58 protein-coding genes (1 of these 58 only partly in view) are annotated in these 57,315 nt (G+C 45.0%); 36 read left to right on the top strand and 22 right to left on the bottom strand.

What is annotated here, in order from left to right; genetic code table 11:
* Both glnD and map read right to left on the bottom strand, forming a co-directional pair.
* A protein-coding gene (gene glnD, locus AB4329_RS07300; protein WP_017060744.1) for a bifunctional uridylyltransferase/uridylyl-removing protein GlnD crosses the window boundary here: on the bottom strand, positions 1-1,253 show its beginning. 1,369 nt of this gene lie to the left of the window's left edge; only the first 1,253 of its 2,622 coding nucleotides appear in the window; its start codon is at positions 1,251-1,253; its stop codon lies beyond the left edge, outside the window.
* 138 nt (positions 1,254-1,391) lie between these two features.
* On the bottom strand, positions 1,392-2,270 hold the full coding sequence (gene map / locus AB4329_RS07295) for a type I methionyl aminopeptidase (RefSeq protein ID WP_017060743.1): 879 nt from the start codon (positions 2,268-2,270) through the stop codon (positions 1,392-1,394).
* Positions 2,271-2,727: 457 nt separating this feature from the next.
* On the opposite strand from map, the gene rpsB reads away from it, so the two are divergent.
* From rpsB to AB4329_RS07190, 21 genes are all read left to right on the top strand, one after another.
* Positions 2,728-3,459: a 30S ribosomal protein S2 gene (gene rpsB, locus AB4329_RS07290; RefSeq protein ID WP_032546326.1), complete on the top strand. Its 732-nt coding sequence runs from the start codon at positions 2,728-2,730 to the stop codon at positions 3,457-3,459.
* A gap of 141 nt (positions 3,460-3,600) precedes the next feature.
* Entirely contained in the window at positions 3,601-4,446 is an 846-nt protein-coding gene (tsf, locus tag AB4329_RS07285; RefSeq protein ID WP_017063361.1) for a translation elongation factor Ts, read from the top strand.
* Positions 4,447-4,607: 161 nt separating this feature from the next.
* Positions 4,608-5,339 (top strand): UMP kinase, encoded by a 732-nt coding sequence (gene pyrH, locus AB4329_RS07280; protein ID WP_017060742.1) that lies wholly within the window; start codon positions 4,608-4,610, stop codon positions 5,337-5,339.
* A 98-nt stretch (positions 5,340-5,437) separates the two neighbouring features.
* Positions 5,438-5,995, top strand: coding sequence for a ribosome recycling factor (gene frr / locus AB4329_RS07275; RefSeq protein WP_017060741.1), 558 nt, complete (start codon positions 5,438-5,440; stop codon positions 5,993-5,995).
* A gap of 98 nt (positions 5,996-6,093) precedes the next feature.
* Positions 6,094-6,846: an isoprenyl transferase gene (locus AB4329_RS07270; protein WP_017063364.1), complete on the top strand. Its 753-nt coding sequence runs from the start codon at positions 6,094-6,096 to the stop codon at positions 6,844-6,846.
* Positions 6,847-6,861: 15 nt separating this feature from the next.
* A complete protein-coding gene (locus AB4329_RS07265) occupies positions 6,862-7,704 on the top strand; it encodes a phosphatidate cytidylyltransferase (RefSeq protein WP_017063365.1) in 843 nt (280 codons plus the stop codon).
* 51 nt (positions 7,705-7,755) lie between these two features.
* Positions 7,756-8,964, top strand: a complete 1,209-nt coding sequence (gene ispC / locus AB4329_RS07260; RefSeq protein ID WP_017060737.1) for a 1-deoxy-D-xylulose-5-phosphate reductoisomerase — start codon at positions 7,756-7,758, stop codon at positions 8,962-8,964.
* A complete protein-coding gene (gene rseP / locus AB4329_RS07255) occupies positions 8,961-10,319 on the top strand; it encodes a sigma E protease regulator RseP (protein WP_017060736.1) in 1,359 nt (452 codons plus the stop codon). The genes ispC and rseP overlap by 4 nt, the downstream gene beginning before the upstream one ends.
* A 48-nt stretch (positions 10,320-10,367) precedes the next feature.
* Entirely contained in the window at positions 10,368-12,773 is a 2,406-nt protein-coding gene (bamA, locus tag AB4329_RS07250; RefSeq protein ID WP_017060735.1) for an outer membrane protein assembly factor BamA, read from the top strand.
* Positions 12,774-12,800: 27 nt separating this feature from the next.
* Positions 12,801-13,301 carry an OmpH family outer membrane protein gene (locus tag AB4329_RS07245; RefSeq protein WP_017063367.1) on the top strand — a complete coding sequence of 167 codons (501 nt, stop codon included), beginning with the start codon at positions 12,801-12,803 and terminating at the stop codon, positions 13,299-13,301.
* Between the two features lie 5 nt (positions 13,302-13,306).
* Positions 13,307-14,338, top strand: a complete 1,032-nt coding sequence (gene lpxD, locus AB4329_RS07240) for a UDP-3-O-(3-hydroxymyristoyl)glucosamine N-acyltransferase (RefSeq protein WP_017066404.1) — start codon at positions 13,307-13,309, stop codon at positions 14,336-14,338.
* 93 nt (positions 14,339-14,431) lie between these two features.
* Entirely contained in the window at positions 14,432-14,884 is a 453-nt protein-coding gene (fabZ, locus tag AB4329_RS07235) for a 3-hydroxyacyl-ACP dehydratase FabZ (protein WP_009847408.1), read from the top strand.
* A gap of 1 nt (position 14,885) precedes the next feature.
* Positions 14,886-15,674: an acyl-ACP--UDP-N-acetylglucosamine O-acyltransferase gene (lpxA, locus tag AB4329_RS07230; protein WP_050644950.1), complete on the top strand. Its 789-nt coding sequence runs from the start codon at positions 14,886-14,888 to the stop codon at positions 15,672-15,674.
* Between the two features lie 129 nt (positions 15,675-15,803).
* Entirely contained in the window at positions 15,804-17,000 is a 1,197-nt protein-coding gene (gene lpxB / locus AB4329_RS07225) for a lipid-A-disaccharide synthase (protein ID WP_017066406.1), read from the top strand.
* 33 nt (positions 17,001-17,033) lie between these two features.
* Positions 17,034-17,654, top strand: a complete 621-nt coding sequence (gene rnhB, locus AB4329_RS07220; RefSeq protein WP_017063371.1) for a ribonuclease HII — start codon at positions 17,034-17,036, stop codon at positions 17,652-17,654.
* A gap of 113 nt (positions 17,655-17,767) precedes the next feature.
* Positions 17,768-21,247 carry a DNA polymerase III subunit alpha gene (dnaE, locus tag AB4329_RS07215; protein WP_372137941.1) on the top strand — a complete coding sequence of 1,160 codons (3,480 nt, stop codon included), beginning with the start codon at positions 17,768-17,770 and terminating at the stop codon, positions 21,245-21,247.
* 45 nt (positions 21,248-21,292) lie between these two features.
* Positions 21,293-22,252 carry an acetyl-CoA carboxylase carboxyl transferase subunit alpha gene (gene accA / locus AB4329_RS07210; protein WP_017060731.1) on the top strand — a complete coding sequence of 320 codons (960 nt, stop codon included), beginning with the start codon at positions 21,293-21,295 and terminating at the stop codon, positions 22,250-22,252.
* Between the two features lie 124 nt (positions 22,253-22,376).
* Positions 22,377-23,711, top strand: coding sequence for a tRNA lysidine(34) synthetase TilS (gene tilS / locus AB4329_RS07205; protein ID WP_372098325.1), 1,335 nt, complete (start codon positions 22,377-22,379; stop codon positions 23,709-23,711).
* 46 nt (positions 23,712-23,757) lie between these two features.
* Positions 23,758-24,081, top strand: a complete 324-nt coding sequence (locus tag AB4329_RS07200; RefSeq protein ID WP_170791809.1) for a cytochrome c — start codon at positions 23,758-23,760, stop codon at positions 24,079-24,081.
* 130 nt (positions 24,082-24,211) lie between these two features.
* The gene (gene glnB, locus AB4329_RS07195; protein WP_017063373.1) at positions 24,212-24,550 is read left to right on the top strand and encodes a nitrogen regulatory protein P-II; all 339 of its coding nucleotides are present in this window, start codon (positions 24,212-24,214) and stop codon (positions 24,548-24,550) included.
* Positions 24,551-24,611: 61 nt separating this feature from the next.
* The gene (locus tag AB4329_RS07190) at positions 24,612-25,454 is read left to right on the top strand and encodes an endonuclease/exonuclease/phosphatase family protein (RefSeq protein WP_372137940.1); all 843 of its coding nucleotides are present in this window, start codon (positions 24,612-24,614) and stop codon (positions 25,452-25,454) included.
* A gap of 106 nt (positions 25,455-25,560) precedes the next feature.
* Here the strand turns inward: AB4329_RS07190 and AB4329_RS07185 are convergent, their stop codons facing one another.
* The 3 genes from AB4329_RS07185 to gloB form a co-directional block, all read right to left on the bottom strand.
* Entirely contained in the window at positions 25,561-26,247 is a 687-nt protein-coding gene (locus AB4329_RS07185) for a YIP1 family protein (protein ID WP_017060727.1), read from the bottom strand.
* Entirely contained in the window at positions 26,244-27,815 is a 1,572-nt protein-coding gene (locus AB4329_RS07180; protein WP_372051870.1) for a LysM peptidoglycan-binding domain-containing protein, read from the bottom strand. The genes AB4329_RS07185 and AB4329_RS07180 overlap by 4 nt, the downstream gene beginning before the upstream one ends.
* Before the next feature lie 70 nt (positions 27,816-27,885).
* Complete coding sequence (gene gloB, locus AB4329_RS07175; RefSeq protein WP_017060725.1) at positions 27,886-28,644, bottom strand: hydroxyacylglutathione hydrolase; 759 nt, start codon at positions 28,642-28,644, stop codon at positions 27,886-27,888.
* Between the two features lie 53 nt (positions 28,645-28,697).
* Between gloB and AB4329_RS07170 the strand changes: the two genes are divergently transcribed.
* Entirely contained in the window at positions 28,698-29,480 is a 783-nt protein-coding gene (locus AB4329_RS07170; protein WP_017060724.1) for a class I SAM-dependent methyltransferase, read from the top strand.
* Between the two features lie 98 nt (positions 29,481-29,578).
* On the opposite strand, the gene rnhA is transcribed toward AB4329_RS07170, so the two are convergent.
* Positions 29,579-30,043, bottom strand: a complete 465-nt coding sequence (gene rnhA, locus AB4329_RS07165) for a ribonuclease HI (protein WP_017063376.1) — start codon at positions 30,041-30,043, stop codon at positions 29,579-29,581.
* A 56-nt stretch (positions 30,044-30,099) separates the two neighbouring features.
* On the opposite strand from rnhA, the gene dnaQ reads away from it, so the two are divergent.
* The gene (dnaQ, locus tag AB4329_RS07160) at positions 30,100-30,867 is read left to right on the top strand and encodes a DNA polymerase III subunit epsilon (protein ID WP_017060722.1); all 768 of its coding nucleotides are present in this window, start codon (positions 30,100-30,102) and stop codon (positions 30,865-30,867) included.
* A 9-nt stretch (positions 30,868-30,876) separates the two neighbouring features.
* Entirely contained in the window at positions 30,877-32,124 is a 1,248-nt protein-coding gene (locus tag AB4329_RS07155) for a TIGR03503 family protein (protein ID WP_017069371.1), read from the top strand.
* A gap of 128 nt (positions 32,125-32,252) precedes the next feature.
* Here the strand turns inward: AB4329_RS07155 and fadE are convergent, their stop codons facing one another.
* Positions 32,253-34,718, bottom strand: a complete 2,466-nt coding sequence (fadE, locus tag AB4329_RS07150) for an acyl-CoA dehydrogenase FadE (protein ID WP_029235127.1) — start codon at positions 34,716-34,718, stop codon at positions 32,253-32,255.
* Between the two features lie 329 nt (positions 34,719-35,047).
* Between fadE and lpcA the strand changes: the two genes are divergently transcribed.
* Positions 35,048-35,623, top strand: coding sequence for a D-sedoheptulose 7-phosphate isomerase (gene lpcA / locus AB4329_RS07145; protein ID WP_017063379.1), 576 nt, complete (start codon positions 35,048-35,050; stop codon positions 35,621-35,623).
* 67 nt (positions 35,624-35,690) lie between these two features.
* On the top strand, positions 35,691-36,536 hold the full coding sequence (locus AB4329_RS07140) for a class II glutamine amidotransferase (protein WP_017063380.1): 846 nt from the start codon (positions 35,691-35,693) through the stop codon (positions 36,534-36,536).
* A 116-nt stretch (positions 36,537-36,652) separates the two neighbouring features.
* Here AB4329_RS07140 and purN read toward each other — a convergent pair whose 3' ends face one another.
* Both purN and purM read right to left on the bottom strand, forming a co-directional pair.
* Complete coding sequence (purN, locus tag AB4329_RS07135; protein ID WP_017060717.1) at positions 36,653-37,327, bottom strand: phosphoribosylglycinamide formyltransferase; 675 nt, start codon at positions 37,325-37,327, stop codon at positions 36,653-36,655.
* Positions 37,328-37,459: 132 nt separating this feature from the next.
* Complete coding sequence (purM, locus tag AB4329_RS07130) at positions 37,460-38,500, bottom strand: phosphoribosylformylglycinamidine cyclo-ligase (RefSeq protein ID WP_008222945.1); 1,041 nt, start codon at positions 38,498-38,500, stop codon at positions 37,460-37,462.
* A gap of 169 nt (positions 38,501-38,669) precedes the next feature.
* Between purM and upp the strand changes: the two genes are divergently transcribed.
* Complete coding sequence (gene upp, locus AB4329_RS07125) at positions 38,670-39,296, top strand: uracil phosphoribosyltransferase (RefSeq protein WP_017060716.1); 627 nt, start codon at positions 38,670-38,672, stop codon at positions 39,294-39,296.
* 141 nt (positions 39,297-39,437) lie between these two features.
* Here upp and AB4329_RS07120 read toward each other — a convergent pair whose 3' ends face one another.
* A complete protein-coding gene (locus AB4329_RS07120; RefSeq protein ID WP_017066555.1) occupies positions 39,438-40,676 on the bottom strand; it encodes a uracil-xanthine permease family protein in 1,239 nt (412 codons plus the stop codon).
* Between the two features lie 278 nt (positions 40,677-40,954).
* On the opposite strand from AB4329_RS07120, the gene AB4329_RS07115 reads away from it, so the two are divergent.
* On the top strand, positions 40,955-42,214 hold the full coding sequence (locus AB4329_RS07115; protein ID WP_017060714.1) for a DUF2066 domain-containing protein: 1,260 nt from the start codon (positions 40,955-40,957) through the stop codon (positions 42,212-42,214).
* 110 nt (positions 42,215-42,324) lie between these two features.
* Here AB4329_RS07115 and AB4329_RS07110 read toward each other — a convergent pair whose 3' ends face one another.
* The 4 genes from AB4329_RS07110 to AB4329_RS07095 all read right to left on the bottom strand — a co-directional run bounded on the left by AB4329_RS07110 (position 42,325) and on the right by AB4329_RS07095 (position 45,302).
* Positions 42,325-42,762, bottom strand: a complete 438-nt coding sequence (locus AB4329_RS07110) for a DUF2069 domain-containing protein (RefSeq protein WP_017060713.1) — start codon at positions 42,760-42,762, stop codon at positions 42,325-42,327.
* On the bottom strand, positions 42,759-43,352 hold the full coding sequence (gene wrbA / locus AB4329_RS07105) for an NAD(P)H:quinone oxidoreductase (protein WP_017066556.1): 594 nt from the start codon (positions 43,350-43,352) through the stop codon (positions 42,759-42,761). The genes AB4329_RS07110 and wrbA overlap by 4 nt, the downstream gene beginning before the upstream one ends.
* Positions 43,353-43,358: 6 nt before the next feature.
* Positions 43,359-43,709: an arsenate reductase (glutaredoxin) gene (arsC, locus tag AB4329_RS07100; protein ID WP_017060711.1), complete on the bottom strand. Its 351-nt coding sequence runs from the start codon at positions 43,707-43,709 to the stop codon at positions 43,359-43,361.
* Between the two features lie 138 nt (positions 43,710-43,847).
* Positions 43,848-45,302: a M48 family metallopeptidase gene (locus AB4329_RS07095; RefSeq protein ID WP_017060710.1), complete on the bottom strand. Its 1,455-nt coding sequence runs from the start codon at positions 45,300-45,302 to the stop codon at positions 43,848-43,850.
* Between the two features lie 178 nt (positions 45,303-45,480).
* Here AB4329_RS07095 and AB4329_RS07090 point away from each other — a divergent pair, with 178 nt between their 5' ends.
* A complete protein-coding gene (locus AB4329_RS07090) occupies positions 45,481-45,720 on the top strand; it encodes a sulfurtransferase TusA family protein (protein ID WP_017060709.1) in 240 nt (79 codons plus the stop codon).
* A complete protein-coding gene (locus AB4329_RS07085; protein ID WP_372137939.1) occupies positions 45,713-46,789 on the top strand; it encodes an AI-2E family transporter in 1,077 nt (358 codons plus the stop codon). The genes AB4329_RS07090 and AB4329_RS07085 overlap by 8 nt, the downstream gene beginning before the upstream one ends.
* Before the next feature lie 172 nt (positions 46,790-46,961).
* On the opposite strand, the gene bcp is transcribed toward AB4329_RS07085, so the two are convergent.
* Positions 46,962-47,432, bottom strand: coding sequence for a thioredoxin-dependent thiol peroxidase (bcp, locus tag AB4329_RS07080; protein WP_372137938.1), 471 nt, complete (start codon positions 47,430-47,432; stop codon positions 46,962-46,964).
* Positions 47,433-47,444: 12 nt separating this feature from the next.
* Positions 47,445-47,987, bottom strand: coding sequence for a glycine cleavage system protein R (locus tag AB4329_RS07075; protein ID WP_372137937.1), 543 nt, complete (start codon positions 47,985-47,987; stop codon positions 47,445-47,447).
* 374 nt (positions 47,988-48,361) lie between these two features.
* On the opposite strand from AB4329_RS07075, the gene dapA reads away from it, so the two are divergent.
* Both dapA and bamC read left to right on the top strand, forming a co-directional pair.
* Positions 48,362-49,240 carry a 4-hydroxy-tetrahydrodipicolinate synthase gene (dapA, locus tag AB4329_RS07070; protein WP_017060704.1) on the top strand — a complete coding sequence of 293 codons (879 nt, stop codon included), beginning with the start codon at positions 48,362-48,364 and terminating at the stop codon, positions 49,238-49,240.
* Positions 49,241-49,288: 48 nt separating this feature from the next.
* Positions 49,289-50,335 (top strand): outer membrane protein assembly factor BamC, encoded by a 1,047-nt coding sequence (bamC, locus tag AB4329_RS07065; protein ID WP_017060703.1) that lies wholly within the window; start codon positions 49,289-49,291, stop codon positions 50,333-50,335.
* Between the two features lie 161 nt (positions 50,336-50,496).
* On the opposite strand, the gene AB4329_RS07060 is transcribed toward bamC, so the two are convergent.
* The 4 genes from AB4329_RS07060 to AB4329_RS07045 form a co-directional block, all read right to left on the bottom strand.
* Entirely contained in the window at positions 50,497-50,706 is a 210-nt protein-coding gene (locus tag AB4329_RS07060; RefSeq protein ID WP_017060702.1) for a DUF2897 family protein, read from the bottom strand.
* A gap of 8 nt (positions 50,707-50,714) precedes the next feature.
* Positions 50,715-51,389 carry a M15 family metallopeptidase gene (locus AB4329_RS07055; RefSeq protein ID WP_372137936.1) on the bottom strand — a complete coding sequence of 225 codons (675 nt, stop codon included), beginning with the start codon at positions 51,387-51,389 and terminating at the stop codon, positions 50,715-50,717.
* Between the two features lie 45 nt (positions 51,390-51,434).
* Positions 51,435-52,571, bottom strand: coding sequence for a succinyl-diaminopimelate desuccinylase (gene dapE / locus AB4329_RS07050; RefSeq protein ID WP_017060700.1), 1,137 nt, complete (start codon positions 52,569-52,571; stop codon positions 51,435-51,437).
* A 98-nt stretch (positions 52,572-52,669) separates the two neighbouring features.
* Positions 52,670-53,017 (bottom strand): ArsC family reductase, encoded by a 348-nt coding sequence (locus AB4329_RS07045; protein WP_017060699.1) that lies wholly within the window; start codon positions 53,015-53,017, stop codon positions 52,670-52,672.
* Positions 53,018-53,222: 205 nt separating this feature from the next.
* Here AB4329_RS07045 and AB4329_RS07040 point away from each other — a divergent pair, with 205 nt between their 5' ends.
* On the top strand, positions 53,223-53,510 hold the full coding sequence (locus tag AB4329_RS07040) for a helix-turn-helix domain-containing protein (protein ID WP_004734273.1): 288 nt from the start codon (positions 53,223-53,225) through the stop codon (positions 53,508-53,510).
* Between the two features lie 68 nt (positions 53,511-53,578).
* Here AB4329_RS07040 and AB4329_RS07035 read toward each other — a convergent pair whose 3' ends face one another.
* Both AB4329_RS07035 and AB4329_RS07030 read right to left on the bottom strand, forming a co-directional pair.
* The gene (locus tag AB4329_RS07035) at positions 53,579-53,911 is read right to left on the bottom strand and encodes a DUF4156 domain-containing protein (RefSeq protein ID WP_372137934.1); all 333 of its coding nucleotides are present in this window, start codon (positions 53,909-53,911) and stop codon (positions 53,579-53,581) included.
* 12 nt (positions 53,912-53,923) lie between these two features.
* Entirely contained in the window at positions 53,924-54,274 is a 351-nt protein-coding gene (locus tag AB4329_RS07030; RefSeq protein ID WP_372109928.1) for a DUF2956 domain-containing protein, read from the bottom strand.
* A gap of 109 nt (positions 54,275-54,383) precedes the next feature.
* On the opposite strand from AB4329_RS07030, the gene AB4329_RS07025 reads away from it, so the two are divergent.
* From AB4329_RS07025 to AB4329_RS07015, 3 genes are all read left to right on the top strand, one after another.
* Positions 54,384-54,845 carry a DUF2919 domain-containing protein gene (locus AB4329_RS07025; protein ID WP_136982704.1) on the top strand — a complete coding sequence of 154 codons (462 nt, stop codon included), beginning with the start codon at positions 54,384-54,386 and terminating at the stop codon, positions 54,843-54,845.
* 65 nt (positions 54,846-54,910) lie between these two features.
* Complete coding sequence (locus tag AB4329_RS07020) at positions 54,911-55,834, top strand: Dyp-type peroxidase (protein WP_371724310.1); 924 nt, start codon at positions 54,911-54,913, stop codon at positions 55,832-55,834.
* 121 nt (positions 55,835-55,955) lie between these two features.
* Entirely contained in the window at positions 55,956-57,089 is a 1,134-nt protein-coding gene (locus AB4329_RS07015; RefSeq protein WP_372137932.1) for a flagellin, read from the top strand.
* Positions 57,090-57,315 lie beyond the last annotated feature (226 nt).

The following is a 57,315-nucleotide window of genomic DNA, read 5'->3' as shown; positions in this document are numbered from 1 at the left end:
AAGGCTTTGTGCAGGGCATTAGGGTGGCGAACTAGATCCATGAACTTGTCACGAGCTTCAGGAATGGTATGCAGGAATCGGTTCAATCGACGGCGTGCCGTACGCAGTTGTCGCAATGTTGGTGGACTTACCCCTTCGATAGTCGAGTCATTGGCGATATGGATGAACATATCGAGAATGGTTTCTGGTCTTGCTTGGAATAGGGCAGGCTTGCGCGCTTCGATCAACGAACCTCGACGTTGGAAATCACTATCGAGAATTTCAGCGTCTTGGGTTTGACCGCCATTGATGATCGCTTGATCGAACAGCTTAAGCAGCATCTTATTCAGTTCAGCAACACGACGAAGGGTTCGGTAGAACTCTTTCATCATCATCTCAACACCACGGTTTCCTTCACCCGTATAACCCAGATGTTCAGCGACTTGAGCTTGATGCGCGAACGTTAAACGGTTGTCGTAACGGCGCAGTTCAATATGCAATGCAAAGCGAACACGCCATAAAAAATCTTGGCACTCAACGAGCTCACGATATTCAGCATCGGTCAGAAAGCCGTATTTGCTCATCTCTAACAAAGAGGTCGCGCCGAAGTGGCGACGCGCAACCCAGCTCAGGGTATGGATGTCTCTGAGCCCTCCCGGAGTCGATTTGATGTCCGGTTCTAAATTATAGGTGGTGTCGTGGTAGCGAGCATGACGCTCTCTCTGTTCTTGAATCTTGGCTTTGTAAAACGTCTCACTTGGCCAAAATGAATCGGAATGAATCTTCAGTTTTAGTTCTTGGAAAGTGTCTTCACTACCACATAACAATCGCGACTCTTGTAGGTTGGTCGCGACGGTTAAATCATCGGTGCCGATATCGAGACACTCAGTAATAGTTCGCACAGCATGGCCAACTTCGAGCTTTAAATCCCAAAGTAGAGTAATGAATTGACTGACCTTTTCACCAAGAGCTGGTGGTAGTGTTTTTTGCGAGACAATGAGAATATCAATGTCAGACAAAGGATGCAGTTCGCCACGACCATAACCACCCACTGCGACAAGTGAAATATGAGGCAGTTTGTTGAATCCGAAATTTTCCCACAAACGATTGAGAAGTAAATCCATGTATTCGGAGCGCAGTAGAACCAAATCGGTGACGGGATGGTGGTTCAGAAATTCATTTTTTTGATACTGCGTGAAGATCTCGAGCTGATTTTTTAATTCGCAGATTTCAATTTGTTCGTCATTGAACGTAAGAGGGCATTGATAAGGCATAGTCTGCTATCCGTGCAAGCAAATGAGAATAGTAAACAATTTAACAGAAGCTGATGGAAAATCGAAATTGAGTGGATAAAAAATATCCTCGACAATGCGAGGATATTTTTAAAAGGCTGATGCGCTCAGTTCGGTGAACTAAGCGTTCTTCATGATACGTGGGATTGTATCATCGCTGCGCAGTGTTAGTACTTCACAACCAGTATCAGTTACAACCAGAGTGTGCTCCCATTGAGCCGAGTTCTTGCTGTCTGCTGTGTATACTGTCCAGCTATCTTCGTCATCAAGACGACAGCCAAACTTACCCGCGTTGATCATTGGCTCGATAGTGAAGCACATGCCTGCTTTTAGCACGGTGCGATCGCTGTTCTTGTAGTGAACTACTTGTGGATCTTCGTGGAATTCAGAACCAATGCCGTGACCACAGTAATCTTTAACAATAGAGAACTTAGCGCGTGGGTTGTTCTTGTTGTTTGTTTTGATGTACTTCTCGATAGCAGTACCGATTTGACCAAGTTGAACACCTGGCTTAACTTGGCGCATGCCTTCGTAAAGTGCTTCTTGAGCAACCATGCACAGACGCTTGTTTGCAGGTGAAACCTCACCCACTAGGAACATCTTAGAGGTGTCACCGTGGTAGCCTTGAGGGCGAGTACTAAGATCGGCATTTGCGTCATCAGGGATGATAACTGTGATATCAACGTTCAGAATGTCGCCATCTTTGAGTACCGCAGGTTTGAATTGACCTGTGCTACCCGTCTCGTCTTGTGACGCGGGAATGCCGTGACACACAATATGATTGATAGACGTACAGATAGACTTAGGGAAACCGTGGTAATCGAGTGGCGCAGAGTATGCACCTCTTTCTAGAGCGTACTCATGACAAAGCGTATTGAGCTCTTCCGTCGTGGTACCCACTTGGATGTGAGGTTCGATCATCTCAATAATGTCAGCGGCCAGCTTGCCGGCGACGCGCATTTTTTCAATTTCTTCAGCAGTTTTAATTTTTACAGCCATTGCATATCTCTTAATTTGGTAGCACCTAAGTGTGCATATTGGGGCTATTCTATCAGTGCAGCAATTTAGCGCAACATTACCATGTCCGTACAATACTGGAGGATACTGTTAACGTGATTAAATAATGTTCGGTTAACAGATGCAGAACCTGCTTGATATAGACACTATTTTATAGAGAAAATTTACCTTTAGAGATCAGTATAGCAGTCGCCATTTTTAGAATTTTTTCTAGCCATAGATAGACAAAATATGGTATAAAGCGCGCCGGACATCAGGACTGTTTTCTCCAATTGGCGAAACAAGCTTTATGTCCACTAACTTATTTCTTTAAATCACACACATTCCGACACATGTTCCGGGGTGCCTCAACAACACAGATAACGGCTGAAAAGTGGTTAGTTGTTAGGGGTCGGATTCATGGGGGATGTGGAGGCCTAACCCCATAGAGGATTTTAAAATGGCAACTGTATCAATGCGCGATATGCTTAAAGCTGGTGTTCACTTCGGTCACCAAACTCGTTACTGGAACCCAAAAATGAAGCCATTCATCTTTGGTGCTCGTAACAAAGTACATATCATCAACCTAGAAAAAACTGTACCAATGTTCAACGAAGCTCTAGCAGAAATCGCTAAAGTTGGTGAGAAGAAAGGTAAAGTTCTTTTCGTTGGTACTAAGCGCGCTGCATCTGAAGCTGTTAAAGAAGCTGCTGTAAACAGCAACCAGTTCTACGTTAACAACCGCTGGTTAGGCGGTATGCTAACGAACTACAAAACTGTTCGTCAGTCTATCAAGCGTCTGAAAGAACTTGAAGCGCAAGCTCAAGACGGTACTTTCGACAAGCTAACTAAGAAAGAAGCTCTAATGCGCACTCGTGAAATGGAGAAGCTAGAGAAGTCTCTTGGTGGTATCAAGAACATGGGCGGCCTACCAGACGCTCTATTCGTAATCGATGCTGATCACGAACACATCGCAGTTAAAGAAGCAAACAACCTAGGTATCCCAGTTTACGCTGTAGTTGATACTAACTCTAACCCAGACGGCGTTGACTTCGTTATCCCAGGTAACGACGATGCAATCCGTGCAGTACAGCTTTACCTAAACGCTGCTGCAGACGCGGTTAAAGAAGGTCGTAACAAAGACGTTGCTGCTGTAGCTGCTGAAAAAGATGGTTTTGTAGAAGCTGAATAATAGCGGCTCTGAATCACGCTTGGCTTAGCTAATATAGATTTTGAAATCTTTATTAAATGTAAGCTAAGTTATAGTTAGATCGGGGGCCTCATTTTGGCCCCTGATTTTTACCTTATTTTCGAATCAACCGAGGAATAGAGAATGGCAACTGTAACTGCTGCTCTAGTTAAAGAACTTCGCGAGCGCACTGGCGCTGGCATGATGGAATGTAAGAAAGCGCTTGTAGAAGCAAACGCTGACATCGAACTAGCAATTGAAAACATGCGTAAATCTGGCGCAGCGAAAGCAGCTAAGAAAGCTGGTAACGTTGCTGCTGAAGGCGCAATCATCATCAAAGAAGAGAACGGTGTAGCTGTTCTTCTTGAAGTTAACTGCCAAACTGACTTCGTAGCAAAAGATGCTAGCTTCACTGCGTTTGCAGAAGAAGTTGCAGCTGCAGCAGTAGCTTCTAAAGCTTCTGTAGAAGAGCTACAAGCACAGTTCGAAGAAACTCGCGTTGCTCTAGTTGCTAAAATCGGCGAAAACATCAACATCCGTCGCGTAGCTTACGTTGAAGGTGCTGCACTAGCTTCTTACCGTCACGGTGAGAAAATCGGTGTTGTTGTAGCTGGTGAAGGCGAAGCTGAAACTCTTAAGCACGTTGCTATGCACGTTGCTGCTTCTCGTCCTGAGTTTGTTAACCCAGAAGACGTACCAGCAGACGTAGTTGCTAAAGAGAAAGAAGTTCAAGTTGAAATCGCTATGAACGAAGGCAAGCCTCAAGAGATCGCTGAGAAAATGGTTATCGGCCGTATGAAGAAATTCACGGGCGAAATCTCTCTAACTGGTCAAGCTTTCATCATGGAACCTAAGAAAACTGTTGGCGAAATCCTTAAAGAAAAAGGCGCTGCAGTATCTAACTTCGTACGTCTAGAAGTTGGTGAAGGTATCGAGAAAGCTGCTGAAATGAGCTTCGCTGACGAAGTTGCAGCGGTACAAAAAGGTTAATCCTTAGCGTATTGTTTGAAAAAAGACCGTGGCAAATGCTGCGGTCTTTTTATGAATAGTGAACTATTTTTGAAGGCAACGTTAGTGGTTATGAATGCAAACTGACTTACTCAGTTTTTATCCATGACTGTTAATCATCAACTCTTTGGAAGGTAAACTCCATGACTACGAACCCTAAACCAGTGTATCAACGTATTCTGTTAAAACTTAGCGGTGAAGCGCTACAAGGCGAAGAAGGTTTTGGTATTGACCCAACGATCCTTGATCGTATGGCTCAAGAAGTAAAAGAATTGGTTGAACTAGGCGTTCAAGTTGGTGTTGTTATCGGTGGCGGTAACTTGTTCCGTGGTGCTGGTCTTGCTGAAGCTGGCATGAACCGCGTTGTTGGTGACCACATGGGTATGCTTGCAACGGTAATGAACGGCCTTGCAATGCGTGACGCTCTTCACCGTGCTTACGTAAACGCACGTGTAATGTCTGCAATCCCTCTTAAAGGTGTGTGTGACGACTACAACTGGGCAGATGCAATCAGCCAACTACGTCAAGGTCGCGTTGTGATCTTCTCTGCTGGTACGGGTAACCCATTCTTCACTACGGATTCTGCTGCATGTCTACGTGGTATCGAAATTGAAGCTGACGTAGTTCTAAAAGCGACAAAAGTAGATGGTGTATTTACTTCTGACCCTGTAGCAAACCCAGACGCAGAGTTGTATGATACGTTGTCTTACAACACGGTTCTTGATAAAGAACTTAAAGTAATGGACTTGGCTGCATTTACGCTAGCACGTGATCACAAAATGCCAATCCGTGTATTTAACATGAATAAACCAGGCGCACTACGTCGCGTGGTTATGGGTGAAACTGAAGGTACATTAATCAGCGACGCTGACTAATTTTTCGGGCTTACTGAGGTGTTGTACCTTGGTAAGCTTATCCTTATCACTCCAAATAAAAAGCTTTCTTGAAGAAAGAACATAATCAAGGTGAAATTGTGATTAACGAAATCAAAAAAGACGCTCAAGAGCGCATGGTAAAAAGTGTTGATGCACTAAAAAACAGCCTGCAAAAGATTCGTACAGGCCGTGCGCACCCGAGCCTACTTTCTGGTCTTACTGTTGAGTACTACGGTGCTCCAACGCCTTTGACTCAAGTAGCTAACGTTATCGCTGAAGATGCACGTACACTAGCTATTACAGTGTTTGATAAAACACTGACTCCTCTAGTTGAAAAAGCAATCCTGACATCTGACCTAGGCCTAAACCCTATGTCTGCTGGTACGGTTATCCGTGTTCCACTTCCACCGCTAACGGAAGAGCGTCGTAAAGACCTAGTTAAAATCGTTCGTGGCGAAGCTGAAGGTGGCCGTGTTGCTATCCGTAACATCCGTCGTGACGCGAATGGCGATCTAAAAGCACTTCTTAAAGATAAAGAAATCTCTGAAGATGAAGATCGTAAAGCACAAGACGAAATTCAAAAGCTAACTGACGCTGCGGTTAAGAACGTAGACGAAGTTCTAGCTGTTAAAGAAAAAGAGTTGATGGAAGTTTAATTTTCCATATTCTTTTCTTTCCGGAAAAACGCTGTACTCACGGTGCAGCGTTTTTTTATGCTACTCTGTTCGACTATTAGAATTTGATTCACTCTTTTATGCATAATTCTCAAGCGTTCACAGACTCTCTTCCTAAACACATTGCTATCATTATGGATGGTAATGGTCGCTGGGCAAAAGCTCAGGGCAAGCCTCGCGTCTTTGGCCATAAAAACGGTGTTCAAGCCGTTCGTAAAACTATCTCTTCTGCAGCCAGACTTGGCATTAAAGCCGTTACTCTTTTTGCATTTAGTAGCGAAAACTGGCGTCGTCCTGAAGAAGAAGTCGGTATCTTGATGGAACTGTTTATTTCAGTGCTGTCGAGTGAAGTTAAAAAGCTTCATAAAAATAATCTACAACTTCGTGTTATTGGTGATAAAAGTCGTTTCAATGATCGACTACAAAAGAAGATAGAAGAAGCGGAAGCTTTGACTAGCACCAATACGGGTATGGTTATTAATATTGCAGCTAACTACGGCGGTAAGTGGGATATTCAGCAAGCAATGACCTCTATTGCTCAACAGGTAAAGTCTGGTGATATTAATGTAGATGACATTGATGAAGCTATGATTACACAGCACCTGACAATGGCAGATATTCCTGAAGTCGATCTACTTATCCGTACCAGTGGCGAATGCCGCATTAGTAATTTTATGCTTTGGCAGTTGGCTTACGCCGAAATGTATTTCACTGAACAATTCTGGCCAGACTTTAATGAAGACAGCTTAGTAGAAGCTGTGACTTGGTTTGTTAACCGTGAGCGTCGTTTTGGATGCACCGGTGAGCAAATTAAAGCTCTGATGGACAGTTAATAAGGATTTTTTGGTTTGAAACAACGAATTATTACGGCGTTGATTTTAGCTCCCCTAGTTATTCTAGGTATTTTCGAGTTATCACTTCCTACATTTATTCTTTCACTAGCGGTAATCTCGCTATTGGGTTTTTGGGAGTGGACTCAGTTTGTTGAAAGCAAATCACGTTATGTAGCGTTGATTCCAACGGTTGTGGTAAGTGCTGCAAGTTTTGCTTTTATCCCTTTTGATGCATTTAGCCTTAATAACTTGTCTACTGCTCACTACGCCATTCTAACGATTGGCTCGATTTGGTGGGTAATCGCGAGTGGCATGGCGGTGACTTATCCTAAGTCTATGCCTGCATGGAAAGACTCTTCTCTTCTTCGTCACGCCTTTGGTGTGCTGACTCTGCTGCCATTCTTCTGGAGTGTGGTTATCCTGCGTGCTAACGGTATCGATGCTGATCCTTACCACGGTGCTAAACTGGTGATGTTTGTTTGCTTGCTTGTTTGGGCTGCAGATAGCGGCGCATACTTTTCAGGAAAGAGTTTTGGTAAGCGTAAAATGGCACCAGCGGTAAGCCCTAATAAGACGATTGAAGGTCTTATCGGTGGCATTATTACTGCGGTGATCGTGGCTTGGATCTTTGCTGACTTGTTTGACATCCAATTCACAAGCCCACTTCACATGATTGTTATTACCCTTGTGACCGTTGTTATTTCTGTTCTAGGTGACCTTGTTGAAAGCATGTTTAAGCGTGTTTCTGGGGTGAAAGACAGCAGTAATCTGATTCCTGGTCATGGTGGTATACTAGATAGAATAGATAGCTTAACGGCTGCATTCCCTGTCTTTGCTCTGCTTTATTTAGCATTCTAATAATAAAGGGCAGTGATTCTGCCCTTTATTACATTTCTACGGTCATATGTGATGCGAAATCTAACTATCCTTGGCGCTACCGGCTCAATTGGTGCAAGTACACTAAAAGTCGTTGAGCAAAACCCAGATCTCTATTCAGTGGTTGCACTGGCTGCAGGCTCGAATGTTGAAAAGATGCTGGCGTTAGTTGAAAAGTGGCAACCAAGCTATGTTGCTATGGCTTGCTCTGATGCAGCGTCTCAACTGACTGAAGTGTTGTCCGTGAGTTACCCTAACGTAAAAGTACTTTCAGGCACTGAAGGCATGTGTCAGGTTGCTTCTCTAGAGGAAGTGGACACGGTAATGGCCGCGATTGTTGGTGCCGCTGGTTTACTTCCTACTATGTCTGCGGTTAAAGCGGGCAAGCGTATCTTGCTTGCAAACAAAGAAGCTTTGGTGATGTCTGGGCAGTTGTTTATCGACGCCGTGGAAAAATACGGTGCAGAGCTGCTTCCTGTCGATAGCGAGCATAATGCTATTTTCCAATGCCTTCCGCAGAACGTACAAACTAACCTAGGCCGCTGTAACCTTGAAGAAAACGGCATTAACCATATTCTTCTGACTGGTTCTGGTGGTCCTTTCCGTTATACCGATGTGGCTGAACTCGAATCAGTGACTCCTGAACGCGCAATTGCACACCCTAACTGGTCTATGGGGCCTAAGATCTCTGTCGATTCTGCGACTATGATGAATAAAGGGCTAGAGTACATTGAAGCGAAATGGCTATTTAATGCTTCTCAGGAGCAGTTAAAGGTCATCATTCACCCGCAGTCTGTGATTCACTCGATGGTTCAGTACAAGGATGGCTCTGTGCTTGCTCAAATGGGCGAACCAGATATGGCAACGCCAATCGCTTTGACGATGTCTTACCCTAATCGTACCGAGGCGGGTGTTAAGCCTTTAGACTTTACTAAAGTGGGTGAGCTTACCTTCTTAGAACCAGATTTCAGTCGTTACCCGTGTTTGAGGTTAGCGATTGAAGCGTGCTACTTAGGTCAGCATGCGACAACAGCCATTAATGCAGCAAACGAGATCGCGGTCGATGCTTTCTTGAACAATCAGGTGAAGTTTACCGATATTGCTGTCATTAACGAACACGTTATGAGCAAAGTATGTGAACAACATAACTCTGAGGGTTTAGATAGCTTGGAAAGCCTTCTCGAGCTCGATAATATGTCTCGTCAAATAGCCATTCAATTTATTAAAGAGCAGCTAGCATGAGTGGAATTCTGTGGAACTTCGCATCTTTTATCGTAGCGCTTGGCATTCTGGTTGCTGTTCATGAGTTTGGACACTTCTGGGTCGCTCGTCGTTGTGGTGTGAAAGTTGAAAAATTCTCGATTGGTTTTGGTAAATCAATCTGGAGTAAAGTGGGCCGTGATGGTACTGAATACAGCTTGTCAGTGATTCCACTGGGCGGCTACGTTAAGATGCTCGATGGTCGTGTTGACGATCTTTCTGAAGATCAACAGCAATACGCTTTCGACAAGAAGCCGCTTTGGAAACGAACGGCGATTGTGGGTGCAGGCCCTGCATTCAACTTTATCTTTGCGGTGTTCGCGTATTGGTTAGTATTTTTGATTGGCGTACCCGCGGTTAAGCCCGTGATTGGTGAAGTCACTCCACAATCTATTGCTGCACAAGCCGGAATTGAAACTGGAATGGAACTTAAATCTATTTCAGGAATCAAAACCGCAGATTGGGAATCAGTCAATATGGGGTTGATATCGCACATTGGTGATCAATCCATGACAGTGACGGTTGCTTCTCAAGACGACATCGGCTTTGAGCAACAAATGACATTGGATATTTCAGACTGGTCGTTCAACCCAGAAACTGAATCTGCAATGACAACGCTGGGCTTTAGACCGTATTCTCCAGAGATATCGACCGTACTGGCTCAAATCATTGATGATGGCGCTGCATACGATGCAGGTCTTGAAGCTGGCGATAAAATTGTTGAGATTAACGGGCAACCTATTGAACAGTGGCAGTCGGTTGTTGAGTTAATTCGTGCTAATCCAATGACATCATTGGACTTGGTCGTATTGCGAAATGGTGCCGAGCAGTCATTGGTTATGACACCAAAAAGTCGAGAGCTTTCTGATGGTTCGACAATCGGCTATGCAGGTATTGCTCCGGAAGTCGCAGAATGGCCAGAAGATTATCGCTTTGAGTTACAATTTGGTGTAATTGAGTCTGTAGGAAAAGCATTTGATAAAACAGGTCAAATCATTGGATTGACACTGACAATGCTTAAGAAGCTCATCGTTGGTGATGTTGGCTTAAACAACTTGAGTGGCCCTATTTCAATCGCTAAAGGTGCAGGTACAACCGCCGATTATGGTCTGGTTTACTTCTTGGGCTTTTTGGCTCTGATTAGTGTTAACTTAGGGATTATTAATTTGGTTCCGCTGCCTATGCTTGATGGCGGACATTTGCTGTTTTTCGCTATTGAGGCCGTTACTCGTAAACCGGTACCTGAGAAAGTTCAGGAAATGGGATACAGAGTGGGAGGGGCAATCCTCTTCTCATTGATGGCTCTGGCAATATTTAACGATTTTACTCGTCTGTGAATGGTTTCTCACAGGCATTGGTAGTAGCAAGGAATAATTAGAATAAGTATGGCGATTAAGCAAATTCTGTTCGCAAGTCTATTGGCCACTAGTGTGGCTGCGAACGGAGCACAAAACTTTGTAGTTCAAGATATCAAGATCGAAGGTTTACAGCGTGTTGCACTTGGTGCAGCTCTACTGAAAATGCCAGTACGTATTGGCGATGAAGTGGATGAAAGCGATGTGTCTGAGATCATTCGTGCATTGTATGCTTCGGGCAACTTTGAGGACGTTAAAGTACTTCGTGATGAAGGTGTATTGATTGTTCAAGTTCAAGAACGACCGACCATCGCAAGCATCTCATTCTCTGGTAATAAAGCGATTAAAGAAGAACAGCTTCAGCAGAACCTAGATGCGTCTGGTGTTCGTGAAGGTGAAGCCCTTGACCGTACTACGCTGAGTAACATTGAAAAAGGCCTTGAAGATTTTTACTACAGTGTTGGTAAGTACAACGCGACAGTAAAAGCGGTTGTGACACCTCTGCCACGTAACCGTTCTGACCTTAAGTTTGTGTTTACTGAGGGCGTATCCGCTAAGATTCAGCAAATCAACTTTATCGGTAATGAAGTCTTCTCTGACTCTGAACTGCTTAGTCGTTTCAATCTGAATGTTGATGTTGCATGGTGGAATTTCCTTGCGGATGAAAAATACCAAAAGCAAGTATTAGCCGGTGATATCGAAGCGCTGAAATCTTACTACCTTGACCGTGGTTACCTTAAGTTTAAGGTTGACTCTACGCAGGTGGCGATCTCTCCAGACAAAAAAGGTGTTTACATCACGCTTGGCCTCGATGAAGGCGAAGCCTACACCGTTAAAGATGTCTCTTTCCGTGGTGAATTAATCGGTCGTGAGGCTGACTTCGAAGCGTTAGTGCCATTCGAAGACGGCGATACGTACAACGGTTCTTCGGTAACGTCTTTGGAAGAGAACGTAAAACGAATTCTTGGTGAATCTGGCTACGCGTACCCACAAGTTCGCACGATTCCTGAATTTGACGATGAGACCAAAGAAGTGTCGTTGGTTATCAATGTAGAAGCGGGCAGCCGTATCTATGTTCGTGATATTCGATTCACGGGTAACAACTCAACGAAAGACGAAGTACTGCGTCGTGAAATGCGTCAAATGGAAGGCAGCTGGCTTAACTCTAAGTCCATTGATACCGGTAAGAGCCGTCTTAACCGTTTAGGTTTCTTTGAAACGGTTGATGTACAAACAGTGCGTGTTCCTGGCAGTGAAGACCAAGTTGATTTGGTTTACAACGTTAAGGAAGCGAACTCAGGCAGTATCAACTTTGGTGTTGGCTACGGTACTGAATCAGGTGTTAGTTTCCAAGTTGGTTTGCAACAAGATAACTTTGCAGGTTCAGGTAACCGTGTTGGCGTAAGTGCCATGATGAATGATTACCAAAAGAACGTGAGCTTAGACTACCGTGACCCATACTGGAACCTTGATGGTGTGAGCTTAGGCGGTAAGATCTTCTACAACGAATTTGAAGCCTCTGAAGCGGGCATCGTCGACTATACCAACCAAAGTTACGGTACCAGCCTAACATGGGGTTTCCCTATGGATGAGCTGAACCGTATCGAGTTTGGTGTGGGCTATACGCACAACAAGATCGGTAACGTACCGACTTATATCCAAGTTGAACAGTTCGCGAGAAGTATCGACCAATACGGTGACGAGCACATCTTAACCGATGACTTCGATATCAATATTTCATGGACGCGTAACAATTTGAACCGTGGTTTCTTCCCAACTGAGGGTAACCACCAACGTGCTTTCGCTAAAATGACGGTACCAGGCTCTGATGCTCAGTACTTCAAAATGCAGTACGATGTAAAACATTACATCCCGCTGACCAAAAAGCATGAGTTCACACTATTGATGCGCGGCCGATTAGGCTATGGTAATGGTTATGGTCAAACAGATGGTAACGATAACTTGTTCCCATTCTACGAGAACTACTACGCAGGTGGTTTTACAACCCTACGTGGCTTTGGTTCTAACTCAGCTGGCCCGAAAGCCGTTTACGGAAGCAGCACAGGTAACAACCCAACCTATGATACCGCTACTGATGATTCAGTGGGTGGTAACGCGGTTGCCTTAGCAAGCTTAGAGTTAATTGTACCAACGCCGTTTGCTTCTGATGAAGCGCGCAGCCAGATTCGAACCAGTGTTTTCTTCGACATGGCAAGTGTATGGGACACAGAGTTCGTAGACCGCGGCGCACCAAATAGTGGCAGCCAGTACTACTACGATTACTCTGACCCAACAAATTACCGTTCATCTTATGGTGCCGCTCTTCAATGGATGTCACCAATGGGCCCACTGGTTTTCTCTCTAGCGAAACCAATTAAAGTTTACGAAGGTGATGATGAAGAGTTCTTCACATTTACCATTGGTAGAACTTTCTAATATTTAAAGGACAATATTTTGAAAAATATGATTAAAGCAGCAGGTTTAGGCCTTGTAGTTCTTAGCTCTTCTTTCTTTGCAACAGCTGCTGAAGCTGCGCAAAAAGTGGGTTATGTAAACACTGCACAAGTATTCCAGGCTCTACCTCAGCGTGAAGTTGTTCTTCAAAAAATGCAGGAAGAGTTCAAAGATAAAGCGGCTGAGCTACAGAGCATTCAAGCTGAAGCGAAAACCAAGATTGAAAAGCTTAAGCGTGATGGCGAGCTACTAGGTCCTGAAGAAGTTGAGAAGCTTCGTATCGAAGTTGGCCAACTAGACAGCAAGTACAAAATCAAAGCTCAAGCATTAGAAAAAGCAAGTCAACGTCGTGAAGCACAAGAGAAGCAGAAGCTGTTCAAAGTGATTCAAGATGCTGTAACTAAAGTTGCAGAGAAAGAAGGCTACGACATGATCGTTGATATTCAAGCTCTACAATACGGTAAGCCTGAATACAACATCTCTGAGCAAGTAATTAAATCACTGAAATAAGTTTTATGAAGAACCTGACTTTAGCCGAATTGGCAACGATTACTGGGGGAGAGCTACACGGAGACGGTACGATTACCGTCTCAGCAGTCGCTCCTATGGATAAAGCGCAAGAAGGTAACATTACGTTCCTTTCTAACGTGAAGTACAGCAAGCACCTAGGTGACTGTAAAGCGTCCGCTATTATGGTTAAAGAGAGTGAGCGCGAATTGTGTAAGACCAACGTTATTGTGGTTAGTGACCCTTACGTTGCTTTTGCTAAGGTTGCTCAAGCGCTTGATACTACTCCTGCTCCCGCAGCGGCTATTGCTGATTCTGCTTCAATCTCTAGCGATGCAACTATTGGACAAAATGTGTCTATTGGTGCGAACGCTGTGATTGAGTCTGGTGTAGTACTTAGTGATGATGTGATCATCGGTGCTGGTTGCTTTATTGGTAAAAATGCAAAAATTGGCGCAGGCACTAAGCTGTGGGCTAACGTAAGTGTTTACCATGAAGTTGTGATTGGTGAAGCATGTCTGATCCAATCAAGTACTGTTATTGGCTCTGATGGCTTTGGTTATGCGAACGAGAAAGGCGAATGGGTTAAGATCCCGCAAGTCGGCTCTGTTCGCATTGGTAACCGCGTAGAAATTGGCGCGTGTACTACCATCGACCGCGGCGCATTAGATGACACAATCATCGAAGACAACGTTATCCTAGATAACCAACTCCAGATTGCTCACAATGTTCACATCGGATATGGTTCAGCTCTTGCTGGTGGTACTATCATTGCAGGCAGCACGACGATAGGTAAGTACTGTATTATTGGTGGTGGTTGTGTGATTAATGGTCACATTGAAATCGTTGACGGCGTTACAATCACCGGTATGGGGATGGTAATGCGCAGCATCACTGAGAAAGGCATGTACTCTTCGGGTATTCCTTTACAGCCAAATAAAGACTGGCGTAAAACAGCGACGCGAGTTCATCGTATTGATGAAATGAACAAGCGTTTGAAAACCGTTGAAAAACTTATTGAGAAGAGCGCGGAATCATAATTCCAGCATTTCTAATAAAAGGCTCGCGTACAGCGAGTCTTTTTCGTTTATAATCCTTCTAATTAAATAAAGAATATACATAGGAATACGACTTTGACTACTGAACAGACAACGATGAACATTACTGAAATTCAGGAACTACTACCTCATCGCTACCCATTCTTAATGGTTGATCGTGTGACTAGCTTTGAAAAAGAAAAAACACTGACCGCAATTAAGAATGTTTCTGTTAACGAACCTCAGTTCACAGGCCACTTCCCTCAGCTTCCTGTATTCCCAGGCGTGTTGATCTTAGAAGCAATGGCACAAGCAACAGGCCTTCTAGCATTCAAATCTTTCGGTGCGCCTTCTGGCAACGAGTTGTACTACTTTGCTAGCGTAGATAAAGCTAAATTCCGTAAGCCAGTAGTACCAGGTGACCAACTGGTTATCGAAGTTGAATTCTTAAAAGAACGTCGTGGCATCGCATCGTTTAATGGTGTTGCTAAGGTTGACGGCGTAGTTGTATGTTCAGCTGAACTTAAATGTGCTCGTAGAGAGTTTTAATATGATTCATGAAACAGCGAAAATTCACCCGGCAGCAGTAATCGAAGGTGATGTAACTATCGGTGCTAACGTGACGGTTGGGCCTTTCACTTACATTGCTGGTAATGTGACAATTGGTGACGACACTGAAGTGATGTCGCACGTTGTGATCAAAGGTCACACAACCATTGGTAAAGAAAATCGTATCTTCCCACACGCTGTTATCGGTGAAGAAAACCAAGATAAGAAATACGGCGGCGAAGACACAACAGTTGTAATCGGTGATCGCAACGTAATTCGTGAAGCGGTTCAAATCCATCGTGGTACGGTTCAAGACAAAGCAACCACAGTGATTGGTGATGACAACTTACTTTGTGTTAATGCTCACGTAGCGCACGATGTTATTGTTGGTAACCACACTCACATTGGTAACAACGCTATTCTTGGCGGTCATGTAACGGTTGGCGACTACGCTGGTGTTATGGCACTTTCTGCGATTCACCCATTCTGCTCAATTGGTGCTTACGCATACATTGGTGGTTGTTCTGCAGTTGTTCAAGATGTACTGCCGTACGTGCTTGCACAGGGTAACCACGCGGCTCCATTCGGTCTTAATCTAGTAGGTTTGAAGCGTAACGGATTTGAAAAACCTGAAATTCGTGCACTACAGAAGGCGTACAAAGAGCTATACCGTTCAGGTAAAACACTTGAAGAAGCGAAAGCGGCTTTAGTTGAAATGGCAAAAGAGTTTACTTCGGTAGCGCCTATGCTTGAAATGCTAGAGAACTCTGAGCGCGGTATTATTCGTTAATACTCGATATGGTTATGTACCAATCAATGTGAGTATGGCAATAACTACTTCATCAGAATGGTATAACAAAAAGATCGCTACTCGTTAGGCGGTCTTTTTTGTTTTAGGCAACAAGGGAATTGAAAAACTATGGCACAGCAAGAAGCAGCAACCAATAGCTCGGACTTCGTTTCGAATGAACCATTGCGCGTAGGCATTGTTGTCGGCGAACTGTCTGGCGATACGCTTGGTGAAGGCTTTATCAAAGCGATCAAATCACAATACCCGAATGCAGAGTTCGTTGGCATTGGCGGGCCGAAAATGAAAGCCCTAGGTTGTGAGTCTCTTTTCGAGATGGAAGAGCTGGCCGTTATGGGCTTAGTTGAAGTGCTTGGCCGTTTACCTCGCTTGTTAAAAGTAAAAGCAGAGCTGGTTAAGTATTTCACTCAAAATCCACCCGATGTCTTTGTCGGTATCGACGCGCCCGATTTCAACCTAAGGCTTGAGTTAGACCTTAAGAACGCTGGTATCAAAACGGTGCATTACGTGAGCCCTTCAGTGTGGGCTTGGCGTCCAAAGCGTATCTTTAAAATCGACAAAGCAACCGACTTAGTCTTGGCTTTCTTGCCGTTCGAAAAAGCGTTCTACGATAAATATAACGTTGCCTGTGAGTTTGTTGGTCACACGTTGGCAGACGCGATTCCTTTAGAGCCTAGTAAACAAGATGCTCGAGAGCTGTTAGGTCTTGATCAAGACAAGCAGTGGTTAGCCGTATTACCGGGTAGTCGTGGTGGTGAGATGGGTTTGATTGCTCAGCCATTTATCGAAACTTGCCAACGTATCAAGCAGAAGTATCCGGATATCAATTTTGTTGTTGCGCTCGTTAACGAGCAGCGTAAAAAGCAGTTTACTGAAATCTGGCAATCGACCGCACCTGAGCTTGAATTCACGTTAGTCGAAGATACGGCAACCAACGTGATTACCGCCGCTGATTCTGTGCTCTTGGCTTCAGGTACCGTGGCTCTTGAATGTATGTTGCTTAAACGCCCTATGGTGGTTGGTTACAAAGTAAATAAGCTGACGGGTTACATTGTTAAGAAGTTGGCGATCACTGAGTTTGTGTCACTGCCGAATATTTTGGCTGGTGAAGAGATCGTGAAAGAGCATATTCTTGAAGAGTGCCACCCAGACTTTTTGTTCCCGTCTGTCGATAAAATGCTATCAGCCGATAACAGTGCCTTGATCAAACGCTTTACCGAGATGCATCACTGGATCCGCAAAGACGCAGACAAACAAGCCGCTAACGCAGTATTGAAATTGATTGACCGACCTTTTGTTGAAGCATAAAGCGCTTATTTACAGAACATTAAGAGATTAGTTATGGCAGTAAAAGAAAAAAAAGAGCTTCCTCCATTTGAATACCCGCAAGGTTACCAGCTGTTTGCTGGCGTGGATGAAGTAGGGCGTGGCCCTTTGGTTGGCGACGTGGTGACCGCTGCGGTTATCCTTGATCCAAACAACCCAATCGAAGGCTTGAACGACTCAAAGAAATTGTCTGAGAAAAAGCGTCTTGCGTTACTTCCTGAAATCAAAGAGAAAGCTTTGGCGTGGTCTGTCGGTCGTTGTTCTCCACAAGAAATTGATGAGTTGAATATTCTGCAAGCGACGATGGTTGCTATGCAGCGAGCTATCGCGGGGTTGAGCGTTCAACCTGATATGGCGTTGATAGATGGAAACCGAGTCCCAGAACTGCCGATGGATGGTCTTGCGATTGTGAAGGGGGACTTGCGAGTGGCTGAAATCAGTGCGGCGTCTATTATCGCAAAAGTCGTTCGTGACCAAGAGATGGAAGATCTTGATAAACTTCATCCAGAGTTTGGTTTTGCTAAGCATAAAGGTTACCCGACCAAAGCGCATTTCGAAGCGATTGAAAAACATGGTGTAACCGAGCATTACCGCAAGAGCTTTAAGCCAGTAAAACGTATTCTTGGTATAGATTAGAGCTTTACGTTAACTAGAGCTTGGCATCTAATAAAGTTGCTAACTTGTATTAGAAAAAAATAGAATACACACAGTTGTAATCCTAGGCCTAAACCTAGAACTCAGGAAAAATAATGTCAGATCCAAAATTTGTTCACCTACGCGTACACAGTGATTTTTCGATGGTGGATGGCCTATCTAAGGTGCCACCATTAGTTAAAAAAGTCGCTGAAATGGGTATGCCTGCTCTAGCATTGACCGACTTTACTAACCTATGTGGCTTGGTGAAATTTTACGGTACTGCCCATGGGTGTGGGGTTAAGCCAATTATTGGTGCTGACTTCTTGATGCAGTCTCCGGATTTTGGCGATGAATTAACCAAGCTCACTGTTATTGCAACGAATAATAAAGGTTATAACAACCTAACATTATTGATTTCAAAAGCTTACCTTCGTGGTCATGTTCAACATCAGCCTGTTATTGATAAAGAGTGGCTGATTGAACATGCCGAAGGCCTGATTCTTCTATCGGGAGCAAAAGAGGGTGAGATTGGTAAGGCGTTGCTGAAAGGTAACCGTGACTTGGTTGCAAGCAGCGTCGAGTTTTACAAAACGTACTTCGCCGATCGTTTTTACTTGGAACTGATTCGTACCGGACGACCAGATGAAGAGTCATACTTACACTTTGCGTTAGAGCTTGCTGAACAGGAAGACCTGCCTGTTGTCGCAACCAACGAAGTGGTTTTTCTAACTGAAGACCTGTTTGATGCTCACGAAATCCGCGTGGCGATCCATGATGGTTTCACTATGGTCGATCCTCGTCGCCCTAAGAACTACAGCGCGCAGCAATATCTACGTAGTGAAGAAGAGATGTGTGAGCTGTTCTCAGACATTCCTGAAGCACTTGAGAACAGTGTTGAGATTGCTAAGCGTTGTAATGTAACGGTTCGTCTGGGCGAGTACTTCCTGCCTAACTTCCCAACGGAAGGTTTGGCGATTGAAGACTTCTTGATCAAGAAATCTGAAGAAGGCCTTGAGCGACGTCTAGCGTTCCTATTCCCAGATGAAAAAGTGCGTGCTGAGCGCAGACCGGAATACGATGAGCGACTCAAGATTGAGCTCGAAGTTGTTAACAACATGGGTTTCCCAGGTTACTTCTTGATCGTAATGGAGTTCATCCAGTGGTCAAAAGACAACGATGTGCCAGTAGGTCCTGGCCGTGGTTCTGGTGCCGGCTCTCTAGTCGCTTACGCCTTGGATATCACCGATCTCGATCCACTTGAATACGATCTACTTTTCGAACGTTTCTTGAACCCAGAACGTGTATCCATGCCCGATTTCGATATCGACTTCTGTATGGATAAGCGTGACCAAGTTATTGATCACGTGGCTGAAATGTACGGTCGTGATGCCGTTTCTCAGATCATCACCTTTGGTACCATGGCGGCAAAAGCGGTAATCCGCGATGTAGGCCGTGTATTGGGCCACCCGTTTGGTTTCGTCGATCGAATTTCAAAGCTTGTACCGCCAGACCCGGGTATGACGCTAGAGAAAGCATTCCTTGCTGAACCTGCATTGCCAGAGCTTTACGATGGCGATGAAGAAGTTCGTGAGCTGATTGATAAGTGTCGCATCCTTGAAGGTTGTACGCGAAATGCCGGTAAGCACGCAGGTGGTGTTGTTATCTCACCCACCACGATCACCGATTTTGCGCCAATCTATGCCGACGCAGAAGGTAACTTCCCAGTAACGCAGTTCGATAAGAATGACGTTGAAACGGCTGGCTTGGTTAAGTTCGACTTCTTGGGGCTGCGTACCCTGACCATCATCGACTGGGCGTTAGGCCTAGTGAATCCACGTTTGAAGAAAGAGGGGAAAGAACCGGTTCGTATCGAGTCGATTCCTCTTGATGACCAAGCGTCATTTAACCTATTACAAAATTCTGAAACCACCGCGGTATTCCAGCTGGAATCGCGTGGTATGAAAGACCTTATCAAACGTCTACAGCCCGACTGTTTTGAAGATATTATCGCATTGGTAGCCCTGTTCCGTCCGGGTCCTCTGCAATCAGGCATGGTAGATAACTTTATCGACCGTAAACACGGCCGTGAAGCGGTTTCTTACCCTGATGAAACGTGGCAACACGAATCGCTGAAAGAGACGCTAGAACCTACGTACGGCATCATCCTGTATCAAGAGCAGGTAATGCAAATCGCACAGATCCTTGCTGGCTATACGCTTGGTGGAGCGGATATGTTGCGTCGTGCGATGGGTAAGAAAAAGCCAGAAGAGATGGCAAAGCAGCGTGGTACCTTTAAAGAGGGTGCTGAAGCCAATGGTGTTGATGGCGAGCTGGCCATGAAGATCTTTGACTTGGTAGAGAAATTTGCGGGCTACGGCTTTAACAAATCTCACTCCGCAGCATATGCACTGGTTTCTTATCAAACGCTATGGCTGAAAACGCACTACCCAGCGGAATTTATGGCTGCGGTAATGACGGCAGATATGGATAACACCGAGAAGGTTATTGGCCTTGTTGATGAATGTTTCCGTATGAAGCTCAAGCTTTTACCACCAGATATCAACTCGGGTCTGTACCGCTTTAACGTGGATGAAGATGGCGCGATTGTTTATGGCATCGGTGCGATCAAAGGGGTCGGTGAAGGCCCTATTGAAGCGATTATTGAAGCGCGAAATAAAGGTGGTTACTTTAAAGACTTATTCGACTTCTGTGCACGTCTTGATCTGAAGAAGGTTAATAAACGTGTTATCGAAAAGTTGATTCTATCCGGAGCCTTAGATAGATTAGGTCCTCACCGAGCGGCGATGATGGCATCTTTGAAAGATGCGGTGAAGGCAGCGAGTCAACATCACCATGCCGAGTCTTTTGGTCAATCTGATATGTTTGGCGTGTTGACCGACGCTCCGGAAGAGGTTGAACACAAGTATACCCAAGTGCCTAAATGGCCTGAGAAGATTTGGCTTGAGGGTGAACGTGAAACGCTTGGTTTGTATTTAACGGGTCACCCGGTTAACGCTTACATCAAAGAGTTAGCGAAATACACTAGCTGTCGTTTGAAAGATGCCACGCCAACGCGTCGTGACCAATCACTAACAATTGCAGGCTTGGTGATTGCTGCGAGAGTGATGACGACGAAGCGCGGCACGCGAATTGGTTTGATGACACTTGATGACCGTTCGGGCCGAATGGAAGTGATGTTGTTCTCGGATGCGCTCGATCGCTACGCAGAATTGCTCGAAAAAGACAAAATTGTGGTCGTTTCCGGACAGGTCAGCTTTGATGATTTCAATGGCGGGCTTAAAATGTCCGCGCGCGAGGTCATGGACTTAGGAAGCGCCCGTGAGAAATATGCTCGTGGGGTGTCGATATCTATCGACCAATCCCAAATTAACGGTCAATTTTTTGAACGCTTTAGTCAAATCTTAGAACCTTATAGAGCCGGAACGGTCCCAGTCAATGTATACTACCAGCGTGCCGACGCTAGAGCGCGGTTAACATTGGGCACAGAATGGCGCGTGACGCCAAGTGATACATTACTAGACGAATTAAAACAGCTGCTTGGAAATAGCCAAGTAGAACTCGAATTTAACTAAAATTTAGCTTCGCGAATGCGGAGCTGAATCAACAAGGATTCATAGATGAGCCTGAACTTTCTAGAATTTGAAAAGCCTATCGCTGAACTTGAAGCAAAAATCGAAGCGCTACGTGACGTTTCGCGTCACGGTGGTGACACAGCGGTAGATCTAGACAAAGAAATCGAACAACTAGAGAAAAAAAGCTTAGAGCTTAAACAGAAAATCTTTAGTGACTTAGGTGCATGGCAGGTAGCTCAACTTGCTCGTCACCCTCAACGTCCTTACACCAAAGATTACCTGGAGCATGCATTCACAGAGTTTGAAGAGATGGCGGGCGATCGCGCTTACGCTGACGACAAAGCTATTGTGGGTGGTATGGCTCGTCTAAATGGCCGTCCTGTTATGGTTATTGGTCACCAGAAAGGTCGTGAGACTAAAGAGAAAGTGATCCGTAACTTTGGTATGCCAAAGCCAGAAGGTTACCGTAAGGCGCTACGTCTAATGGAAACTGCTGAGCGTTTCAACATGCCTATTATTACTTTCATCGACACAGCGGGCGCATACCCAGGTGTTGGTGCTGAAGAGCGTGGTCAATCTGAAGCTATCGCTAAAAACCTAAAAGTGATGGCTGGCCTTTCAGTTCCTGTTATCTGTAACGTTGTGGGTGAAGGCGGTTCTGGTGGCGCACTAGCGATTGGTGTTGGTGACTACGTGAACATGCTTCAGTACTCTACGTACTCAGTAATCTCTCCAGAAGGTTGTGCTTCAATCTTATGGCGCGATTCAGATAAAGCACCACAAGCAGCTGAAGCGATGGGCCTGATTGCTCCTCGTCTTAAAGAGCTTGAGCTTATCGACGAAATCATTCCTGAGCCTCTAGGTGGCGCGCACCGCGACCCTGCACAAACCGCTCAAAACATGAAAGACATGTTAGTTAAACAGCTAGAAGAGCTAGAGCAGTTTGATAACGAAACGCTGCTTGAGCGTCGTTACCAGCGTCTAATGAGCTACGGCTACTGCTGATAACTTGCCTTAGCGATAAGGCTAGCTATACGAACAAATGATGAAAGGGTTGGACTCAGTGCCACCCCTTTTTTATTATTAAAACATTATCCCTTAACACACGATCTCTTGGTTTATTAGCCTCATGACACACTTAATTGATACCTTCACATCTGTACTTGATCAAAGCGCGCTTAAGCCTTGTCGGTTGATCGTCGCTTTCAGTGGTGGTGTTGATTCACGAGTGTTGTTGGAGTTGGCTGCCCAATTCGCTAAGTCCCATCACATCGATTGCTGTGCGGTACATGTTCACCACGGCTTAAGCAACAATGCTGATTATTGGGCAGAGCAGTGCAAAACATGGTGTGATGCTGTGTCGGTATCCTTGTTCATTGAACGAGTCTCGCTAGATATTAGCCGTGGAGAAAGCGTTGAAAAGCTGGCTCGAGACGCGCGATACCAAGCCCTTAAAAAGCATATTAGACAAGGTGATGTGTTAGTGACAGGCCAGCACATCGATGACCAAGTCGAGACCTTCTTGTTAGCTCTTAAGCGTGGCAGTGGTCCGAAAGGGCTCTCTTCAATGGCGAAAGTGATGCCATTTTCAGGTGCTCATATCGTTCGCCCACTGCTGTCGGTGACGAGAACGGATATTGAAGGGGCGGCGCGCGATATGGCTTTAACTTGGATAGAAGATGAGAGTAATCAAGACGTTCGCTTTGACCGTAATTTTATTCGTCATCAAGTCACTCCGACACTGACCGAGCGTTGGCCTAGTTTTCGAGAATCGGTCAGTCGTAGTGCTCAGCTATGTGCAGAGCAAGAGTTACTGTTGGATGAGTTGTTAGAATCTCACTTACAACAAGCTTTGACTGAGAAGCACAGCTTAAGTATTGAGGTATTATCTCAGCACTCTGATTTACTGCGTGCACGCTTATTAAGAATGTGGCTGAGCCGCTGTAATCAACCGATGCCGAGCCAAAAGCAGCTCAAACTTATATGGGATGAGGTGGCATGTGCTCAGGCAGACGCCAACCCTAAGCTGGTGTTGAATGAGGTTGAGGTTAGACGTTTTAATCATCAGCTCTATGTCGTCAAAGAGACCAAAGACTTGTCGAACTGGCAAAGTGATATCTCGATGGAAGAGAGCTTAGTTTTGCCTGACGGTTTAGGGGAACTACACTTAACTTCAGCGGCGAGTGATGGTGTATCTAACCACTGTGATGCGCAACATTTTAGTCTCAACACAACGAGAGGAACACTGCGAGTGATATTTAACCCTGAGGGATTGTCAGCACACCCTGTTGGGCGCGGTCATAGCAGGAAGCTTAAGAAGTTGTTTCAAGAGTACCAAGTACCCAGTTGGTTAAGACGCAGAACGCCGATATTAATGGATGGCGATCGAGTGATCGCTGTTTTAGGCTTATTCGTAGATAAAAACTACGAAGGTCAAGATTGTGAAGCGCTTTGGAGCAAGTAGAAAAAGTTTATGTCACAATTCACCGTCACTTTAATAAAAATAATTAATGGAATATGCAATGAAGAAAATTACACTAGGATTAGTTCTTGGATTTGGACTATTGAGTGGTAACGCTCTGGCGGCTGATGTTGCTGCGGGTCAAGCTAAAGCAGCAATCTGTGCGGCATGTCATGGTGCAGACGGTATCGCAGTGATCCCTGGCTATCCAAACCTTAAAGGTCAAAACGAGCAATACATCGCTTCATCAATTAAGGCCTATAAGAATGGCCAGCGCACCGGCGGTTTGGCCGCTGTAATGCAGGCTCAAGCTTCAATGCTGAGTGATGAAGACATCGCGAATCTAGCCGCTTACTACGCAAGCCTTAAGTAAAACCTTCTCAAAGCGCTGATTAAACAAGATGATAAATTTCGAGCCAGAGCTTTAAAGCTCTGGCTTTTTTCATTGAATGTTTACTATAGCTAACCGATAATGAGCCATTCGCACAGTTTAAGGGATGAACATGAAAAAGATTGAAGCCATTATCAAGCCATTCAAACTTGATGATGTACGTGAAGCACTTGCAGAAGTGGGTATTACGGGTATGACAGTATCTGAAGTTAAAGGCTTTGGACGTCAAAAAGGTCATACTGAGCTATACCGCGGCGCAGAGTACATGGTCGACTTTTTACCTAAAGTGAAACTAGAAATCGTTGTGACCGACGAAGTGGCTGACCAATGTGTTGATACCATCATTGAGACGGCTCAAACAGGTAAAATTGGTGACGGTAAGATCTTCATTACTGAAGTTGAACGTGTGGTACGTATTCGTACTGGCGAAGAAGACGAAGACGCCGTATAAAAAAACTATTACCCTAAAAGGAGCGTTTATCGCTCCTTTTTCATCTCTGGTAGGGTGCTGTATGTTTAAGAAAACCATCATTGTTATCACGTTATTGATAACGCTTGCTGTCGTTAGTTTTCATTTTATCTTCGTGATCCCGAATAAACCCAACCTGATCATTTTCTCTCAAAGTACCAGTAACGACATCTACAGTTGCTACCAAAACTCTGCACCGAAAGCGATTGATGTGTCTGATGGCTTAGACATTACGGTGTGGAATATCTACAAGCAAAACCGAAATAATTGGCAGAGTGAGTTAAATAAGCTGTCGGCAGGTAGCGATTTAGTCTTGCTGCAAGAAGCTAGTATGACAGAAGGACTTCGCCAATGGGTAATGAGCGGACAGTGGGGAAGCACACGTGTTAATGCGTTTGAGGCCTTTGAGCAAAGTGCTGGGGTACTCAACCTAGCAACCCATTTACCGATTGAAGCGTGTGCTTATACTCATGAAGAACCTTGGCTTCAACTGCCTAAATCGGCGCTTTGGTCGCGTTACCAACTAAACAATGGCGAAGAGCTGGCTGTGATTAATATCCACGCTGTGAACTTTACCTTTGGTACGGAAGATTACGAGGCTCAGCTCAAGAGCTTAACTGACAATCTGCAAAAGTATCGTGGGCCGGTTATTTTTGCTGGGGACTTTAATAGCTGGAGTGAAGCTCGCTTTGCTGTATTGAAAGATGCGTTGGAGAAGGTTGGTTTGACGGAAGTTGCCTTTGAGCCAGATAACAGAACTCAGTTCATTACAGGACTGGTGCTCGACCATGTGTTCTATCGAGGGCTAGAGGTAGAAAAAGCAAAAGCGCCCATTACGGACGCTTCTGATCATAACCCTATGCGAGTGACCTTTAAGGCTAAATAGTGATTAGCTATTAGTCATTGGAACTTAACCATTCGCACGGTGGTTACCTTGGGAAATCTAACGGAACAATAGGCTAGAGAGTCTTCGCTAGCCTTATCTCTTCTACTTAAAAGATTAAAATGTAGAGCGCCCAGATTAGGTAGTAGCCAACCCATGGTAAGCCTGAAATCACAAGCGCTTGCCCGCGTTCAAACTCAGTCCACGTTAATACCGCAGCATAACCTAGCACGATGTACCATGGCAGAAGCAGTGGTAATGAGCTAGCAAACTGTGACCAATCATTAGTTAGCGGTAACTTGATCAAGCCATTTAAGCTGTTCAAGTCGGCAGCGTAGTTCATCACATGTCCATGCTTGAGTATCAGGCTTGCGTAGCTTGCTACATCACCTAAAACAGCTGGGAATATAACAACCGATGCCGCTGCAAACCATCGCCAAAAGCTGTGCTGATGTTGGCTTGGCTTGGTTGCTAGGTTAAACCAGAATGCCAATAGAACGATGGTTAATGTTCGGCCAAATACGTCGCTGATGATTTCACTTGCGAGTAAGGTATTGCTGTCAAGTAACGCCAATTGGTCAGGGTTCGTTTGAGCCAGTTGCTGCGAGAGCTCTGCACTTAACCATGCAAAATCTACATTCGAAAAATAAGCACCCCAAAACAAAAATGGGCTGAGCATTAATACGACGTAGGGTTGCCATCCCCAAGCACTTCGTTGATAAAGCGCTAAGAAACAAGCTGTTGGCGAACGGAATATATCCAACAGCATGACGAGTGGGTTACTTGACGGGTTCATACACTTACCTTAGTTACATCAACATACAGCTTCAGTTTTTGTCCTGGCTGTAGGTATTTTTTGTTCTGCAAAGTGTTCCATTTTACAACATCTGTACTTTTTACTTTGAACTTTGATGCAATACCGCTGACTGTGTCACCTGATCTTACGTTATAAAAGATCGTACGGATGATGGCGCCGTCTGAGCCGTTCTTCCAAATGACCAGTTCTTGACCAACTCTAAGCGTGTCGCGTGGTCCCATGCCATTCCACTTAGCCAGTGATTGATGAGAGACCTTATTTGCGCGTGCAATCGTCCATAGGCTGTCACCACTTCTTACAGTATGGCTGAGCTTATATTGACCACGACTCTTCGACTGTGTGCTTGCTAGGCGGTTTGAGGCGCTTAGGGCGTATGTCTTGTCGTCTTTGGTGGATGTTGGGATAAGTAAGTGCTGGCCAATACGAATATTGTTGTTGCTCAAACCGTTTGCAGAGCGGATCACTTTGCTGGTGGTGTTATATTTGCTTGCCAGTACGCTAATGCTGTCACCAGATTGAACCTTGTAACGCACCAACTTCATGCCTTTGCCTTTATTGGCAGCGACTTCTTTGTTGAATTTCTCAACTGAATCTAAAGGAAGTAATAGTTGTTGGTGTTTCTCTGGTGCCGTTGCCCATTGGTTGTAAGCCGGGTTGTAACCTTGAAGTTCTTTGACAGGAATGCCTGCGTAGTTCGCAGCAATGGCTAAATCAAGCTGTTCTTCAGGGTTAACCAGAGTCAGCACTGGCTTATTCGGGATCGCCGGAATATCGATGCCATACTTTTCTTGGTTGGCAATGACATCTGCTAGAGCAAGCAGTTTAGGTACATAGCTGCTGGTCTCTTTTGGTAAGTCCAAAGAGAAAAAGTCGATTGGCTTGCCAAGCTTCTTGTTCTTGCGGATTGCGCTGTTTACTCGACCACCACCACTGTTATAGGCAGCAATCGCATGATTCCAGTCGCCATCGAAACGTCGGTTAAGATCTGAGAGGAAGTCCAATGCGGCGTCGGTAGAGGCGGCAACATCGCGGCGGCCGTCATACCAAAAGTTCTGTTCAAGCCCGTAGTCTTTGCCAGTGCCTGAAATGAATTGCCATAGACCAGCAGCACTGCCATGAGAGTAGGCAAACGCATCGAAAGAGCTTTCTACAACGGGTAGTAGTGCCAATTCTAGTGGTAAGCCTTTTTCTTCAATCTTAGTCGTGATCAGATACAAGAAAGGTTCAGCACGCTTTGATACTGTTTTTAGATGACTCGGGTGCTTGAGATACCAGGTTCGGTAGTAGTCGACTTTCTTTTGGTCTGGCACTTCCATTTCAAGTTGCATCGCAATGCGTTTCCAAACATCTTCTTGTGTTTGTGGAGTAACGACTGGAGCTTCAACTTTTGGTTCTTCTTTGGTCGCTTCTGATGAAACGTTCGCTTGAGAAACTTCTTTAGTAGGAGATGTGTTGGTTTGCTCGGAAGCTTGGTCTGGATTCTCTGACTGAGTTAATTGGCAACCAGAAAGTAGTAATACCAAAGCCCAGCTGTACTTAACTCGCATGTTACAGCCTTTTTAATTAACGGCCGATGATAATACTTGCCACCCCCTATGAGTGACAAGTCTGTATTTGTTAAAATTCGTTCTTCCACGCACGTAAAGCGGTGAATACCGATAAAGGATCGGTCTGCTCGGTGCGATTAGACACTGATTTCACTACACTTGGCTCGGTATAGCGCAGGAAGGGGTTCACAAACTTCTCTTGTCTCAAATTTGTGGGGATGGTCGACTTATTTTGAGCGCGAAGTCGGTTCACTTGGTCGCGATATTGCTGCAAATGTTGGTTGTCAGGCTCTACGGCTAATGCGAAAGCGATATTGGCTGCAGTGTACTCATGTGCACAATAAACTTCGGTTTCTTGAGGCAGAGCCGTGATCTTATTCAGTGCATCGAACATCTGTTGTGGTGTGCCTTCCATGATTCGGCCACAGCCCGCAGAGAACAACACATCACCACAAAACAGTTTGGCATCGCCCACATAACCAATATGACCCGCAGTATGGCCACTGAGCCCTAGGACGAGGAATACTTCGCCAAACAGTTCTAATTGATCACCATCATCGACCGGATGAGTTAAGGTAGGGATAGGTTCATTCCTTGGACCGACAACATCCACGCCGGGAAATTGTCTAACGAGTTCTGGAACACCACCAATGTGATCGTGGTGGTGGTGTGTAATCAAGATTGCATCTAAAGTTAGCTCATGGTGTGCCAAGTACTCTAATACTGGAGCCGCATCACCAGGGTCGACGACAGCACAACGGCGATCGCTATTTTGAATCAGCCAGATGTAATTGTCGTTAAATGCAGGTATGCTTTTGATATGTAACATTATTGGTTCTCCAGTCACTATTAGTGCGACAGAATAAGTGAGACAGATTATTGATGAAGCCAGCACGTAGCAGAAAGAAGTTTGAACGTCCTTACACTTGGGCGCAATTGCACAATGGGGACTGGTTGAGAGAATCTATTCAAACTCGACTCGATGAGTGGTGCCCAAAGCTATTTGGTTACCATATGCTCAAGCTCGGTGGCCTCAGTAGTGAGATTTCTAGCTGCACATGCAACATTCAACATCAAGTAAACCTAGATATCCAGAACCCATTACATAATGTGATAGCGGATGGCTATAATTTACCCTTTTTGGAGAAAAGCTTTGATGTTGTAGTACTGAGTCATCAGCTAGATTATAGCAATGACCCGCATCGCTTATTGAGAGAAGTCGATCGAGTGATGATGGACGATGGCTATATCATTATCACGGGCTTCAACCCAATCAGTGTCACTGGGCTTGCCAGTTTGATGCCTTGGCGAAAGAACAGCTTGCCTTGGAGTGGGCGTATGTACACGCCAAGTCGAATTAAAGACTGGTTAGGTGTACTTAACTATGAAGTAATTCATTGTGACACCTACGCGCTGTTTCCGATGAGTAAGTATCAAGCGATGTGGACGTGGTTGGAGAACAGCTTAGGTGGTTGTGCATCCTTCGCCGGAAGCCAATACTTTATTGTTGCTCGTAAGCGTACTTACCCGCTAAAACCCATCAAACCACATTGGCACCTTAAGCGACGTTTCTCGCCTGTTGGGGCAAGTTTTAGAACCAATACGCGCCGTACAATGGATTCAGCCAAAGCGTCATATCCGCTAAAAACAGAAAAAGCCGATTAGTTGTCGGCTTTTCATCTATCAATTCGATTGAGAAATTGTCAATTAGTTTAAGAAATTATAAATCGCTTTCTGAAATGTGCGTCTAATTAAAAAGACGATTAGCTTGGTTGATAGCCCGTATCTTCTAGAGTCGGATTCTCCGCTGCATTTCGCGCTAAATCATCACACATTTCGTTTTCTCTGTGTCCGGCGTGTCCTTTTACCCAGCGCCAATCAACGTTATGGCGAGCGGTTTCTTTATCGAGCCTTTGCCACAGATCGGCATTTTTAACCGGTTTCTTGTCGGCTGTTTTCCAGTCACGCTTTTTCCAGTTATGAATCCACTGTGTGATGCCTTGACGCACGTATTGGCTATCTGTGGTCAGAATCACAGAGCAAGGTTCTTTGAGGGTTTGCAGAGCCACGACAGCGGCGAGCATTTCCATACGGTTATTGGTTGTTAGCGTGAAACCTTCTGCTAGCGTCTTCTCGACTTTTTTGTAGCGAAGTACGATGCCATAGCCGCCGGGACCAGGGTTGCCTAAACAAGAACCATCAGTGAAAATTTCAACTTGTTTCGTCATGATTTGATACTATTACCTCAAGCACATTATCGGCATAGTCTGACACAGTTATCCTTATGAATACCAGTAGCACTCCAGAACAAAGCACGAACGAAAAAAACAGTTCGAACGAAAATAAGCGCATTGTTGTACTCGATACCGAAACCACCGGTATGAATACAGAAGGTGGCCCTCACTATATGGGTCACCGCATCGTTGAAATTGGTGCAGTAGAGATCATCAACCGTAGGCTGACCGGGCGTCATTTCCACGTCTACATCAAGCCCGATCGTGCGATTCAAGAAGAGGCGATTGGCGTTCACGGTATTACCGATGAATTCTTGATTGATAAGCCTGAATACCAAGACATTCATAAAGAGTTTCTCGACTTTATCAAAGGTGCGGAGCTGGTGGCTCATAACGCGCCCTTCGATACGGGCTTCATGGACTATGAGTTTGAGAAGCTCAACCCAGCGATAGGTAAAACGGATGACTACTGTAAAGTTACCGATACCTTGGCAATGGCGAAGAAGATATTCCCAGGTAAAAGAAACAACCTAGATATCTTATGTGACCGTTACGGTATCGATAACTCGCACCGTACTCTCCACGGCGCATTGCTCGATGCGGAGATCCTAGCCGACGTCTACTTATTGATGACGGGTGGTCAAACTTCGCTGCAATTTAACGCTGGTCAACAGGAAGGTGAAGCCGAAAGCATACGAAGAGTAGAAAGTGGTCGAAAATCCCTAAAGGTTTTACGAGCTACGGCCGATGAAGTAGAAGCGCATCAAAGTCGTTTAGATCTCGTCGAGAAAAGCGGAAGCTGCCTCTGGCGTCAGTAGGGAGAAAGTATGTTAAGGGTATTGGCTACCGGTTGCTTATTGCTGTTAAGTTTTGGCTTACATGCAGCAACAGAATCCGTTATGAGTTTATTGGACAACCGTTTTAGAGTTGATCCCAGTATTGAACAAGTCACCTTTGTGATTTATCGAGCCGATAACTCTAAACCTGTCGTTTTGGTTCGCCCTGATGGCAAGAAATACTACTCTTGGCGCAATGCTGATAATGTCCGTTGGTACGAAGAATCGTCCATGGACATTATCTCTATCGACAATCCGATGCCCGGCCCTTGGCAAGCGATAGGTAAAGTTTCCCCTAAGAACAATATCAAGCTGCTGTCTCATCTTGTTTTGGATGCTAATGAGTTCCCAGATAAGTTGTATCAAACAGAGCGCATCAAATTTACCGCTCGACTGACTTCTGATGGCAAGCCGCTGGTGCTGCGCGATTTTCTCGATCGCGTGAAGCTTAAGGTTACCTTTACTAAGTTTGTTGAAAACGAAGAGTCTTTGGTGAGAGAAGCGCGCCCGGTGCCGGTTGTGATGGGCGAGTTTGCCGATGATGGCGCTGATCTTGATGAAAAGGCCGGAGATGGTGTGTTCACTGTCTCTTTGCCAATTGATATCGAGCCCGGTAAATACCGAGCGCGTATTACCTCTGGTAATGGCGTGTTCCTGCGAGCGCAAGAGCAAGAAGTCTTGGTTTACCCAACACCGATCACTAGCACCTTCATTCAATCACGAAAAGAGGGTTTACCTCATACTATTGTGGTGTCTGGTGAACAGGGGATGATCGCACCGAGCTCGTTAGCGGTTCATGTTGAGCACAAGGCTCCTGATGAATATGTGATGTACAAGCAGGGGCAAGCTGAAGTCGACGCAATGAAAGTCGCTTTAGAGGTGCCTTATAATGGCGATTTAGGAATTTATAATTGGTCAGGGATGGTTTATGCCACTGATGCTTCAAGTCAGCGCCCGCTGATTTTTCCAATTACCGAGCAGTCGTACAGCGTTGTTGAAGATATCGACTTAGCAGAGTCACGACGTCTTCAAGAAGAAGCTCTTGCTGAACAGAAGCGTATCGCAACAGAGTTGATGATCCTTCAAAAACGTGAAGATGACAGACAGCGCAGTATGATCATTATTGCGGTGGGTAATGTGGTCGCTATTCTATTGGGCTTATTGATTTGGTTTGTGGTTCGTAAGGTCAAGGCGAAGAAAAAAGCGTTACCTGAGATGCAGCTCAAGGCGCCCAAGTAACTCGCTTAGATGATTAGATTGTCTAGAGAGAATAAGCTGCTAGATAAAGCATTGGAATTTGTGGCAACGAAATCATGAACAAAAAAACGGGACTCATAGTAGTCCCGTTTTTGTTTCTTTTTCTGGCCTTAAGCGACGTTATCAATCGATTGGTCTGGGTACTGAGATTTTGCTGCAAGCTCCTCTGGTGAGAAGTCATCCACGTTAATCGTGTACAGTCTATGTTCCTCAGCGCTAATCAGAAGATTTGCTTCGTCTTGCGTTAAGATACCTTTCTCAAGTCCCAACTGAGCAACAAGATCAAGTCGTAAGAAGGCACGTTTTTGATGTGTCTCTTTGCAGACTTTGTCGAACAGAGGTTCAGCTTGAAGAATCACTTCTAGCGCTTTTTCAATCTTACCTACTGGGTTGTATTCCGTCGCTTCTAGGTATTGGCCGCGACCTATACGAGAGCGTGTTTCGCTTGGTGTTTGTAGAATGTGCGCAACTTTGCTATCGAGCTTGTCGTTTGGAGCACGACGGATACGACCAAATGGCATTAGCACAACACGAAGCAGACGACCAATCACAGGGTTAGGGAAGTTCGCTAAGAATTCATCAATCGCCACTTCAGTCTGACGTAAGCTATCTTGCATCCCCCAATGTACTAACGGTAGATCTTCAGCGTGGCTGCCTTCACTTTCAAAGCGCTTCAACGTTGCTGAACCGAGGTAAAGTTGACTTAAGATATCACCCAGTCTTGCTGATAAACGTTCTCTACGCTTCAGTGATCCGCCTAGAACTGCCATTGAAATATCAGACAGTAGCGCTAGGTTTGCACTGTAGCGGTTTAGCTGTTGGTAGTAACGCTGTGTCTGTTTATCTGTTTTATTTGAAGGTGTTGGCGCATCAGAACCACGACCATCGGTTAAACCAAACCACAAGCTGCGGACTAGGTTGCTCATCGTAAAGCTAACGTGCCCTGCTAACGCTGAATCAAACTTATCAAGCGCATCGCTGCTTTCAGAATAAGCCGCTTCCATTTCGTTCAGTACGTAAGGGTGACAGCGAATCGCACCTTGACCATAGATGATCATTGAACGAGTCAGGATGTTTGCGCCTTCAACCGTAATCGCGATAGGCGAGCCTTGGTAGCCACGAGCTAGGAAGTTCGATGGGCCTAAACAAATGCCTTTACCACCGACGATATCCATCGCATCAATGATGCTGCGCTGGCCACGGTGAGTACAGTGGTACTTAACGATTGCAGAGATAACCGAAGGCTTTTCACCAAGGTCGATGCCCGCAACGGTTAGGTTACTTGCAGCGTCCATTACATAAGCGTTACCTGCAAGGCGTGCAAGTGGCTCTTCAACCCCTTCCATGCGGCCAATAGGCTGTTTGAACTGACGGCGGATACGAGCGTAAGCGCCAGTTGCAAGCGCGGCAGACTTAATGCCACCGGTTGAGTTTGAAGGTAGTGTGATACCACGACCAACCGACAGACACTCAACCAGCATACGCCAGCCTTGACCGGCCATTTTCTGGCCACCAATGATGAAATCGATAGGGACGAAGATATCGTCGCCTTGCGTCGGGCCATTTTGGAAAGGTACGTTTAGTGGGAAGTGGCGGTTGCCAATCTCTACGCCTTTTAAATCCGTTGGGATAAGCGCACAAGTGATACCAAGATCTTTTTGGTCACCAAGCAGGCCATCCGGGTCACGAAGTTTAAAAGCTAAGCCTAATACCGTCGCGACAGGCGCGAGAGTGATGTAACGCTTGTTCCAAGTTAGGCGCATGCCGAGTACTTCTTCGCCTTGCCAGTCGCCTTTACAAACCACACCGTAATCTGGAATAGAGCCAGCGTCTGAGCCAGCTTCTGGGCTAGTTAGTGCGAAACAAGGGATCTCTTTACCTTCCGCTAGGCGAGGCAGGTAGTGGTTTCTTTGTTCTTCTGTACCGTAGTGTTGTAAAAGCTCACCAGGGCCTAATGAGTTAGGTACGCCAACCGTCGATGACAATACACTAGAAACGCCTGTTAGCTTCTGTAGAACCAAAGATTGAGCGTAAGCTGAGAACTCTAAGCCGCCGTATTTTTTCTTGATGATCATGGCGAAGAATTTATGGTCTTTCAGGTATTGCCATACTTCTGGTGGCAAATCAGCAAGCTCATGAGTGACTTGGTAATCATTGACCATTTCACACACGATATTTACTGGACCATCTAAAAACGCTTGCTCAGCTTCAGAGAGTTTCGGGTCAGCAATGTTCTGAAGTTTCTTCCATTCAGGTTTGCCTTTGAACAGCTCTGCTTCCCACCATACTGTGCCGGCTTCTAGTGCTTCTTTTTCTGTCTGAGACATCGCCGGTAGAACTTTCTTAAATAAAGAGAGTGCTTTTTGGCTGATCAGTGTCTGACGAATGGTCGGTACAGCAAAGATCGCAACGGCTAATAGATAGCAAAGCCAGCCGGTAACAGCCACGCCGCCAAGCAGTGTTAATGCTACCATTGCGCCGGTTAATACAACTAATGCACGTACCAGACTAACTCTATGGTAAAGACAGACGCCTAAGATGGCGGTCATGCCGAGTAGGGAGAGCAATATGTTCATGATCGATTTCCTTTTCAGAGATCACTTATTGTTATTAAGTTTTAGGTAAGAGGTCTAACCAGTCAAGTGTAAACAAAATATTAAATATTTGTAAAACTCCAAGGTGAGTAAAAAGTGATCTCAATAGAGTTAAAGTTCTAATTGTGAGAGGTTGGTGGCGAATATTTGGACGGATTTACAACGACAAGTTAATTAAGGTGGCAATCTTTGGGCTTAAGTGTCGACACTATTTCATGTTTGTGGGTAAACTCAGCTATAAAGAGGGGAAAACCCTCAGTTCTCATTTCACGCACTTTAAGCTGCGTCAAAAAAAATAAGAGATAAGTCTTATGTACCAAGACCTAATCAAAAGTGAATTAAACGAAGCTGCTGACGTTCTGAATAAGTTCCTGAGTGATGACCATAACATCGCTCAAATTGAAGCGGCGGCAAAACTGATTGCTGACTCATTCAAGCAAGAGGGCAAAGTGCTTTCTTGTGGCAACGGTGGTTCACACTGTGATGCAATGCACTTCGCGGAAGAGCTTACAGGCCGATACCGTGAAAACCGTCCAGGTTACGCTGGCATTGCGATTTCAGACCCTAGCCACTTATCTTGTGTGAGTAATGATTTTGGCTACGACCACGTATTTTCTCGTTATGTAGAAGCGGTAGGTCGTAAAGGTGATGTGTTGTTCGGTCTGTCGACTTCAGGTAACTCTGCCAATATTCTAAAAGCGATTGAAGCGGCTCAAGCGAAAGGCATGAAGACGATTGCATTGACGGGTAAAGATGGCGGTAAAATGGCGGGTTGTGCGGATATCGAAATCCGAGTACCACACTTTGGCTACGCAGATCGCATCCAAGAGATTCACATTAAGATCATCCACATTGTGATTCAGCTTGTCGAAAAAGAGATGGAATAATAGTTTTACAGACATTTGGAGCCCAGCTTTTTGGCTCCATTGGTTTTAATAGGGAGTAGATTAAACCATGTGTGAATTGCTCGGTATGAGCGCGAATGTGCCAACTGATATTTGTTTTAGCTTTACTGGTCTTATGCAGCGTGGAGGCAACACTGGCCCGCATCGTGATGGCTGGGGTATTACCTTTTATGAGGGAAAGGGTTTTCGTACCTTCAAAGATCCGAATCCGAGCTGTGAATCTAAGATCGCTGAGTTGGTTCAAAACTACCCAATTAAAAGCCAAGCTGTTGTCAGTCATATCCGTCAAGCCAACCGTGGTGGCGTTAATCTAGAAAATACACACCCTTTTACCCGTGAGCTTTGGGGGCGATATTGGACCTTTGCTCACAATGGTCAATTATCAGATTACGATGATCTGGTGAGTGGGCGTTTTAGACCTGTCGGCGAAACGGACAGTGAGCTCTCTTTTTGTTGGCTACTGAAACAACTAGAAGAACGTTTTCCTGAACCACCTCAAGACATGGAAGGCATGTTTCGTTTCGTGGCTGAGTGTTGTGACAAGCTACGCGAGAAAGGCGTATTTAACATGTTATTGAGTGATGGTGAGTATGTGATGACTTACTGTACTAACCATTTGTACTGGATAACCAGACGCGCACCTTTTGGTAATGCGAGCCTGATTGATGAAGATGTTGAGATAAACTTCCAAGAAGAGACTACGCCAAATGATGTGGTGACGGTGGTAGCAACTCAACCTCTTACGGACAATGAACAGTGGTTTAGAATGAAGCCGGGCGAATACGCACTGTTTCATTTTGGTGAGCTGATTGGCAACAACCATCAAGCGTTAGAAGATGTTGCTTATGCGCCGAAAAAGGTAGCGAGCCAAGCACCGACAGAGCCATTAAGCTAATGCTGTAGATCGTATTGCTTGAACCCGAACAAACGAAGGCCGCTTACTGCACTAACCAGTCAGTAAGCGGCCTTTTTGTTTTTCAGCAATTTGTTGTCTGAGAGTCGTTTGACGAATTACTCTTCTGCGTAACCGTGTTTACCTAATGCTTTACCGTCTAACACAGCCTGTCCATTGACCATTGATAAACGGTCTTCCGCGAACCACTTGCAGACCATAGGGTAAATGCAGTGTTCTTGAGTCAGCACTCGGCTTGCCAACATATCAGCATCATCATCTTCAAATACCGGCACCTTAGCTTGCAAGATCACAGGGCCGCCATCGAGCTCCTCGGTAACAAAGTGGACGCTAGTACCGTGTTCTTTGTCTTGCGCATCAATGGCACGCTGGTGGGTGTGTAGGCCTGGGTATTTCGGCAACAGAGAAGGGTGGATGTTGACCATTTTCCCTGCATAGTGACGAACAAACTCTGAACTCAGGATTCGCATGTAGCCAGCGAGTACGATTAAATCTGGCTGGTAAGCATCGATCTGAACCATCAATTCATGGTCAAACTCTTCACGTGAACCAAAGTCTTTTGGATTCACTGAATGAGCGTCAACACCTGCGGTTTTCGCTCGTTCTAATCCAAAAGCCTCTGCTTTGTTTGAGAAGACAGCTTTAACCGATGCATCAATCATATCGCTATCGCAGGCATCTAAAATAGCCTGTAAGTTACTTCCGCTTCCTGAAACTAACACAACGATGTTTTTCTGAGAGTGACTGGTTTTATTTGAGTGATTGTTTTTCATAGAGTGGGTCATACGATTGATTAACTGAATTGTTTACAATGTACCTACATAAACTAAGGTTTTCTGCGGGCTAAATAGCAAAATGAGGACCATTAGGTCCTCATTGATTAACTAAGTAAGTGAGCGTATCACTTATTTAATTTCAACTTGCTCTTCGCCAGCTTCAGCGTTTGCGATCTCACCGATAACCCAAGCGTTTTCGCCTTCAGCTTTCAGTAGTTCAACAGCAGCGTCTGCTTGATCTTTAGGTAGAGCAACAACTAGGCCTACACCACAGTTGAAAGTGCGGTACATTTCAAATGTTTCCACGTTACCTTTCTCTTGTAGCCAGTTGAAGATAGCAGGCCATTCCCAGCTCTTGCCATCAATGACTGCTTTAGTGCCTTCAGGAAGTACGCGTGGGATATTTTCCCAGAAACCACCACCTGTGATGTGCGAGATAGCATGAATGTCATGCTCAGCAATCATCTTAAGTGCCGATTTGATGTAAATCTTAGTAGGTTCTAGTAGGTGCTCACCGATAGTGCGACCTTCTAGTTCTTCACTCTTATCAGCACCAGAAACTTCTAGAACTTTACGAATTAAAGAGTAACCGTTTGAGTGTGGACCACTTGAACCAACAGCGATAAGTGCGTCGCCTGCTGCTACTTTAGTGCCGTCAATGATGTCCGCTTTTTCTACAACACCAACACAGAAACCAGCTACGTCGTAGTCGTCGCCTTCGTACATGCCTGGCATTTCAGCCGTTTCACCACCGATTAGTGCACAACCAGCTTGAACACAACCTTCAGCGATACCAGAAACAACGTCTGCTGCTGTATCTACATCTAGCTTACCTGTTGCGTAGTAGTCTAGGAAGAATAGCGGCTCACCACCTTGAACGATTAGGTCGTTCACACACATTGCCACTAGGTCGATACCAATGGTGTCGTGTTTTTTCAGATCCAAAGCAAGGCGAAGTTTAGTACCAACACCATCAGTACCTGAAACAAGTACCGGCTCTTTGTATTTCGTTGGAAGTTCACATAGGGCGCCAAAGCCACCAATACCGCCCATTACTTCAGGGCGACGAGTGCGTTTAACAGCACCTTTAATACGGTCTACTAGTGCATTACCTGCGTCGATATCAACACCAGCGTCTTTGTAGCTTAGAGAAGAAGTATTACCACTCACGGGATAGTCCTCGAACTTAAGTTGGATGTGAAAACGGCGCTATTCTAACAGGGCTTGATTACCAAGAGCAAACGTTTGCGCGGTTTTTTTTATTAGAATAAAGATTCTGAAATAACCTTAGAGTTCGTGTATAATCTACAGGTTTGTTTAAATATTGCCGGAGTTGGAAATGAAAGTTGTTGAAGTGAAACACCCGCTAGTAAAACATAAAATTGGCCTGATGCGTGAAGGTGAGATTAGCACTAAGCGTTTTCGTGAGCTAGCGACAGAAGTGGGTAGCCTTCTAACATACGAAGCGACATCAGACTTTGAAACTGAGCGTGTGACGATTAACGGTTGGAACGGTCCAGTAGAAGTTGACCAAATTAAAGGTAAAAAAGTAACGGTAGTGCCAATCCTACGTGCTGGTCTAGGCATGATGGACGGCGTTCTTGAGCACATCCCAAGTGCACGTATCAGCGTTGTTGGTATTTACCGTGATGAAGAAACACTTGAGCCAGTACCATACTTCAACAAGCTTGCATCTAACATCGACGAGCGTATTGCTCTAGTGGTAGACCCAATGCTTGCGACAGGTGGTTCTATGATCGCGACTATCGACCTAATGAAAGAGAAAGGTTGTAAGCACTTTAAGATTCTTGTGCTTGTTGCTGCTCCTGAAGGTATCGCTGCTCTAGAAAAAGCGCACCCAGATGTTGAGCTTTACACGGCTGCAATCGATGAGAAGCTAAACGACAAGGGCTACATTGTTCCTGGTCTTGGCGATGCTGGCGATAAGATCTTCGGTACTAAGTAATTCGGTTTCAGCTTAAGTGACTCTAAACAGTTTCTTAACTCGCTGAATTAACCGTATTAATAAAAAGGGAGAGCATTCGATGCTCTCCCTTTTTTGATCTTGTTAGGTTGTGATTCTTTGGAATCTAGCCTTACCGACTCATTAATCGATTTGAGCTTTATCTACCACAGTGTTGTCACCTAGCTCTTCTGGAAGTACTAGGTTAAGTAGAATCGCAACGATACCGCACAAGCTTACGCCCTGTAGGCTAAAGTCACCGATACCAAAGGCCATGCCGCCAATACCAAAGACTAAAGTAATGCCCACAATCACAAGGTTACGTGATTTGTGTAGGTCAACATTGTTTTTGATTAGCGTGTTAAGACCCACTGTTGCGATAGAGCCAAACAGAAGAATCATGATACCGCCCATCACTGGAACCGGAATGGTTTGCAGTAATGCGCCTAGCTTACCAACCAATGCAAGAACGATAGCGGTTACTGCAGCCCAAGTCATGATTACAGGGTTAAATGCTTTGGTAAGCATTACTGCGCCTGTTACTTCACTGTAAGTTGTGTTTGGTGGAGCGCCCAGCATAGAAGCAGCTATTGTTGCCACGCCGTCACCTGTGATTGTGCGGTGCAGGCCAGGTTTCTTAAGGTAGTCTTTACCCGTCACGTTAGAAATCGCCAGCATGTCACCTACATGCTCAACGGCTGGGGCAATCGCGACAAACACCATGAAGAAGATAGCGTTGATGTTGAACTCCGGCATGGTGAAGTTTGGTAGTGCTAACCACGATGCTTGCGCTACTGGAGTGAAGTCTACCGCGCCGTATACCAAGCTGGTGATGTAACCCGCAACAATACCACCGAAGATTGGCAGTAGCTTAAGGAAGCCTTTTGAAAACACACTGATGACAATCGTCACTAACAGTGAAATTGAAGAGATCCACAGGGCAGCGTCTGCATCAACAAGCTGAACCGCACCATCGCCTGTCTTACCTAGCGCCATGTTAACCGCAACAGGCGCAAGGCCTAAACCGATAACCATGATCACAGGGCCAACCACTACAGGTGGAAGCAGTTTATGGATGAAGCCAACGCCACGAACTTTAATTAACGCGCCCATCAATACATACACAACACCTGCCGCCATTAGGCCACCCATGGTTGCGCCAACGCCCCATGTTTGAATACCAAACATGATAGGCGCGATGAAAGCAAAAGAAGATGCTAAGAAGATTGGCACTGAACGGCGTGTAATAAGTTGGAATAAAAGGGTACCGATACCTGCGCCAAACAGTGCAACGTTGGGATCGAGTCCAGTCAGTAGTGGCACTAATACAAGCGCACCAAATGCTACAAACAGCATTTGCGCACCTTGCAGAGCATTTTTCATGTTATGTCCTTAAAAATGGTCGTTATATGAAAAGCGAAAAATAAAATTCGCGGGATTCTATCACTTGGCAATCGATTGCTACACCAAATAGATCAAATTTATTTATCTTAGTGATGTTTTATATCCATCTAAGCCCTAGAAATTCAGTTTATAAGTGAGCGATTTATCATGGCCAGGTGATATTTTGTGGTTATTAAACACAGTGGGCGCTATCGACCTTGCCCCTCAATCCATAGTTGCTTATCATCTAGGCACAAGATTTGAATATTAGGATCAGTATGCGCTACATAGCATTGTTGTTGATGGGACTATTAGCCTCTCCGAGTTATGCCTTAACTCAAGTAGATATCTTTAGTGCTGAAGTTGCGATTAACGCTGAAGACAAACAGCCAGAACAAGTGGCAAGAAATACAGGTATGGAGCAGGTATTGATACGTGCGACTGGCCAAACTGATGTCGCTTCGAATGAGACGATTCAAAAGGCGATGCGCAAGAGTTCGCAGTACATGTCTCAAATGAGTTTTGGCGAAAGCAATGACCAATCAACATTGCGTATGCGTTTTAACGGTGCTCAAATCCGTTCTCTGTTGACTCAAGCACAGTTACCTTACTGGCCTGACACGCGTTCAAACATCCTTGTTTGGCTTGTGGAAGAGGACAACTACGACAAGAACATCGTATGGGAACACTCTAACTCACAGTTAGCAGCTAGCTTACAAGCGAACGCAAAAGAGCGTGGCTTGCCTCTAACGCTGCCTGTGGGTGACTTTGACGATATTACGGGTATTGCGACTTCTGATTTGTGGGGTAGCTTTGTTACGCCAATCAGTAAAGCGAGTCAGCGTTATCCTGTTGATGCTGTGTTGGTGATAAAGGCTCAATCTTCAGGCCTACGTTGGGCTCTATACGATCAAAAGCCAAGTCAATTGACGAGTGCACCAACATCGCCTGTAAGTGGTTCACTATCGGGTAACAGCGACACGACTTCTAAGAAGTTAGTTGACCAAATCAGTAACTACTACGCAGGCAAAAGTGCTGTGACGGTAGCGAGTGAGTCATCAGAATCGATTTTAACGCAGTTTATTAGCCTGAATAATGCTCAAGACTTCTTCCAGTTAGAGAACGCACTTAAGCGTCTAAACTCGGTGGCAAGCCTAGATATTCTGAAGATTCAGAACAACGAAGTCACTTTCCGAATTCACTTATTGTCGACTCAACAAGAGTTTGAGCAAGAAGTAGCAAGTATTCGACAAGTCGCGAAGGTTGAAGAATCTTACATTGAGCCTGAAGTGAGCCCTGAATTTGAAACTCAAGACAACACAATGTCTGTAGGTGATGATTCAACAGACGCTGCTGAAGTCGTTGGTGACGAAACTGACTCAGGCGTACAAGTGATTAAGGGCAACGAGGTATCTGAGGATGCTGAGCTAACGAATACGCCTGACGCAACGTTAGAGGATTCTAGTACAGAAGATCTAACCATCACTGCGCCAGTACATGCTAAGCCAAGCTTGGTATACGAGTGGGTTCGCTCATAATTGTCAGCTGACATGACTGATTGAAATGAAAACTTGAAAAAAGCCCTGCAAGAGCAATCTCGCAGGGCTTTTTGTTTGTAAGCGGTCAGTTTAAAAGCATGGGCTTAATATTATTGCTCGAACTTAGCTTTTTCTCTCTTTTCTACTTCAGAAAGACGCTTCAACTTGATGCCTAACTCTTTGGCTCTAAAGCGAGTAAATAAGATATTGCCCGCGAAACCTAGAGTCGTCAGAAGCAGTTCTACAGCCGCTAATAAACGTTCACCATCGTCTACATACAAGATAGTTAATGCGTGTAGGAAATAGAGCATCAAGACGAAATTTGCCCATGCGTGCGTATAAGGTTTTCCTGCTAAAATGCCCGGTAATGGCAATAACAGCGGGATAGCCCAAGCAATCGCCAGTGTGACATTACTGAGATGAGGGTGCGGTGAAAGCGTCATCTGCCAAGCCACCACCCAGAATAAAAGCGACAAGTTGCCCGCTAAAGCAAGGTAGCGAAATAGCTTGGTTTTGGGAGACATAGCCTTCTCTGGCATATACATCATTGAGAAATTCCCTTCTGATTTATTGCGATGCGCGCTAGGCGTTTACCTAGGTTTTGCGCCAACTCAATCTCTTCTTTGCTAAGTGAAGCGCTCTCTCCAGTACTGCTTGCACCATAAGGCGTACCACCAGTTTGAGTGGTGTGCAGCGCCGGTTCTGAGTAGGGGATGCCCACGACTAACATGCCGTGATGAAGCAGGGGCAACATCATGCTTTGTTGTGTTGTCTCTTGACCACCATGCAATGATGAAGAAGAGGTAAATACGCAAGCTGGCTTATCGATGAGATCACCATTGATCCACATTGATGTCGTGCTATCCCAAAAGTGCTTCATTGGCCCGGCCATGTTACCAAACCAAACCGGACTGCCTAGCGCCAAACCATCACAAGATCGAAGTTCTTGTAACGAGGCAATAGGATCGGTTGGTTGATAACGCGAATCAGGCTGCTCTTCTACTGTGTACACGTCGTTCACCGTCCTTAGCATAGCTTCGCAGTTCGGGATGGATTCAACCCCTCGTGCAATCTGCCTTGCTAGAGCTTGTGTGTTGCCGTGGCGACTGTAATAAAGAACAAGAATGTTAATGCTCATATTGGATTACAGAATCTCTAGCACTTGCTCTGGTGGACGACCAATTTTTGCTTTGTTGTTCGCGACAACGACTGGGCGCTCAAACAGTTTTGGATTGGTTGCCATCGCGGCGAAAAGATCTTCATCAGTAACTGAAGCATCGCCAAGGTTTGCTTCTTTGTAGTCCGCTTCTTTGGTGCGCATCATGTCGCGAACACTGTCAAAACCAAGCTGAGTGAACAGTACTTTCAGCTGTTCAACTGTTAACGGAGTCTCCAGGTATTTGATGACCTCTGGCTGTACGCCGTTTTCCTGAAGCACTTCTAGAGTTTGACGGCTCTTTGAGCAGCGTGGGTTATGATAAATCACGACGGACATGGTTCTTCCTCATTATTATTTTTGATTTAATTGTTCAGTTGAAGCAATTGTTCAGTTGAAGCCACTTGAGTGGCTTCTTTACTATGTAACGTTGAGCTTTCTTTTTATTCTGGTAACGAGCTGTTACCAGTAAACACTCTATTGTAGCGACAAGAAGCGCTCTCGTTGAATCATTAGCTGATCAATTCGAGCATCGTAGCGTGCTTGTTTTAGGCTTCCTAATTCTGCGATTTGGCTTGCTTGCGTGTAGTACTGAATCGCTTTGTTCCAGTTGGCTTGCAGTGCCAAAATTTCCGCACGAGCAGCCAGTTCTTCGTCGCTATTACCAAGGCTCGTATTTACTTTTGAAAGTAAGTGCCAGCCATTGGTGTCATTCGGGTTATCGTGCGTGTAACGCTGCAATACGCGAACCGCTTCTTGAAGATCTTCATTTTCAATCAGTGCGTTGGCGTAGTTAATGGTCAGAACCGGGTTGTTTGGTTGACGAACCAGTGCCGATTTAAGTTCTTTAATCGCAATCTCAGGCTGCTTCTTCTCGATGTGCAGATCCGAAATAGCATCTAGATAAAACAGGTTGGTTGGATCGCTGTTAATCAGCTTGTTCAGGATGGGCTCTGCTTTGTCTAATTTTTTAGAGTCTAGGTAAACCAGTGCTTGGCCATATTCTAATGACGGAACCAAAGCTTTAGGGGCTTTCTTTAGCTGACGCTCAAACCAATCAAGAGCAGCATCATTATTAATGCCAGCATAGCGCGCAACAATGCGGGCTCTTGCTAGGTGGTAGTCCAGAGAGGGAGCCAGTTTCAGTGGCGGGTAACTACGAGCACGAGCACGTGAATCGGTAATTCGGTCTTCTGGTAATGGGTGAGTCAGTAGCATTGGCGGTGGTGTGCTCGCATAGCGATATTCATCAGCTAAACGGCCAAAGAAACGTGGCATCGCATTCACATCAAACCCAGCTTTTGCTAGCGTGTTGATACCAAAGCGGTCGGCTTCTTTTTCATTACTACGGGTGTAGTTGATTTGGCTTTGCATATTACCCGCAGTCGTTGCCGTTAGGGCTGCAATGCCGGCTTCAGGAGCTGCAATTGCCAGTAATACAGAGGCTGCTAGCGCTGCAATGGTTGCTGGAGAGCGGCGCGCTTGGTCTTCCATACTACGCGCTAAGTGACGTTGGGTTACGTGCGCGATTTCGTGCGCTAATACAGAAGCTAATTCACTTTCAGATTGTGCATGCAGGAATAGACCTGAGTGCAAAGCAACATAACCACCAAAGAAAGCAAAGGCGTTGATGTTGCGGTCACGGATCATAAAGAACTGGAAAGGTGTCTTTACATCATTTGCGTTCGCGACCAGACGATGGCCAAGAGTATCAATATATAGATTTAGAACTGGGTCGTTTACGATAGGCTGGCTACTTCTGATGATGCGCATGTAGGCATCACCATAGATAAGCTCTTGGTCGATAGTGAGTGTGCCGCCAGCAGCGGTACCGATATCTGGTAGCTCCAAACTATTGGTATTCGCCATAGTTGGGGTGCTTAATGTAGCTGCGATGCATAAGCAAGCAATTGAGCGAGCGCGTTTAAACATATTAGTCAGTAATACTCCGTTTCTTCTGACAGTAAGACAAGTGCAATGGAAATTGGTTCTTTATCTGATTTAACCTTTGCCAAGTGCGTGCGCTATCATGAAGGAGGATGAATGAATGATGGCGCGTTTTCAAAAACAGATTACAATACGACCCTTATAATAAGCATCGAGCTCAAGAATGACACCTAATATTCTAGATTTACGCCAAGAGCGCTGTCCAATGGCGCTATTATTAGCCAAGCGTCACAGTGTAAAGTTAGAAGTAGGGCAGTCATTGTCAATTTATGTGTCTGATAACAGTTCGATGAAAGATATTGTTACTTATTTGTCTAAGCAAGCCTATGACGTCATCACTGAGGTTTGCTCTAATTACCATCATCTCCTCGTCACTAAAAAGGAATTGCAGTCAGATGCTTGAAATGGTCAATCGTTGGTATAAACGACGTTTCTCTGATCCCCATGCTGTCAGTTTGGTTGCCATCATTCTCTTCGGCTTTATTACGATCTACTTCTTTGGTCACCTAATTGCACCGCTCTTGGTTGCGATTGTGTTGGCTTATTTGCTTGAGTGGCCTGTTACCCAACTTCAAAGACTCGGTGTTCCAAGAACGCCTTCGGTGATGTTGGTGATCATGATGTTCTTTAGCGTGATGCTACTTGCGATCTTTGGCTTGGTACCAACCATTTGGCAACAAGTGGGCAATCTAATTAATGATATCCCAAGCATGTATGGCAGCTTGCAAAACTTCATTGCGACGATTCCTGAACGCTATCCAGAATTAGCTAACCTGCAGATCGTTGAGTCCATTATGTCTAACGCCAAGAACAAAGCGTTAGGTTTTGGTGAAAGTGTTGTCAAAGGTTCTCTTGCTTCTCTTGTGAGCTTAGCGACCTTAGCGGTTTACTTGATTCTTGTACCACTGCTTATTTTCTTCTTGTTAAAAGACAAAGAAGAGATGATCAGAATGGCGAGCGGTGTACTTCCTCGAAATCGTCGTTTAGCGACCAAAGTATGGGAAGAGATGAACCAGCAAATCTCGAACTATATTCGCGGTAAAGTCTTAGAGATTTTAATCGTTGGTGGTGTCAGCTACGTAACCTTCGCGATTCTGGATCTGCGTTATTCAGTCTTGTTGGCTGTCGCGGTTGGTTTCTCAGTACTGATTCCTTATATCGGCGCGGCGGCTGTGACTGTTCCAGTAGCGATTGTTGGCTTGTTCCAGTGGGGATTAGAGCCTCAGTTTTACTGGTTGCTTCTCGCTTACGGTATTATCCAAGCGCTAGATGGTAACGTGCTCGTTCCGGTTCTTTTCTCTGAAGCGGTGAACCTGCACCCAGTGGCCATTATTGTTGCCGTGTTAGTGTTTGGTGGGCTGTGGGGGTTCTGGGGCGTGTTCTTTGCTATTCCGTTGGCAACGTTAGTTAAGGCAGTTTGGAATGCCTTACCGAGTCACGCATTAGACGATGACCTCGAACATCAAAAGTAATTGATCTTGTTATAGAAAAAGGCCGAACATCCATGATGTTCGGCCTTTTTGCTCTTAGCTTAATCATTAGCTTAATCATTAGCTTAATCATTAGCTTAATCATTAGCTTAATGAGTGTTGCTATTGCCTTAGAGAGTGGTGAATCTAAGTCATTAACTCACTCAAATCGCCCTTAAGCTTCTTGATTGAAGTAATCTAGAACCACTTCGTGGTGAGTCTTAGTCTTGAACTTGTTGAAGACATGTTCAATCTGACCTTCTTCATCAATTAGGAAGCTAATACGGTGCAGACCATCGTATACCTTACCCATGAATTTCTTCTCGCCCCAAACGCCAAACTGTTCAGCAACGCTGTGGTCTTCATCTGATAGCAGAGTGAAGTTTAGAGATTTCTTCTCAACGAAGTTTGGTAGACGTTTTACTGGGTCAACACTCACACCTAGAACAACCACGTTTAGGTCATCAAGCTGTGTTTTGATATCACGCAGGCCTTCCGCTTGCACAATACAACCTGGAGTCATTGCTTTAGGGTAAAAATAGAAAAGTACTTTTTTACCTTTGAAGTCACCAAGAGATACGATATTGCCATCTTGATCTGGAAGAGAAAAAGCAGGTGCTGGAACACCAGCCGTTAGCGTATTCATGACATTTCCTTTTTAAAGACTGTTTTTGATAAAGTTGAGCGAGCCTTGGACTGATAGGCTCTGACACAGCGAATCGAATTCTTCTTGTAGCTGCATCAAGTTACATTCTGATTGCACAGAAGCGGTAATAGAGATATGGAATTGGTCGTTGTCGAGTTGAACCTTAGATTTATTGATGGTTCGTGCACTTAACGAATCGAGGCCGATGTTTCGGTCTGCGAAGAACTGGGTAAACTGCTCAGTAAGTCCGATTTTATCGTCTGACTCAACGAACACCTCTACTGTGTAAGAGTTCTCAATAATATCATGAGTTGAGGTTCGCTTCATAATCGTAATCAAGTCGTGCTCTTGTCCAAGCAAGGGCAAGGTGGTTTCAACGCGGGTAATGTTGTTTGCCTTTCCAGACAGCAGCATGATAAGCGTAAATTCTTCGCCAAACAGGGCGATACGGCTATCAATAATGTTACAGCCTGATTGGGTGACTAAATGAACCACTTGGTTGCATACACCTGGGCGATCAGTGCCCACAGCTGTGATTACTAGATGTTGAGTCATAAAATCACGTCTCTTTATATTCCATTGATTCATGCATGTTAGCACAGTTAGCTCGTGGAATAAGCGTGCGTGCGGGGCTTTTTATGTGCGACCTTGCTTCGAACATGCAACCAATGATAAGAATATCGAGCGCGTTAAAAAATGAGATAGAGCGATGAGAGCACAGCTTACTTGTTACTGACATCCAGTGATGTGCTATCCGCTAGATTGAGTGCAGGTTACCCAAATTCTAGGTAGAACGCCGTTAGAAGTCGTTTTACCTCAAACATACGACAATATTTAATGCAGATGTTGCCGGTAAGCCACTTTAATGTCTTGTGTTTATTGATTGGCTTACAGTAACATGCAAAAAGAATAAATTAAGGGAGATAGACATGTTTTCAGGAAGTATCGTTGCGCTAGTTACGCCATTTAATACAGATGGTGAAGTGGATTTCGACAGCCTTAAAAAGTTAGTTGAGCACCATATTGCTGCAGGTAGTGATGGTCTGGTTGCGGTTGGCACAACAGGTGAGTCTTCAACACTCACTATTGAAGAGCATGTCAAAGTCGTCAACAAGATCGTTGAATTTGCTGATGGTCGTATTCCCGTTATCGCTGGTACAGGTGCAAATGCAACTCATGAATCTGTTCTATTCAGCCGTTTGTTGAATGGTTCTGGTATTGCTGGTTGCCTGAGCGTAACGCCTTACTACAACAAACCGACTCAAGAAGGTTTGTACCAACACTACAAAGCGATTGCTGAAGTCAGTGACGTTCCACAAATTCTATACAATGTTCCAGGTCGTACTGCGGTAGACTTGTTGCCAGAAACGGTTGCTCGTCTTGCTGAGATCGAAAACATCGTTGCACTGAAAGATGCGACGGGTGATCTCGACAGAATTGCAATTCACCGTGAACTTTGTGGCGAAGACTTTATCTTACTAAGTGGTGATGACTTAACAGGCCTAGAATTTGTTAAGCGTGGTGGCGATGGCGTGATCTCTGTAACGAACAATGTTGCAGCCGCTGATATGGCAACCATGTTCAAGCTAGCAAAAGAAGGTAAGTTTGAAGAAGCGGAAGCGATCAATGAGCGTTTGATGCCTCTACATAAGAATTTGTTCGTTGAGTCTAACCCTATTCCCGTAAAATGGGCGGTTCATAAAATGGGTCTGATTGCTGAAGGTGGCTTACGTCTACCGCTGACTGAACTGTCAGAGCCAGCTCAACCTGTTGTTGCTCAAGCAATGACTGAAGCGTGCATTTACTAAAACGTATGAAGTGATGCCGAAGCGAACCTTCGGCATTTAGGAGTATAAATGAAGTATTCTCACCAGCTAGTGATTGGGTCACTGGCTGTTTTCGTTCTTACAGCATGTTCTGGCAACCCGACTCAACGTCGCCAAGCCAAAGATGATTTCGAATACTTAGAAACACCTGAGTTTTCACAATGGCAATTGCCTGTAGATGCTCAGCCTCAGTTCTACCCAAATTTTGACATCCCAAGCGGTGAATTCAGTGGTGGTACTGGTCGTGAAGTGGATATTCGTCCACCGCAACAGGTTCTTGAACTGATCCCGGGTGCTCGTGCTGAGCGTCAAAACGGTGAAGTGACACTATGGCTTCTTCGCGCAGAAGAGGCAGACCGCGTGTGGCAAACGGCTGTAGATATGCTGGCTCAACGTGGTATTGGTATTCGTGAGCAATCAGAGAATGAGATTGAGACCGATTGGGTAACTTGGGTTTCTGAAGATGAAGACGTAGAGATTGGTAGTCGTTACTCTATCTCTCGCTTCCAAGCAAACAACCGTCATGGCTTCAAGATTAATCTGATTGATTGGCGTGAAGGTACTGAAGAGAAAACAGTAACGGCAACCAATAAAGAGCGTTACAACGCGTTCCTGACCAACCTAGTTATGGCTAAGTACGATGAAAACCTTCGTGCTGAAGCGGCGCTGAAAGCGCAAGAGTTGGTGAAGCGTATTCCAATTTCAATGGGTGCTGACCGTAGTGGTTTCCCTGTGATTATTGCTCGTACGCCATACAATGTATTCTGGCAGCGTCTGCCTAACTTGTTGCCTGAAATGGGCTTTGAGCTTGAAGAACGCAATCAATCTCAGGGTACGGTGAAGGCGAAGTACGCAGCACCAGATGATGAGTTCTGGGAAGAAATTGGCCTACAGCCTATCGACTTAGCGCCAGGCACTTACAACTTCCTATTTGGTGACCTTGGCAACCGTACGTCAATCAACGTAACGGATGCATCAGGTAAGCCAGTAGAAGAAGAGCTGCTTAAGTCTATGGTTCCGGTATTAGCGCATATTGCTGACCAAACCAAAGATGACAAAGAAGCGAAAGCTGAGTAGTCATTCAAGCCGTCACAAGCTGAGTTAAATCAGCCTTGTGATTAGCAAAAGCAAATAAAAAAGAGGACACACTGTGTCCTCTTTTTTATTGTATTCGTTGTCATCAGGCTACATTGGTCAATCAAAATTGGTCAATCAAGCTGATTAGCCAAAGCAAAAGGCTATGCGTCTTTATTGTCTTTGGATTCTTCTTTTTCAGCTTTCTCTTGGTTAAGTTTATCCGAGCGATTGAGCTTATCTAAATCTCGCTCAGTTTTACCACGCCCCGTCAGATCCATATTGGCTGTCTGTTTGAGCGCTGCGATGTTACCCACAACAACGCTAACTACGATGATGATGATAACCCAAGGGTTTGTAAGCCACTCCAACATAAGCGCTCCTAATGACTGATATTCGCTACGAAGCGTGCATAGATCTCGTCTAGCTGCTCCATAATAATCTCATACGCTAATACTGGCTTAGATTGGAGTTGCTTGCCAAGTAAAGTCGGAGATAACTGTGATAAACACGACTCCGATACTTTGCGATGGCTGATATGCCATGGTTCGATCGCCACACCACCCAAATCTTGGCTGTAAGGAAAGAAGAAACCAAATTGTGCAGCATGAACTGATAGCCATTGGTAAAACGATTGCTGGTGGCCAGTAAGGTATTCCCATGGTTCTAATTGCAGATGTATGCCTTCAGGTAAGTGGTTACGAGCAAAGACATCGAAGTCACAACCCCAATGATGACGACTCGCGCCGGGAAGCGCAGACCATCTCAGGATAGCCGATAGCTTTTGTTGTTCGGTCAGTTTTGAAGCATCAAGAGGTTGGCTTTCTGAATCTAATATCGGAGCTTCGCCAGAAAACTTACGGTTCCAAATCAGAGATTGCCTTTCATAGTCGCGAAAGCCACTGGCAATCTCCATTTTAAAACCAGCGAGCTGAGCAGCTTCAATCAAATTATTCAGGTCATTCTTAACCTCACTGTGGACCAAGAAGGTCTTGGTGCCGATCAGGCTAGGCTCTAGATGAGAATCTGATTGTCCGGTAAGCTGCTCTGGTGTCATAACGAGTCTCTCAATAATTGGATGCTATGAATCGCTGATGAAAGACTATTTAGCGAATAGGTTCACTAATGTTCTTTCGTACATGTCAGTTAGCTTTTCTAAATCGGCTACCTTCACGCATTCGTTAACCTTGTGAATCGTTGCATTCACAGGGCCTAGTTCAACCACTTGTCCGCCCATACGTGCAATAAAGCGACCATCAGATGTACCGCCAGTCGTTAGCAGTGCTGGTTTCACATCATTGACGTGACCCACTGCATCAACAATAGCATCAAGCAGTGAACCTGCGTCTGTTAAGAACGGGTCGCCATTGAATGTCCATCTTAGGTCGTATTCGAAATCATACTTGTCGAGTGTCGTTGTGATGCGCTCAACGATGATGTCGTTGCTTAACTCTGTACTAAAGCGTAGGTTAAACTGAACATTAAACTCACCAGGGATCACGTTTGAAGCACCAGTACCCGCACTCACATTTGGAATTTGGAAACTGGTTGGCGGGAAGTAATCATTACCTTTATCCCACTCAGTTGTTGCTAGCTCATTAATAGCAAGCAGAGAGCTGTGTACTGGGTTGTTTGCTAGGTGAGGGTAGGCAACATGACCTTGTGTGCCTTTAATCGTTAGGTCGCCAGTGATAGAGCCACGACGGCCGTTCTTCACGACATCACCCACGAACTCAGTGCTCGATGGTTCACCAACGATACACATATCGATGTTTTCACCGCGCGCCATTAATGCTTCAACAACACGTACAGTACCGTTGATGAAAGGACCTTCCTCATCTGAAGTGATCAGGAAACCAATTGAGCCTGTGTGGTCTGGGTGTTTGGCAATGAACTGCTCGACGGCAACAATCATTGAAGCCAGAGAGCCTTTCATATCAGCAGCGCCACGGCCATGTAGGAAACCGTCTACGATAGTCGGTTCGAATGGCTTAGTGTTCCACTGTTCGATTGGGCCTGCAGGTACCACATCAGTGTGACCAGCAAAAGCAAACAGAGGCGCTTCAGTACCACGACGAGCCCAGAAGTTGGTCGTATCTTCAAATACCATCACTTCGATTTCAAAACCGAGTGCTTTTAAGCGTTCAATCATCAGGTCTTGGCAGCCTGCATCTTCTGGTGTTACCGATTGACGGCTGATTAGGTCTTTTGCCAGAGCCAAAGTTGGGCTATCTGTCATCCTTGAATTCCTTGTTTAAATAAAACGTCTAGTCATTAATTTTTAGGCGCTGATTCACTGATCAACGTCCTGTTGTCTGTCTATGTAAATACAACGATCTAAGCAAAAATAGCCGCGTATTGGTCGGCTTTAAATCCGATGTGAAGCTTACCCTCAACTTTTAAGATTGGGCGCTTGATCATTGCAGGTTGTTCAACAAGCAAAGTCACCGCTTTTTCTTCTGTTAGGGTGTCTTTCTGTTCTTGAGAAAGTTGGCGATAAGTCGTACCACGTTTGTTTAGCACAAGCTCCCAACCTAGCTCAGAGCAGAAGCTTGTTACTAGCTCTTCTGTGATGCCTTGTTTGCGATAATCGTGAAATTCGAACTCGATACCTTCAGCTTCGAGCCATTTCTTTGCTTTTTTAATGGTGTCGCAATTTGGGATACCAAACATGGTGATAGTCATTATTCTTCCTTTGAGTGATTTTATTTCATTGTTATGAGTTGAATCCTATCAGGAAGCAGCAACTCAGACAAAATAGAGTGATGAATATTTCATAGAGTGAAAAAAAAGCGTAAGAAAATGTCACTATTGGAGACTTATTGATCAGCCTCAACATGTTGTCAGCGAAAAAAGAAATAATTGAGCTGCACATATATAGGAGGTGTCAATGGAGTTGAGTCCTGTTTTTGCAAGGCGGCTATATTTAGCATTGTTAGTGGAAAGCCTTGATAGGCCAAATGTGCCTAAACTCATCGAAAAAACGGGGTGGCCTCGTCGTACTATTCAAGATGTACTCAAGGCGTTACCGGGGATCGGTATCGAACTTATGTTTGTTCAAGATGGGCGACGTCATAATGATGGCTATTACCAGTTATCCGACTGGGGGCCATTTGACAGTCAATGGGTTATCCAGCGTAAAGGCGATATAGCAACAAGCCTTGGATTTAGTGCATAAGCCAGCGAAAGCTGGCTTTCTTTTGGGTGTCATAAAATCAAAGCATATCGATATGCCGCTTTAGTTGCTTACTCGCACAGGTAGGCGGTACCAAGCATAGTCACGGATGTGGAAAAATCTTGGGGAAGTGTGAATATCACGGTATCTGCGCCTAGCTCAATCGTATTCGACTTGAGTTGATTCATGGCGCCTTGAATCAATGTGTCATTTGGGTAAAACAGGTAGTTGTACCAATGGCCTTCGCTGCCTGTGACTTCCCCTTTATACTGACATTTATCGATATTAATCACGCCATGGTAATCCATTTGCACGTTGGCAGCTTCGCTATGAGGCGTTGATGTCGGTGTCGTGCAACCGAGTAACACGCTACTCATAGCCAAAGCGATTAATTCCTTTTTCATACGCTTATCCTGTTATTTCATCAAATAAATCGCGAAGCCTATCCAGCTAGCGAACAATAATAACCACGGCAATTTACTGGCGTGATTTGATGTTGTTTCATTATCCAAGTCGACATTCTGTTCTTGGTCTTGGTCTTGGTTCGCTTGTAGAGTCTGCTTCTCTTTCTGTACGCGCTTTTTAGCTTTATCGGCTTGGCGGCTGCGTTCTTTTTGCTGTTTCTTGTACAGTGCGATGCCTTTCTCGATACCCTGAGCAATCAGTTTAGTTTGTTCTTTGGTTTGAGCTGGCTTTTGAGTCGCTTTGGCTATCTTCAGTGCTTCCTGTTGAGATTCAACAGAGGGCGTATTAGTTTTGTTTTTCATACTGAGTTCGACAATTAAAACGGATTGGCTACTAAGATAACGCAAAGCTAGTTAAGTATGAATGATTTGCGTTAAAGTGTTGGTTTGAAAATAAGTGAAAGTGAGATTTGTGCGGTACTCCATAGAACAATACGACAAGCACGGCTTTTTGAAAGCTCCAATCTTGCTCTGGCTAGGTTGGTTGTTTCTTGCGAAAGCCTTGGTCGTTTTCATTGTTGCAGGCGCAAGCCGAGAATCGGGAACCGATATTCTTGAGATAATCTACCCAGACCATCAGATGTTTTATGTCGGGATCGCGTTGAGTGTGCCTAGTTTGCTGCTGATGTGGTTATTTGGGCTAAGATCGCCAGATAGAAAGCGCCTTAACAAAGTCGTGTCATGGGGACGTTGGGTTACCATGATGGCTATCTTGGCACAGGGCTCCCATACGATTTATTTAATCTATTTGGATAACGGATGGTTCCGTTGGTCAAATGGCATCACCCTATTGTTGCTGCTGTGGTTAGCGCTTTATCTAACCAATAGCCATGCTGCAAGGGATTGCTTTAAAGTGGTTGAGCACGAAGACTGATTCTCATCAAAACATTTGTCCCATTCACAATTATACTTAGAAGCTAAAACTGGAAGGAATAATCTATGCTTAATGTTTCAAATGAGCAGCCTAACGTTCAAAGTGCTATTTTGCCTGAAGCTGGGCCTTTCGCGCTTTACGTTCAACTTAAAGTGAACGCTAATACTGCTAATGTACTAGCAGAAATTCAAAAGCTTCCGACTCTAATCGACGAACTAAACCAAACTCAGCCTGATGCGAACTTAACGGCATCGGTTGCGTTCTCAAAAGCTTTTTGGGATAAGTTCGAGCAAGCAGCGCCCGCTGATTTGATCGACTTCCCTGTGCTGGGTGAAGGTGATATCACCGCGCCGAGCACACTGTCTGATGTTCTGATTCACTGTCATTCAAACCGACATGATCTGCACTTCTTTATCTTGCGTAAATTGCTATCTGAAGTAGCAGCTGATGTTGAAGTGGTTGATGAAACTTATGGTTACCGCTTCCTAGACTCTCGTGACATGACAGACTTTGTTGATGGCACTGAAAACCCGAAAGACGCACAACGTGCTGAAGTCGCTATTGTGCCTGAGGGTGAATTCGCTGGTGGTAGTTATGTAATGGTGCAGCGTTTTGTGCATAACCTGCCAGCTTGGAATCGTTTGAATGTATCGGCACAAGAGAAAGTGATTGGCCGAACTAAACCTGATTCAATTGAGTTAGATGATGTTCCTGCGGCGTCTCACGTTGGCCGTGTGGATATCAAAGAAGAAGGCAAGGGGCTTAAGATTGTTCGCCACAGTCTACCTTACGGTACTGCTACGGGCGACCACGGCTTATTGTTCATTGCTTACTGTAACGTTCGTCATAACTTCGATGCGATGTTAGAGAGCATGTACGGCGTAACTGATGGCAAAACAGACCAACTGCTTCGCTTTACTAAAGCGGTGACTGGCGCGTATTACTTTGCTCCTTCAACTGAGATGTTGAGTGCATTAACGATTAAGTAAGTCGTCTCAAAAAGAATAAACAAAGGGAGCCTCAGGGCTCCTTTTTTATTAAAGCTTTATATGAATTGGTCGATATAAGAGCAATCGTGAGTTTTATTCCTCTTTTTGTAAGCGAAGGTCTATGGCTATAACTGTCAATACGAATGTCTCGGCGTTAGTGGCTCAGAGAAACCTCTCTAACGCTAATAACATGCTGAACCAATCTTTGGAGCGCTTAGCTTCAGGGAGCCGTATTAATAGTGCAAAAGACGATGCGGCTGGCTTACAGATCTCAAATCGATTAGAAGCACAGATGAGTGGCATTGATGTTGCTGTTCGAAATGCTAACGACGGTATCTCCATTATGCAGACTGCAGAAGGGGCGATGAATGAAACCACTAATATCATGCAGCGCATGCGAGACTTATCCCTACAAGCGAGTAACGGCTCGAATAGTTCATCGGAACGAATCGCTATTCAAGAAGAAGTCACCGCGTTAAATGACGAGCTGAATCGAATTGCCGAAACCACTTCATTCGGTGGTAAAAAACTCCTTAACGGCAGTTTTGGGCACACCTCGTTTCAAATCGGCGGCAGTTCGGGCGAAGCTGTGCAGATTGGTTTGAAAAGCATGCGTACTGATGACATCAACATGGGCGGCTTTAGCTACGTTGCTAATGGCATGGCCAGTGATTCATGGGAAGTGAAATCAAACCAGAATGATATGACGATGTCGTTTACGGATCGTTTTGGTCAGCCTCAAGAGATCACCATTAATGCGAAAGCGGGCGATGATATCGAAGAGTTGGCGACTTACATTAATGGTCAAACGGATCTCTTATCGGCTTCTGTTAATGATGACGGACAACTTCAGATTTATATGTCAGGTGAAGATACCGCGGGTACCATCTCTTTTTCAGGTTCATTAGCCAGTGAGCTTTCGATGTCAGCGGGCTATTACGAGTCAGTTAATGACATCAATGTAACGGATGTGGGTGGTGCTCAGCGCGCCGTCTCTATTTTGGATACGGCGATGAAGTATGTCGATAGCCATCGCTCTGAATTAGGGGCAATGCAAAACCGCTTTGCTCATGCCATTAACAATCTTGAAAACGTTCATGAGAATTTGGCGACATCAAACAGTCGAATCAAAGATACCGACTACGCCAAAGAAACCACTCAAATGCTCAAGCAACAAATACTGCAGCAAGTGAGCACAACGATACTCGCTCAAGCCAAGCAAGCGCCGAATCTAGCTTTAACGTTATTAGGTTAATGAATTACCTACAATCTTATAAAAGCATTTCAGCTTGGTCGGTGCTTTTTGGCGAATAAAAATACAATTTCTCACTCGACTGACTTCCCGGCAACTTTAGCGATTTTCTCATCTTTTTTCGATAATTTTACGACCAGTCACGCTTTCTTCTGTTTTACCGCTATTTCTTTAAATTTGTTGTTTTTTTCCTAAAGGTTTCGCCAATCACGCCGTTATTAAAAGTAAC

This window comes from Vibrio sp. 10N.261.54.A5 (assembly GCF_041471145.1).
In the GTDB taxonomy this organism is placed as follows: Bacteria; Pseudomonadota; Gammaproteobacteria; order Enterobacterales; family Vibrionaceae; genus Vibrio; species Vibrio crassostreae_C.
This window is presented reverse-complemented; position numbering and strand designations above follow the sequence as displayed.

Bases quoted from the DNA above. Each gene is read 5' to 3' on its own strand.
- AB4329_RS07060 (WP_017060702.1), bottom strand. From the start codon at position 50,706: ATGTTGGAGTGGCTTACAAACCCTTGGGTTATCATCATCATCGTAGTT.
- AB4329_RS07040 (WP_004734273.1), top strand. From the start codon at position 53,223: ATGGAGTTGAGTCCTGTTTTTGCAAGGCGGCTATATTTAGCATTGTTA.
- gloB (WP_017060725.1), bottom strand. From the start codon at position 28,644: ATGTTACATATCAAAAGCATACCTGCATTTAACGACAATTACATCTGG.
- AB4329_RS07110 (WP_017060713.1), bottom strand. From the start codon at position 42,762: ATGATGTATATGCCAGAGAAGGCTATGTCTCCCAAAACCAAGCTATTT.
- rpsB (WP_032546326.1), top strand. From the start codon at position 2,728: ATGGCAACTGTATCAATGCGCGATATGCTTAAAGCTGGTGTTCACTTC.
- AB4329_RS07035 (WP_372137934.1), bottom strand. From the start codon at position 53,911: ATGAAAAAGGAATTAATCGCTTTGGCTATGAGTAGCGTGTTACTCGGT.
- lpxA (WP_050644950.1), top strand. From the start codon at position 14,886: ATGATTCATGAAACAGCGAAAATTCACCCGGCAGCAGTAATCGAAGGT.
- ispC (WP_017060737.1), top strand. From the start codon at position 7,756: ATGCGAAATCTAACTATCCTTGGCGCTACCGGCTCAATTGGTGCAAGT.
- bamA (WP_017060735.1), top strand. From the start codon at position 10,368: ATGGCGATTAAGCAAATTCTGTTCGCAAGTCTATTGGCCACTAGTGTG.
- AB4329_RS07190 (WP_372137940.1), top strand. From the start codon at position 24,612: ATGTTTAAGAAAACCATCATTGTTATCACGTTATTGATAACGCTTGCT.
- rnhB (WP_017063371.1), top strand. From the start codon at position 17,034: ATGGCAGTAAAAGAAAAAAAAGAGCTTCCTCCATTTGAATACCCGCAA.
- AB4329_RS07120 (WP_017066555.1), bottom strand. From the start codon at position 40,676: ATGAAAAATGCTCTGCAAGGTGCGCAAATGCTGTTTGTAGCATTTGGT.
- AB4329_RS07045 (WP_017060699.1), bottom strand. From the start codon at position 53,017: ATGACTATCACCATGTTTGGTATCCCAAATTGCGACACCATTAAAAAA.
- pyrH (WP_017060742.1), top strand. From the start codon at position 4,608: ATGACTACGAACCCTAAACCAGTGTATCAACGTATTCTGTTAAAACTT.
- AB4329_RS07180 (WP_372051870.1), bottom strand. From the start codon at position 27,815: ATGCGAGTTAAGTACAGCTGGGCTTTGGTATTACTACTTTCTGGTTGC.
- lpxD (WP_017066404.1), top strand. From the start codon at position 13,307: ATGAAGAACCTGACTTTAGCCGAATTGGCAACGATTACTGGGGGAGAG.
- accA (WP_017060731.1), top strand. From the start codon at position 21,293: ATGAGCCTGAACTTTCTAGAATTTGAAAAGCCTATCGCTGAACTTGAA.
- AB4329_RS07185 (WP_017060727.1), bottom strand. From the start codon at position 26,247: ATGAACCCGTCAAGTAACCCACTCGTCATGCTGTTGGATATATTCCGT.
- purN (WP_017060717.1), bottom strand. From the start codon at position 37,327: ATGAAAAACAATCACTCAAATAAAACCAGTCACTCTCAGAAAAACATC.
- AB4329_RS07030 (WP_372109928.1), bottom strand. From the start codon at position 54,274: ATGAAAAACAAAACTAATACGCCCTCTGTTGAATCTCAACAGGAAGCA.
- AB4329_RS07140 (WP_017063380.1), top strand. From the start codon at position 35,691: ATGTGTGAATTGCTCGGTATGAGCGCGAATGTGCCAACTGATATTTGT.
- wrbA (WP_017066556.1), bottom strand. From the start codon at position 43,352: ATGAGCATTAACATTCTTGTTCTTTATTACAGTCGCCACGGCAACACA.
- dapA (WP_017060704.1), top strand. From the start codon at position 48,362: ATGTTTTCAGGAAGTATCGTTGCGCTAGTTACGCCATTTAATACAGAT.
- lpxB (WP_017066406.1), top strand. From the start codon at position 15,804: ATGGCACAGCAAGAAGCAGCAACCAATAGCTCGGACTTCGTTTCGAAT.
- AB4329_RS07170 (WP_017060724.1), top strand. From the start codon at position 28,698: ATGAAGCCAGCACGTAGCAGAAAGAAGTTTGAACGTCCTTACACTTGG.
- lpcA (WP_017063379.1), top strand. From the start codon at position 35,048: ATGTACCAAGACCTAATCAAAAGTGAATTAAACGAAGCTGCTGACGTT.
- AB4329_RS07015 (WP_372137932.1), top strand. From the start codon at position 55,956: ATGGCTATAACTGTCAATACGAATGTCTCGGCGTTAGTGGCTCAGAGA.
- tilS (WP_372098325.1), top strand. From the start codon at position 22,377: ATGACACACTTAATTGATACCTTCACATCTGTACTTGATCAAAGCGCG.
- AB4329_RS07075 (WP_372137937.1), bottom strand. From the start codon at position 47,987: ATGACTCAACATCTAGTAATCACAGCTGTGGGCACTGATCGCCCAGGT.
- AB4329_RS07085 (WP_372137939.1), top strand. From the start codon at position 45,713: ATGCTTGAAATGGTCAATCGTTGGTATAAACGACGTTTCTCTGATCCC.
- upp (WP_017060716.1), top strand. From the start codon at position 38,670: ATGAAAGTTGTTGAAGTGAAACACCCGCTAGTAAAACATAAAATTGGC.
- tsf (WP_017063361.1), top strand. From the start codon at position 3,601: ATGGCAACTGTAACTGCTGCTCTAGTTAAAGAACTTCGCGAGCGCACT.
- AB4329_RS07090 (WP_017060709.1), top strand. From the start codon at position 45,481: ATGACACCTAATATTCTAGATTTACGCCAAGAGCGCTGTCCAATGGCG.
- arsC (WP_017060711.1), bottom strand. From the start codon at position 43,709: ATGTCCGTCGTGATTTATCATAACCCACGCTGCTCAAAGAGCCGTCAA.
- AB4329_RS07055 (WP_372137936.1), bottom strand. From the start codon at position 51,389: ATGACACCAGAGCAGCTTACCGGACAATCAGATTCTCATCTAGAGCCT.
- dapE (WP_017060700.1), bottom strand. From the start codon at position 52,571: ATGACAGATAGCCCAACTTTGGCTCTGGCAAAAGACCTAATCAGCCGT.
- AB4329_RS07245 (WP_017063367.1), top strand. From the start codon at position 12,801: ATGATTAAAGCAGCAGGTTTAGGCCTTGTAGTTCTTAGCTCTTCTTTC.
- glnB (WP_017063373.1), top strand. From the start codon at position 24,212: ATGAAAAAGATTGAAGCCATTATCAAGCCATTCAAACTTGATGATGTA.
- map (WP_017060743.1), bottom strand. From the start codon at position 2,270: ATGGCTGTAAAAATTAAAACTGCTGAAGAAATTGAAAAAATGCGCGTC.
- AB4329_RS07155 (WP_017069371.1), top strand. From the start codon at position 30,877: ATGTTAAGGGTATTGGCTACCGGTTGCTTATTGCTGTTAAGTTTTGGC.
- AB4329_RS07270 (WP_017063364.1), top strand. From the start codon at position 6,094: ATGCATAATTCTCAAGCGTTCACAGACTCTCTTCCTAAACACATTGCT.
- fadE (WP_029235127.1), bottom strand. From the start codon at position 34,718: ATGAACATATTGCTCTCCCTACTCGGCATGACCGCCATCTTAGGCGTC.
- AB4329_RS07020 (WP_371724310.1), top strand. From the start codon at position 54,911: ATGCTTAATGTTTCAAATGAGCAGCCTAACGTTCAAAGTGCTATTTTG.
- bcp (WP_372137938.1), bottom strand. From the start codon at position 47,432: ATGAATACGCTAACGGCTGGTGTTCCAGCACCTGCTTTTTCTCTTCCA.
- dnaQ (WP_017060722.1), top strand. From the start codon at position 30,100: ATGAATACCAGTAGCACTCCAGAACAAAGCACGAACGAAAAAAACAGT.
- bamC (WP_017060703.1), top strand. From the start codon at position 49,289: ATGAAGTATTCTCACCAGCTAGTGATTGGGTCACTGGCTGTTTTCGTT.
- rseP (WP_017060736.1), top strand. From the start codon at position 8,961: ATGAGTGGAATTCTGTGGAACTTCGCATCTTTTATCGTAGCGCTTGGC.
- AB4329_RS07095 (WP_017060710.1), bottom strand. From the start codon at position 45,302: ATGTTTAAACGCGCTCGCTCAATTGCTTGCTTATGCATCGCAGCTACA.
- rnhA (WP_017063376.1), bottom strand. From the start codon at position 30,043: ATGACGAAACAAGTTGAAATTTTCACTGATGGTTCTTGTTTAGGCAAC.
- dnaE (WP_372137941.1), top strand. From the start codon at position 17,768: ATGTCAGATCCAAAATTTGTTCACCTACGCGTACACAGTGATTTTTCG.
- AB4329_RS07200 (WP_170791809.1), top strand. From the start codon at position 23,758: ATGGAATATGCAATGAAGAAAATTACACTAGGATTAGTTCTTGGATTT.
- AB4329_RS07115 (WP_017060714.1), top strand. From the start codon at position 40,955: ATGCGCTACATAGCATTGTTGTTGATGGGACTATTAGCCTCTCCGAGT.